We start from the raw sequence: 53582 nt of genomic DNA on the forward strand, positions 1-53582 counted from the left end.
ACGCGATGCGGCCCATCGCTCAACCCTTCAGGAGATTTCCCCATGGCCAATCCCAGCATCACACCTTCATCCATCGACGCAATGGGTAATCGCATGCCTGACGGCAACGAAGTCGTCTCACGCGTCGCACAAGGCGCCCATGAAACCGTGGATCGCCTGGCCGAGAAAGCCGCGCCTGCGGTTCAGAAGCTGGAATCGACCGTTGCCCATGCCAATGAGGTCCTGCACCAGCAGGCCGCCAAGGCTCGCCAGTTGGGCGACGAATGGACCGACAACCTGCGCGGCACCGTGCGCGAGCATCCGCTGACCTCGGTGGGTGTGGCGCTCGCCGTGGGCATGATCTTCGCGCGCCTGACGCGCTGAGTTGGGTTCGCATCGGCGTCTCGCCCCGGAGGTTCGACATGAACGACATGAGCTCCGCTGCCTTGCTGTGTGCAACGCCTGACCTTGGGCGGGCGGCGCAGGTGCCGCGAGCGCCGGGACCCAGGCCTGCGCCCCCCGAGGACGAGAGCGCCGACCCCGTGGGCGATGGTCACAGCGATGCGGATCTGGCCGAGCGCCAGAACCGCCCTGCGCAGCAGCCTCCGCCTGATCCCGACTGAGGCAGACGAAAAAAAGGCCCGCTTGCAGCGGGCCTTTTCACTGGCATCGCCAGTTGGATCAGTCTGCCGTGGCGCGGTGCTGGTTGCGCAGGCTGCGGATCTGGTCGTGGTTGCGCTTCACGCCGGCCAATTGGGCTTCGACCATGGTGCGCACTTCGACGGGCAGGTCTTCCTTCAGCGCTTCGCGGTAGCGATCCAGCGCAGCATCTTCGCCGCGCTCGGTCTCCTCGAGCATTGCCAGGTCGGTGTAGCCCGAGAGCGTGCCCTTCACAGCGACCCAGCCCCGGTGCACCGTGCCGCTGGCGGTTCCGCTGTCTTCCGGCTTGCCGCCCAGGCGCACGACGAGCGTCTGCAATTCAGCTGCTGCGGCGCGGCAGTCCTGCGAACGCGTGAGAAACAGGTCCTTGATCTGGGGATCGACAGCGTGTTCAGCGCTGGTCTTGAACCCGTACTCACCGTCCTTGCAGGTTTCGATGAGGTTGTTGAGCGTGTTGATGGTGTCTTTGTCTTTCATGGCGTTCCTTCTTGAAAGTGGATGGGACGCCGGTCCCGGCTGGAAATGCATTCGCCGCTCCCGACGTCTTTGCATGGCACATGGCGTACCCGGTGATGGCTTCCTCAGACGGGAAGGTCAGGGGTCAGCGGCATACGGGTGCGGCAATATTTGCCGCAAGCCCTTTGCGAGCGCGATCTGGCACCCCCTGGGTGTTCCCAGGGCCGGGCATCCCGATTGCCTACAGGCGGTGCTGCATTCCATTTCTGGCGCAGTTTTTCTCAACTTCAACCAGGACTTGCCCATGAACCGCTCAATTTCTTCCTTCAAGACGTGGCCGCTGGCCGCAGTCGCCATGGCTGTCGCGTGCTCCGTGTCTGCCCAGACCCAGGCGCCGGGCAACGACGGATCGACCACTGTGCTCGCCCAGGCAGCGGGCGGGTCCACCTCGGGCGCCGTGCGCACCACGGGACCGCGCATGCCCGGTGAAGGCGGCTACTCGATCATTCCGTATTCCACGCAGGGATATGTGGGTCTGAATGTCGGTCGGCCCGACTACGACCTGGGTTGCGGCGCCGGCGGCTTCAGCTGCTCGGACAGCTCCACCTCGTTCAACCTGTACACCGGCGGCATGTTCACCCAGTACCTGGGCGCTGAATTCGGCTACGTGAACCTGGGCAAGATGCGCCGCGGCGGTGGCAGCACCAAGGCGCACGGCCTCAACGTGAGCCTGGTCGGCCGCGTGCCGCTGGGCGCGTTCAACGTGTTCGGCAAGTTGGGCACCACCTACAGCCGCACCGAAGTCTCGGCCAGCGCGCTTTCGGGCATTGCCACCGGCAGGGAAAGCGGTTGGGCGCCGACCTACGGTGCTGGCGTCGGCTTCGACCTGACCCCGCGCTCGTCCATCGTGCTGGAGTGGAACCGCTACGACATGCGATTCGCCGGCGTGGGCAAGCAGGAAGTCACCACCACCAGCCTGGGCTACGTGCACCGCTTCTAAGGCCTTCCTGATGAAGGGAAAAAGGATGTTGAAACTTCAGCATCCTTTTTTTTGCCTCCCGTTGCTGGCGGGCGCTGCGGCATGGAGAATGGGGCGCCGTGTTGCCTGCAAGCCTGGAATCCCCATGAACGACGCTTCGCCTCCATCGACGGGCTCCGGCCTGCGCATGCTCATTGCCGATGACGACCGCGACAGCGCCGAATCGCTGGTGCTGCTCATGGAGCTTGCGGGCCATTCCGTGCACCTGGCGCTCGACGGCGAGGAGGCCCTGGCCGTGGCCTTGCGCGTGCAGCCCCAGGTGTCCATTCTCGATATCGGCATGCCGGCCCTGGACGGCCACTCGGTGGCTCGCCGCCTTCGGGACTCGCTGCCGCATACGCCCATGCTGATCGTGGCGCTGACCGGTCGCGAGCGAACCGAGGACCGACTGCGTTCGTCCGCGTCGGGCTTCGATCACCATTTCATCAAACCCGTCGTGCTGAGCGAACTTCACCGCTGCATTGCGCATTGGCGCAATCGGGAGGTGGATCCCGGACTCGCCACGAAAGCCTGAGCACCATGTCGGTACTGCAGACCATCCTCACCACGCTGCAAGCAGAGTTTTCGGACCTCACCGAGGTCGAGCGCATCACCCGGGCGACCTGGCGCATGGCCGAGGCGCTGCTGCTCGGTGCCCTCATCGGCTGGGACCGCGAGCGCCGAGATGCAGAAGCGGGGCTGCGCACCCACATGCTGGTCTCGCTGGGCGCGGCGTTGTTCGTGATGATCTGCCTGGAAACCGGTATGGACGACGACCAGCTCAGCCGCGTGGTGCAGGGGCTGGTCTCTGGCATCGGGTTCCTGGGTGCCGGTGCCGTGCTCAAGGACCAGGAGGAGGGCCGCATCCATGGGCTCACCACCGCCGCCGGCATCTGGGCCACTGCGGCCGTGGGCATGGCCGCCGGCATGGGCCACACCGGCATTGCCATCCTGGCATCGCTGTTCATTCTGCTGGTGCTGGGGTGGCTGCGCCGCATCGGCCGAAACATCCGCCGCGATCAGGACGCCGAGCAGGGTGTAAAGCGCGACCCGTGAGGTCGAAGGCGCCAAATCAGGTCAGAATTGGCGCCTTGTTCGCCAAAAAATAAGCCCCATGCCCGTTTCTGGTAATCCGTACGCTGAACTCGCCGACCAGCTGGCCAACCGGCGCGATGCCATCCTCCAGGCCTGGCGCGCCTCGGTGACCGCCGACGACGCGCTCACCACCGGTGATTCCCTGCCGTATGCCCAGCTCAACGACCACATCCCCGCCGTGCTCGAAGGGTTCGAGGAACACCTGCGTTCGGAATCGTCCGAAGCCGAACGCCTGGGCGACGCCGCCTCGCACGGCCTGCACCGCTGGCAGCAGGGGTTTGGCCTGGCCGAGGTGGTGCGGGAACTGGGGCGCCTCAACGAGTGTGTGGTGAGTGAACTCGAATCCCTGGCCGCCGGTCCTCCCATCCGGTCGCCCCAGGTGATGGCGCGTGCGCGCCTGCTCTGGGCGCAGATCTACAGCGTGGCGGTGGGCGCCAGCACCACGCAGTACTTCAAGCTGCAGCAAATCGAAGCCACGGCCTACACGCGCAGCCTGGAGCAGGGCCTGGCCACCTTGCGCAAGATGGAGCAGCAAAGGGCGCAGCTCTGGCAGGAAGCCGCTCACGATCTGCGGGGCAATCTGGGCGTGGTGAGCAATGCCACCGCCGGACTGGGCGCGCGCCACACAGACCCGGTGGTGCAGGAAACCTTCCTGCGATTGCTGGGCAAGAACGTCCAGGCGCTGCACCGGCTGCTCGACGATGTGACCATCCTCGCCCGGCTGCAAAGTGGGCAAGAGGAGCGCAATGTCGATCGGGTGGACGTCGCGCCGCTGTTTCGCGAGTTGTGGGAATCGCTGGAAGCTCACGCACAACAGAAGGGCCTGAGCTTCAAGCTGCAGGGACCCGAGCCGTTCGAGGTGCGCTCGGACGCGGTGAAGTTGCACCGCATCGCGCAGAACCTGGTGCTCAACGCGATCCGCTACACGCACCGCGGCGGCCTGGAACTCTCCTGGGGCGACGCCGGTCCCGAGGATCCCGACCGGTGGATGCTGTCGATTGCCGACACCGGTCCGGGGATCGGCAACGATGGTTCATCCGAACTGAAGAACGCGCTCGAAGTGGCCACGCAGCACGCGGACCAGGTCGCCTTCGACTCCAGGGAGGACAAGATCACCCATATCGAAGAAGAGGATGCGGGAGTGCCGGAACCCGGCTCGGCACCTCACGTCGACCGGCATGGTGAAGGCATCGGCCTGTCCATCGTCAAGCGCCTGTGTGAACTGCTCGACGCCACGGTGCAGGTGGACTCCGACAGCTCGGGCACGCGTTTCGAGATCCTTTTGCCGCGCCATTACGAATAAAGGGCGGACTGGGCACACCCCTTGCCAATGAAGGTTGGCGTCAGCCGCAAGCCGCATTTTCGGCAAGCGCAACGGGCGTTGAACATTCACTGACATCAGGAGCCAACATGTCCCATTCCTTCATTCGCACAGCCACCTCCACCGCCTGCGGCCTGGCACTCGTCCTTGCCAGCGGCCTGGCCTTTGCACAGGGCACGTCGCCCGGCGGCACCGGCACGGGCACCGGCACCGGCCCTTCAGGCACCACCGGCTCCGGCACCACCGGCCCGGGTACTGGCCCCGGCTCGACCGCGCAGCCGTCGACTTCGACCACCACGCCAGCGATGCCAGCGACCGGCACCGGCACCGGCTCCAGCACGACCACGCCGTCCACCGGTTCCACGATGACCACGCCTTCCACGGGATCGTCCACCATGCCGGCGGCAGGCAGCAACTCGACTGGCACGATGCGCGAGCCGCGCGCTGACCGCAATTAAGTTGTTGTGATCACGGGGCGGGGCTTCGGCCCCGCTTCGTCATTTCAGCAAGGTAGAGAGGTTGCGCGTTTCCGGCAGGATGTAGATGGAACCCTTGCCAGGCGCGAAATGCGCATCGATGACTTCGTTGTAGAAGCGCTCGGGCACATTGATGCAGCCATACGAGATCCGGTTGTCGCCAGGATCGCTGGTGGCCAGCCGTTCGAGCCGCCGCTCGCTCTTGTTGGCCGAGCGGACGCGGTGCAAAGACACCGCAGCGTCGTAGTCCACCCAGTAGATCGTTTCCCCACGCGCGTTCTTGCCCGGTTCCATGGCGAAGCGCCCGGCCGGCGTGGTGCGCTCGTTCGGCAGGATGGACGCGATCGGTTTCTCTCCAATCCCTGGCACGGAATCGTCGCCGCGGGCTGCGCCCAGCAGCACGGGCGTTGCGCCGGCCAGTCGCGCCTGGGCGTCAAACACCCACGCATGCGCCACGCGCTTGTCGAGCACGATGAAGGGCTGGCCGGCCATGTGTTGCTGGCTTTTCACCCACATCACGGTCTGCCTGGCCTCGTCCGAAAGCGGCACGGTGCCTTGCGCCGAGCCCAGGCCGCAGGTCGTGACCATGACGAGCCCGGCGGCCCATGCGATGCGTGCGTGCCTGGTCATGCGGTCTCTTCCATGGGTGCCGGTACCGCATTGCGCCGGCGGGCTCCGCGCGGCGCCTTGTGGGCAATGATGCGGTGCACCAGGTGCAGCTTTCGCACCGCGGGTTGGGACAGCACAAAGGGATAGATGTCCATCACCCCCATGCTGCGTGAAATCTCGTTGAGCGCCACCGTGAGTTTCATCCAGTGGTTGAGCCAGGCGAGGAAGCGTGAATTGGTGTGATCGTCGCCCGCGCCCGCTTCCAGCACGGAGAGGTCGAAAGGCTCGGCCGCCAGTTCGACCCGGTTGCCCCGGATGCCGAAGCCGCGCGCTGTTCCCAGGGTATCGCGCATGTGCAGGTAGTGCGCCCAGGTTTCGGCCCAGTCCTCCCAGGGATGGCAACTGGCGTAGGCGCTGACGTAGCGCGAACTCCAGTCGGCAGGTGCACCCTGGTTGTAGTGCGTCTGCAGCGCCAGCTGGTAGTCGGCGCGCTCGTCGCCGAACACGCGGCGGTAGTCGTCCAGCCAGGGGGAGTTCTCGACGAGCCGCTGCCAGAAGTAGTGCCCCGACTCGTGGCGCAGGTGCCCGAGCAGGGTGCGGTAGGGTTCGCGAAGCTGGGTTCGGCGCTGTTCGCGCGTGGCGTCGTCCGCTTCCTGCGCGTCCAGGGTGATGACGCCATCTTCGTGTCCCGTCATCACCGGAGGACCGCCGGGCAGGCTGACCAGGATGTCGAACGCCAGACCGCGTGCCGGGTCTTCTGCCTTCGGCACCAGCGGCAGCCGCAAGGCGAGCAGGGACGAGGCGAGGCGTCGCTTGGCCAGCTCGATGCGGCCCCACCATTCGGCGTGTTCAGGCGTGCCGAGATCGGGCAGCGTGCGCGTCAACCGGCAGCACAGGCACAGCTCGGGCGCCGGCTCATCGGCCGAGTCCACCGGAATCAACCAGTTGCATGAAGCGGCGGTGCCCAGGTTCACGCAGCGGCGGTACAGGCGTGCGCGCCCTTCGCCTTCCGCGCTGCGCCAGAGCTCTGGCTCTTCAACGGGCTCCAGCGCCAGGAGCTTGCCCCGAAGCGCGTCGTAGCCCAGGGGCTTCATGCAGGCGAGACAGACGCTGTTGCGGAAAAAGATGGGTTGTTGGCAGACGCAAGTGAAGGCGCGGTTCATGGGCGGGATTTTCCTCCGTTCGGGTGCTGGTTCGTGGATGCGGGGCTTCTGCTGGGCATGCGATGTGCCCGCCTGGCGACGGGATACCGCCTGCCAATGCGGTCGGGCATGTGGATTGCCAAGAGAGTCCGGGCCGCCAGGGGGCGACCGTTCAACCTACTCGGAGCAAAACCATGATCAATTTCCTCTTGTGGCTGGTGGCCGGTGGTGTGCTGGGATGGGTCGCCAGCGTGGTGATGCTCAACGACTCGCCACAGGGCACTTTCATGAACCTGATCGTGGGCGTCTGCGGCGCGGCGTTGGGAGGCTGGTTCCTTTCCCCCATGGTGGGCCTGGGCACGGTGAGTGAGACGGCATTCAGCATGGGTGGTCTGCTGGTCGCGATGGTCGGCGCGATCGTGCTGCTGTCGGTCTACAACGTGTTTCGCCCGGGCCCCGCGCGATGAGCCGGTTCAACCATGCACACGCGGCTGAGCCTCATGGGGCCGGTCGCCTGGCGTCCCTGGGCGCCCTGCTGGGCGGCTTGTTCAGCGAGTTGCCCGGGCTGGTCAGTGACCGGGTGGAGTTGTTGTCACTGGAATTGCAGCGGGCTGGCCTGGCCTTGCTGCACATCGCCTGCCTGGGCCTGGCGCTGACCGTGCTGGGCATGGCCGGGTGGCTCCTTGTGTGGGCCCTCGTTCTGGTCGGCCTGGTGGCTGCAGGCCTTTCATGGGCTGTTGCCCTGGCCGTCGCGCTGCTGGTGCACGTGTTGCTGGGTTGGTGGGCGGTGAACCGCATCCGTCGCCTGTTGCCCACCCTCGGCTTGCCGGCCACACGTCGACAGCTGACGTTCAGGGCGCCCACGCCACCCGATGAAGCCCTTGATGAAGACCGACATGTCCCCCAAACCGCACACTGATACTTCCCAAGCACAGCCACCGAGCGGCCTGCCGAGCGGCATGGACGCGCTGGCGCACGAGATTGCTCGCGTGGAGCGCCGCCTGATCGCCCGCGAACTCGGCCTGCAGCAGCGGGTGGAGGCCATCCGGCACACGGCCCGTTCCGCCATGCGGCCGAGGCGATCGATGGTGCCCTGGGCGGGCGCATTGATGGTCCTGTGGCCCTTGCTGCCGCGCTTCCTGCGTCCGCGCCTGAGCCCGGCTTCTGCCATCACGGTGTTCAGCATGGGCTTGCCCACGGTGAAGCGGCTGCTGACCAGCCACCCGGCCGGTCCGGCCACCGTGCCGGATCTGGACCTGGCTCGCTACATGGGTCAATGGAACGAGGTGGCTTGCCTGTCGCACCGCCACGCCGCCCCCGACCTGGTGCAGGCGACCACGCACTTTGCCATGGTCAATGCGGCCGGTGACGAGCCCAGCATCACCGTGCGCCACCATGTGCCAGTTCCCGGGGGCCGCGTGCGCGAGTCGCGCGGCGTGGCCCGGATCGTGCCGGGCAGCGGCGCTGCACGTTGGAAAGAGAGCTTTCTGCCCGCCTGGACGCGCTGGTGGCCCGGCGCCTGGGACGACCACTGGGTACTCCATGTGGATGCCGACTACACGGAAGCCGTGGTCGGCGACGCGGGCCGGCGACGGCTGCGGGTGTTGTCGCGGTATCCGGCGATGGAACCAGCGCGGTTGCAGGCCTTGCTGAATCTGGCCCATGCGCAGGGTTACGACGTTGCTCAAATGAGCCTCAGCGCCGCCCACGGACGCTGACTTTCGGCAGTATTTGCAGCAAGTTCTGCCCGTTGCGGCGTTTTGCCACGCTCCCGGTCGGTGAAAAGGTGCGCCGCACCTGTCCCTGCAAAGGCAGGCGACCCGCTTTTCCCTCTGAAGAGAGGGCAAGTGTGTGAATTTGTGTCCGCAGCTTCATGACGGCACGACCTGTGCATTGAAGAGCCGTTGAGGCGCCCGCGAGCCGCGGTCCGACCTCTTCAACGACACCGGAGGAGACCGTCATGATGCAGTTGGAAGCGCGCGCAGAACAGCGCCAGAACCAGACCCTTTCACCGCGTTTGCAGCACGCCGTGCGTTTGCTGCAGATGTCGTCGCTGGACTTCGGCACCGTGGTCCGCGATGTCCTGGGGCGCAACCCTTTCCTGGAAACCGAAGACGGCCTCGAGGACGGCATCGACGTAGCCCTGGACAGCGACGAAATGGACGAGCACAGGCACGACGGAGCCGAAGGCAACGACGGGGATGAGAGCGACGCCGACAGCATGGAACGCGATCACGAAGCCGATCGCGAGTTGTGGCTGGGTGATGGGTTCACGCCTTCGCGGTCATCGCACGATGGAGACGTCTCGGCCCTGGACTTCATGGTGGCTGAAACCTCGCTGAACGCTCACCTTCATGTGCAGCTCAGCACCATGCCCCTGTCACCGCGCGACCTGGCGCTGGCGCGGGCGGTGGTCGAATCGCTCGACGACGACGGCTATCTGCGCACGCCGCTGGATGAGCTGCTCGACTGGGCCGGCCTGGAGCCTGCGGCTTCACTGGATGAAATGCAGATTGCCCTGGCGCTCGTGCAGTCGCTCGAGCCCGCCGGCGTCGGCGCGCGCGATGTGGCCGAATGCCTGACCCTTCAACTGGCGAGCATTGCCTGCCCGCTGCAACGCGCGATGGCCGGCACGATCGTGTCCGACCACCTCGACAGCCTGGCCGCGCGCGACATTCCCGCGCTGTCGCGCTCGCTGGGCGCATCGGTGAGCGATGTGGAGGCCGTGTGCGACCGGATCCGCCGGCTCGACCCTCGACCCGGCTGGCGTCTTTCGCCTTCGCGGGTGAGCTACATCGTGCCGGACATCATCGTGAAGAAGGAGCGGGGCGCCTGGAGCGCCAGGCTCAATGCCACCGTGGTTCCCAAGGTGCGCATCAACGAGGACTACGCGCGGTTGTTCCAGCAGCATCGCTGCGCCGAACACGCCGAGATGGGTGCCCATCTTCAGGAAGCGCGCTGGACCATGCGCAATGTCGAGCAGCGTTTCTCCACCATCCTGGAGGTGGCCCAGGCCATCGTGCGGCGCCAGCGCCACTTTTTTGAGTACGGCGCCATGGCCATGAAGCCGCTGGGCCTCAAGGAGATTGCCGACGAGGTGGGCGTGCACGAGTCGACCGTCTCGCGCGTCACCAACAACAAGTACATGGCCACACCCAGCGGCGTGTACGAACTCAAGCACTTCTTTTCACGGGCCATGGTCAGTGCCAATGGCAAGGCCTGCTCCGGCACCGCCATCCGCGGGCTGATCCAGGACATCATCGAAGCCGAGTCGGCGGACAAGCCTTTGTCCGACGCACAGATCACACGGCAGCTCGCCCAGCAGGGCCTGACCGTGGCACGGCGCACGGTGACCAAGTACCGTCAGATGCTGCGCATCGAGGCAGTGGACCGCCGCCGTCGGCACGACTGAAGCGTCTCAGCGCAAGTCTCCAGGCCGCGAGGCCTGGAACTCGTCGTAGGAATCGCTGATGAGCCGCACCAGGTCCTGCGGCTCGACCGGTTTGAGCAGGTGGTGGTCAAAGCCAGCGGCATCGGCCGCTTCCCGGTCGGACGCCTGTCCCCAACCCGTGATGGCGATCAGGTGGATGCCTTGTGTGGTCAAGCCCGCGCGAAGCTGCCGGGCTACCTCATAGCCGTCGAGTTTGGGCATGCCGATGTCGAGCAGCGCGATGTCGGGGAGGTTCTCGCGGGCCCGCTCGACAGCGGCTGCGCCGTCGTGAACCACATCGACACTGTGGCCGCTCGACGTCAGGATTTCGGCAAAGCTTTCCGTCAGGTCGACGTTGTCGTCGGCGATCAGGATGTGCAATGGCCGCAGCGCCGGCGCACGTTCGCCAGGCGGCGCGCTGACCACCGATGGGGGGCGGCTGGCCTCTCGCTCCAGCAGGGGCAGGCTCACCGTGAAACACGAGCCCTGGTTGAGCCCCCCGCTGCTCATGGTGAGCACACCGTTGTGCAACTGGATGATCTGGCGGGCCAGCGTGAGGCCCACGCCCAGTCCCGCGTTGCCGCGTTGCAGGGTCTTGTCGGCCTGCTCGAACAGGTCGAAGATGCGCTCCTGCATTTCCGGCTCGACGCCGATCCCGGTGTCGGCAATGGACACCTCCACCCAGGAACCCTGTTCGGTGAGTGCAACGTCCACTCGCCCATCACGCAGCGTGTAGCGGCAGGCGTTGCTCAGCAGGTTGGAGAACACCTGCGTGAGGCGAATGGCATCGCCATGCACGTGCAGGGCTCTTGAGGGCACATTCAGGGTGAGCTTCAGACCCTGCTGCGTCGCCAGGGGCTGTGCACCTTCCACAATGGTCTTGAGCAGATCGCCCATGTCCACGGGTGCGTTGTCGAGCGACAGTTTGCCCGTGGTCACGCGAGAGGCATCCAGCAGGTCGTTGACGAGCCGCACGATGTGACGCAACTGGCGTTCGAGCACCACCAGCGCCTTGTCCCGCGTCTGCGCCGAAGCCTCCGGCATCTGCAGCAGTGCCACCGCACTCGTCATGGGCGAGAGCGGATTGCGCAATTCGTGCGCCAGCGTGGCCAGGAACTCGTCCTTCTGGCGGTCGGCGTGTCGCAGTTCCTGCTCGACGCCCTGTCGGGTGACCATCTCGCGTTCGAGCTCGTTGGTGCGGGTCTCGCATTCCGACAACATGCGGTTGAACGCTTCCACCAGCAGGCCCACGTCCTGGTAGTCCGTGGCCGGGGCACGCAACGACCAGTTGTGACTGTCGATCACGTCGCGGGCAACGTCGGTCATCTTCTCCAGCGGAGCGGTGATGCGGCGCTGCAGGTGCACGAACAGGTAGAACGCAGCCGTCAGGCTGATGGCACCGACCGCCAGAACAATTAGGGCAAACACCGCCAGGCGGTGCCACACGTCGTGCTCCGCCTTGAGGTAGAGCATGCCCAGGCGTTCGCCGTTGCGTTCGATGGCTTGCGTCATCTCCAGCGTCGAGCCGCTGTAACGCGGTCCCCAGGTCTCGGCGTTCAGTGGCACCCGCGCGAGCAGGGGGCCGCCCGCCGGGGTGTAGGACGCGATCAGGGTGCCGTCGAGCCCATAGACCGCCGCGGACTGGATGCGCGGCTGCTTCTGCAGCAACGAGAGGTTGTCGCGCGCCACCCTGGCATCCCGGAACTCCACCGCAGCGGCCGTTGAGCGCGCGATCAGGTCGGCCTGCGCCCGAAGATTGGCCACGCCGGCGCTGCGGTAGACCGATAGCTCGTAGGTGATGAGGGCGCCCGCGCTGAGCACGATGGCGAACAGCGTGGTGAACATGGCGGCCCGCGTGAGCTGCTGACGCAGCGACGTGGGTCTCATGGCTGGTGCCCGACGACGCGTTCAGCCACCTCGAGCAAGCGCGCGCTGAGCTTGACGCCGACTTGGGCGGCGGCCGGAACGGAGGCTTCGAACCGTGTGCGCTGGTCGACCTGGATCAAGCCCAGCGTGGCGCCCCGCGCCACGCCGTCGGGCGCATTGGTGGCCAGCACGACGTCATGTGTTCTGGACGCGGCGACCCACTCCGACAGGCGATCCCAGGCTTCCCGGCCGATGTAGGCCAGATGGGCGCCGTCGATCTGTTCGGGCCGCTGCAACGGGCGAACCTGCACGGGACGTCCCTGCACGACCTTGCCAGCGACGGCACGCGACAGCAGCTCCAGCGTCTGCTCTGCGCCGGCAATGCCCACCACGATGGCGGAAGCCGGCAAGGCAAAAGCGCCTGCAGGCCACTCGATGTAGCCGATGAACCGTTGCAAATGAAGTGCCTCCTGCTCCTCGACGAGGAGATCCCCCGCACGGGCCGGCTGCGTGGCCAATGCCATCGCGCTCAGGGCCAGGAGAAGGGATCCGACCCACCGCCGCGCGGGTCGGGCAAGAGAGGGCAAACGCCGTGCCAGCCACATGTTCAATGTCTCCCGGGTCGAGTGGTCGTTCAAGGATGTAGACCAAAAGCATGCCAGCGGACTGGTCCGGGCCGCTGCGGGCCCGAGGTGAAGAGGAGGAACGGGGACAAGCGGGCACTTTAGCAGCCATATCGGCCGCTTTCTGTAGGAACTGTCCGGCACAATTTGTGCGTTCGACATTCCTCCACTCCAACCACGAGCGCGCATGGCCGAAGCTGTTTCCGCCACCCCGCCGACCCCGGCAGGTGCCCAGATATCCATGCTGCCCGATGCCGCCCTGCCTTTCGAGGCCCTGTTCATGGCCTCGCCGATTGCGGCATCGGTTTCCCGCTTGAGCGACGGCCGCCTGCTGGCCGTCAACGATGCGTGGGAGGCGCTCACCGGGACGCCCCGTGAAGCTGCCCTGGGTCGCACGACCGTGGAAATCGGCCATTGGCCCAGCGTGGACGAGCGCGATCGCTACGTGAGTCAACTTCCTGAAGCCCGTCCGCTGCACTTTCTGCGCCTTCGCGATGGTGTGAAGCACCGGGTTCGACTGCACACCACGGTGCTGGCGGGCGAGCCGGAGCCGCTGGCGCTCGTCTACCTCACCGAGGCCACGCGCGAGTTCGAGGCGGAGGAAGCCCGTGCCCAGAGCGAAGCGGCACTGCGCCAGGCCAACGTGAAGTTGCAGCAGCAGGTCGAGTTGCATGCGGTGATCGAAAAGATGGCGGGGGTGGGGCACTGGACCAATGCCGAGAACGAGGACGAAGTGGTCTGGTCGCTGGGCCTGTACGGCATGGCCGGGCTGGAGCCGAAAGACCGTATCCGCCGCCAGGACGGCCGGGGCGGGATCCACCCGGACGACAAGCCCGCCTGGCTGGCCGCGCGCCAGGCGATGGACGGGCGCGAAGTGGAGTTCCGATGGACACGGCCCGATGGTCAATTGCGCTGGTTCCGTACCCGCATCGGCCAGACCACCGTGGCGGGCAACCCGCAAACCGACTTCGGCGTGGTGCAGGACATCACCGCCGAGCGCGAGGCCACCCTGCGCCTGGCCGAGCAGCTCAAGCTGCTGCAGAACATCGCGGCCCGGGTGCCCGGCATGATGTACCAGGCCCGTCTGCTGCGCGACGGCCGCAGTGTCATCACCTACGTGAACGACGCTGCGCGCGACATGCTGGAAGTGGAGCCCCAGGCCCTGCAGAGCGACGCGCGCATCCTCTTCGATCGGGTGCACCCGGACGACCGGCCTGCCGTCATTGAATCGCTGCAAGTGTCGGCGCGCCAGCTCAGCACCTGGCGGCAAACGTACCGCGTGCACCTGCCCAGTGGCATCACCCGCTGGTACAGCGTGGAATCCGTGCCGCAGGCCGAACCCGACGGAGCGGTCATCTGGCACGGCTTTACCACCGACGTGACCCAGGCGCGCCTGGGCGCTCAGAAGCTCGAACGCCAGCACCGCATGCTCGAGGCGGTGCGCCTGGCGCAGGCGGTCTACATCGAGGCCGATGACAAGCGGCGTGCCTTTGAAGGCCTGCTTGCGGCTTTCCTGAGCGTGACCGGCAGCACCTACGGCTTCGTGGGCGAGGTGCTTTACGACGGGCACGACAAGCCCTACCTGCGCACACACGCCATCACGAACATCGCATGGGACGAAGCGTCGCGTCGCATGTACGAATCCCAGATGGACGCCGGCATGGCGTTTCGCAACCTGCGGTCGCTGTTTGGCCACGCCCTGGTCACCGGCGAACCGGTGATTGCCAACGATCCCCGCCACGACGCGCGCGCTGCGGGGCTGCCTGAAGGCCACCCGGCCATGGACGCTTTCCTGGGCATTCCGCTTGCGGTGGGCGACCGACTGGTCGCCATGGTGGGTCTGGCCAACCAGCCCGACGGCTACACGCGAGAGGACATTGATTTCCTGCAACCCCTGCTGGGCGCTGTGCGCCAGCTTGTGCTGGCCTGGCGCGGGCACGCGGAGCGCCGTCGCACCCGCCAGGACCTGGAGGCCACCAGCCGGCTGCTGGCCGAAAAAAGCGCCGCGCTTCAAGCCACGCTCGACAGCATCAGCCAGGGCCTGACCAAGGTGGACGCCAGCGGCCGCATCCTGATCTACAACCAGCGCGTGCTCGAGTTGCTGGACCTGCCCGAGGAATTGCTGCGCGGGCGGCCGTCCAACGAAGACATCGTGAAGTTCCAGCGGGAGCGCGGTGACTTTGGTGACGGCATGCGGCTGGTCGAGCCAGAGGCGCACAGCTACCTGGCCCAGCCCGGCGGGGTGGAGTCGCCCGGGCAGTACTGGCGCAAGACGCACCAGGGTCGAACGCTCGACATCCGCTCGCGTCCTTTGCCCGACGGCGGGCTGGTGCGCACCTTCACCGACGTGAGTTCCTATTTCGAGGCGCAGGAAGCCCTGCGCGAGCAGCGTCAGCGGCTGGCCTGGGTGCTGGACGCCACGCGCCCCGGCATCTGGGAGACCAACCTGGCGGAGAACACCCTGACGGTCAACGAACGCTGGGCCGACATGCTGGGCTACACGCTGAGCGAGCTGCAGCCCATCCGGTACGAGACCTGGGAAGCGCTGGTCCACCCGGAGGATCTGCGTCGGGCGGACGCGATTCGTGACCGGCACCTGCGGGGAAGTCTGCCTTTCTATGAATGCGACATCCGCATGCGCCACAAGCTCGGCCACTGGGTGTGGATCAACACGCGAGGCCGCGTGCACCAGCGCGATGACCAGGACCGCGCGCTGTTCATGTCCGGCACGCACATCGACATTTCCGAACGCGTGGCCGCGCAGGAGCAGGTGCGCGCGCTCAACGCGAGCCTGGAGCAGCGGGTGAGCGAACGCACGGCCGAGCTGGAGCGATCGATGCGCGACATGGAGGCCATCTCGTATTCGATTGCGCACGACCTGCGCGCGCCGCTGCGCTCGGTCAATGGCTTTGCTGCCATCGTGCGAGAGGAAGAGGCGGAGCGGCTGAGCGCGAGCGGGCGCGAGATGTTCGAGCGCATCGTCCGTTCCGCGCGCAACATGGGACAGATGCTCACCGACATGCTCGAACTCCTGCGTGTGGTGCGCGTGGAGCTGGACGCTGTGCCGGTGGACATGCGGGAACTGGCGCATTCCGTGGCCGACGCCTTGTCGTCCCCAATGCCTCACGCCCGCATCGATGTGGGCGTGCTGCCGCACGCGCTGGGCGATGCGACATTGCTGCGCCAGGTGTTCTCCAACCTGATGGACAACGCACTGAAATATTCGCGCCACCAGCCGATCCCGCATGTGGTCGCGGGCTTCGATGCCAACCAGCGGGCATATGTCGTGCGGGACAACGGCATGGGCTTCGACATGGCGCATGCCGAGAAACTCTTCGGCCTGTTCCAGCGCCTGCACCCGGGCAGCGACGTGCCCGGCATGGGCGTGGGGCTGGCGATCGTGGCGCGCATCATTGAGCGGCACGGCGGCCGCATCTGGGCCGAGTCGGCACCCGGCAAGGGCGCCACCTTCTTCTTTCGTCTGCCTCAGGCCTGAGGCTCGACGTCGCCTTCGGCAGGGTCGCTGGCGGCAGCTTCGCGCGCGGCGTCCTTGCGGGCCTGGCGCACCGCGGCCTTGTCACCCGCACTCGCGAACTTGCTGTACTTGCCCGTCAGGCCAACCAGCTGGCCATAGATCTTGGGGTTGGCGGCCAGGCATTCCTTCTGCTCCAGGAAATCGGATTCACCGGTGAAGTTGCCCACCAGGCCGCCAGCCTCGGTCACCAGCAGGGCGCCCGCAGCCACGTCCCAGGGAGAGAGTCCCATTTCGAAGAAGCCGTCGGTGAAACCTGCCGCCACATAGGCCAGGTCGAGTGCGGCCGAACCGGGGCGGCGCAGGCCGGCCACGCGGGGCATCACGTCGCCGAACATCTGCAGGTAGGTCTGGAAGGAGTCGCCCGGGCGGAAGGGAAAGCCGGTGGAGAGCAGGCAGTCGCGCAGCGTGGTGCGCTTGGCCACGCGGACGCGGCGGTCGTTCATGTAGGCGCCGCGCCCGCGCGTGGCGCAGAAGAGGTCGTTGCGCGAAGGGTCGTAGACCACGGCCTGTTCGATCCGGTTGCCCACCATGAGCGCGATGCTCACGCAGTAGACCGGGAAGCCGTGAATGAAGTTGGTGGTGCCGTCCAGCGGGTCGATGATCCAGACATGGTCTGCGCCGCCGTGCTTGCCGGGGCGTTTGCCCGATTCCTCGGCCCAGATGGCGTGGTCGGGGTAGGCGGTGAGCAGCGTGTCGATGATGGCGGCTTCGGCGGCCTGGTCGACCTCGGTCACGAAATCGTTGGTCTGCTTGACGGAGACCCGGACCGACTCCACGTCCAGCGCGGCGCGGTTGATGAGGGTGCCAGCGGTGCGTGCGGCCTTGATGGCCACGTTGAGCATGGGATGGAGTGTGGACGACATGAATTGTGTACCTCGGCGCGCCGCCAGAGCGGGCGCAACAGGGGATGAGCAGGAGGGTGGGCCCGGCGATGCGGGCGGCGACAATAGCCGGGATTTTACCGTTACAGGCCCCTGACGCATGCGCACCCGATTTGTCCTCATCCAGACCAGCCATGCCGGCAACGTGGGCGGCGTGGCCCGCGCCATGAAGGTGATGGGCTTCGACGACCTCGTGCTGGTGCAGCCACGCTGGGCCAACGTGCTGCGCCGAGAGGAGACCATCCAGCGCGCGAGCGGCGCCAACGACGTGCTGGCCAGGGCGCGCATCGTCGACACGCTGGACGAGGCGCTGGATGGCATGAGCCACCTCTGCGCCACGGCCATGACCCCGCGCGACTTCGGTCCACCCACCCGGTCGCCGCGTGAGCACTTCACCGGTCTGCTCGGCGCAAACGAGCCTCCCGATGGCGTGGCGTTCCTGTTCGGCTCCGAGCGCTTCGGCATGCGCAACGAAGATGTCTACCGCTGTCACGCGGCGCTCTCCATTCCTACCGCCCCTGACTTTGGCTCGCTCAACCTGGCGGCGGCGGTGCAACTGATTGCCTACGACTGGCGTCAGGCACTGGGGGGATTCGATGCACCGGTGACCGTGCCCGAGCGCGCGCAGGCCGATGCCAAGGCACTCGCCGGCATGCTGGAACATCTGGAACAGGCCCTGGTGGCCGTGGATTTCCTCGACCCCGCCGCACCCAGGAAGCTCATGCCGCGGCTGAACCAGCTTTTCAACCGCGCCGCACCGAGCGACGAGGAAATCCACATTCTTCGAGGTGTTGCCAAGGCCATGCTGCAAGCCGCCGCGCGCGCCAAGGGCTAGACTCTGCGCCATGTTCGCCCGCCTCCGATCCGACATTCAGTGCATCCTCGACCGCGACCCCGCTGCACGCGGAACGTGGGAGGTGATCACCTGCTATCCCGGGTTGCACGCGGTCTGGCTGCACCGGCCGGCGCACTGGTGCTGGACGCATGGCTTCAAGTGGGCGGGGCGTTTCATCTCGCACCTTTCGCGCTGGTTCACCGGCATCGAGATCCATCCCGGCGCCAAGCTGGGTGAGCGCGTGTTCTTCGACCACGCCATGGGCGTGGTGGTGGGTGAAACGGCCGAGATCGGTGACGGATGCACCATCTACCAGGGCGTCACACTGGGCGGCACCTCACTCTACAAAGGCACCAAGCGCCACCCGACGCTGGGCCGGGACGTGGTGGTGAGTGCCGGCGCCAAGGTGCTCGGCGGCTTCCTGGTGGGCGACGGCGCCAAGATCGGCAGCAACGCGGTGGTGATCAAGCCGGTTCCCGCTGGTGCCACGGCGGTGGGCATTCCGGCGCGCATCATCCACAGCAAGACCGGCGAGAGCGCCGACGTGACCGAGCAGGGCCAGAAGTTCCAGGCCTATGGCATCACGCAGGAAGACGACCCGCTGTCGCAGGCCATGCGCGGCCTGATCGACAGCACCGCCAGCCAGGAACACCAGATTGCGCTGCTGTGGCAGGCGATCGAAAAACTGGCGGAGGCGAGAGACGGCGATTGCGTCCCAAGCGATGCGGCGCGCGAAGAGTGCTTTGAAGCCGAAAAACTGAATCAACTCGTCGGCAAGTAGTCCCAGCCTGTTTCACGCGCTGGGCTGAACACGTCCCCGTTCGGGCTGAGCTTGTCGAAGCCTTCACACGATGCAACGCACGAGCCCTTCGACAGGCTCAGGGCGAACAGGGGCGTTGGTCAGTGGTGATGGCCGTGGTCGCCGTGCGCGTGGCCATGCGCGATCTCCTCGGCTGAGGCCGCTTTCACATCGACCACCTTCAGCGAGAAGGTGAGCTCCTGGCCTGCCAGCGGGTGGTTGCCATCGAGGTACACCGTGTCGCCCTTGATCTTGGTCACGGTGAACACCTGGCGCTGGCCCTGGTCGTCGCTGCCTTCCAGCTGACCACCCACCTTCACGCCGGGGGGAAAGTTCTTCTTCGAGATGGTGGTCACGAGCGTCTCGTCGCGATCGCCGAAGGCGAGCGAGGGCAGCAGCTTCACCGTGGTTTCGAAACCCGGCTCCTGCCCTTCCAGCGCCAGCTCCACGCCTGGCAGCGTATTGCCGTAGCCACCGTGCAGGTAGGCGCGGGGGGTTTTCCCGTCTTCAAGCACCTTGCCTTTGGCATCGGTGGCGCGGAAGGTGAGGGTGACGATGGTGTCCTTGGCAATCTTCATGGCGTTCTCTTGATGGAGGGGTTCAGCGCCCGGGGCGCACGGCAGATTTGGGGCGGAAGGCTTGGCAGATGTCGTTGTTCGTCTCGAGGTAGGGGCCCCCGATGAGGTCGATGCAGTAGGGCACAGCGGCAAAGATGCCATTGATCTTCTGCGTGCCATCGGCGTTTTTCAGGCCTTCGAGGGTCTCGGCAATCGCCTTGGGCTGGCCTGGCAGATTGATGATCAGGCTCTGGCCCCGCACCACCGCGACCTGGCGCGAGAGGATGGCAGTGGGCACGAAGGCCAGGCTGATCTGGCGCATCTGCTCGCCGAAGCCAGGCATCTCCTTGTGCGCCACGGCCAGCGTGGCTTCGGGCGTCACGTCGCGCAGGGCCGGACCGGTTCCACCGGTGGTGAGCACCAGCGAGCAGCCGGCTTCCACCAGTTCCACCAGCGTGGCGCTGATGCGATCCACCTCGTCGGGAATCAGGCGTGGCTCGAACGTGATGGGGTTCTGGAGAGCGCGCGTGAGCCAATCCTGCAAGGCGGGCAGTCCCTTGTCTTCGTAGACGCCGCTGCTGGCGCGATCGCTGATGGAGACGATGCCGATGCGCACGGCATCGGCGGGGCTGCGGTGAAGTTCGCTCATGGCTGGTCGTCTTCGGTGGCGGCGTCACTCTCGTCGGCGTCGCCCTGGTTCAACGCGGCCTTCACGGTCTGGAAGATCTCGCGGTAGGCCTTGCCGTGTCGCACGGCTTCGCCGGGACGCTCCTGGGCTTGCGTGGCCTGGGCGTCCTTGCGGGCCTGGCGGATCAACGCTCGCAATTGCTGCACATCGGCGCCCGAGTCCAGTTCCAGCCAGTGCGTGAGCGCCTCGTCGTCGGCGATGAGGCGGTCGCGCCATTGCTCGGCCTGGTGCAGCGAGAGCGTGCCCTTGGCCGAGCCCTTGTTCTGTTCGTCCAGCGCGGCTTCCACGGCGGCAAGGGTGTCCTCGTCCACGCCACGCATGAGCTTGCCGATGTACTGCATCTGGCGGCGGCGGCCCTCGAAGTTGGTGATGCGCCGCGCCTCGTCCACCGCATCCACCAGTTTCTCGGACAGCTCCAGCTTGTTCATGAGGTCCGCGCGCAGCGTGAGCAGGCTCTCACCGAGCTGCTGCAGGCGGTCGCTGTATTTCTTGAGGTCGGTCTTGCTCATCTCCGCCGAACCCTTGAGCTCGCGCTTGAGCTCCTGGTCCAGTTCGCTGCCGAGGGCGACGAACTGGCCACGGACGAAATAGCCTTTGGTGGGTTTGCGGGACATGATCAGGGTGAAGTGGGCATCTGCGCCGAAGGCGCGGCCATGGAGGAGCGGCAAGTATCATAGCCGTCGACATGAAAAACCCCTCCCAAGCCCCCGGTTCCGGCCCCGTCGCCGACCCCCGCAGTCCCCTCACGGGTTTCCAGTACGCGCGCAGCCAGTTCGAGGAGCTCATCGATCTGGCCCTGACCCACGCGAAGCACCTGGGTGCGGTCGACGCCGCTGCCGAGATCTCGGAAGGCGCCGGGCTGAGTGTGTCGGTTCGCAAGGGTGAGCTGGAAAACGTCGAGCGCAACCGCGACAAGTCTCTGGGCGTCACGGTCTACTTGGGCCAGAAGCGCGGCAACGCCTCCACGTCGGATTTCTCTGCTGCCGCGATCCGCCAGACGGTGCAGGCCGCCTACGACATCGCGCGCTTCACGGCGGAAGACCCGATGGCTGGCCTGCCCGATGCGCAGGACGTGGCGGACACGTACAGCGACCTCGACCTCTTCCATCCCTGGTCCATCAATTCGGAAGAAGCCGCGCGCGTGGCGCTGGCCTGCGAGGCGGCGGCCTTCGCCACCAGCCGCAAGATCAACAACAGCGAAGGTGCAGGCGTGTCGGCGCAGCAGTCGCACTTCTTCGCGGCGCATCTGCGCGGCGGCGAGCGCGGCAAGCCCGGCATCTTCAGTGGTGGCTACGCCAGTTCGCGCCACAGCCTTTCGGTGGCGCCCATTGCAGGCAAGGGCGCCAACATGCAGCGCGACTACTGGTACAGCTCGCAGCGGGCCCCGCAAGACCTGGCCACGCCCGAAGCCGTGGGCCGTTATGCGGCCGAGCGCACGCTGGCGCGCCTGAACGGCCGCAAGATCGCCACCACCGAATGCCCGGTGCTGTTCGAATCGCCACTGGCCGCGGGCCTGCTGGGCAGCTACGTGCAGGCCACCAGCGGCGGCGCGCTCTACCGCAACACCACCTTCCTGCACGACAGCCTGGGCAAGCGCGTGCTGGCCAGGCACCTCGACATCGCCGAAGACCCGCACATTCGCAATGGCAAGGGCAGCTCGCCGTTCGACGACGAAGGCGTGCGCACCGCCCGTCGCAAAGTGGTGTCGGCAGGTCGAGTGCAGGGCTACTTCCTGTCCACCTACTCGGCGCGCAAGCTTGGCATGCGCACCACCGGCAACGCAGGCGGCTCGCACAACCTCACGCTCACCAGCCGCCTCACACAGCCCGGAGACGACCTGCGCGAGATGTTCAGGAAGCTCGGGCGCGGCCTGTTCGTCACCGAGCTCATGGGGCAGGGCGTCAACTACGTGACGGGTGACTACTCGCGCGGCGCCTCGGGCTTCTGGGTGGAAAACGGCGAGATCGCGTATCCCGTCCACGAGATCACCATTGCCGGCAACCTGAAGGACATGCTGCTGGGCATCGAGGCCGTGGGCGCGGATGCCTACAACTATGGTGCCAAGACCACAGGATCGATCCTCGTGAATCGCATGAAGATCGCAGGAAGTTGACGGCTCCCACGCTCCACCGCTGCGCCCCGTGGGGACTGGGCCGCCTGGGGTTTCGCCCGGCGTTGGCCCGATTCTCACCGGCGTAGATTTCGATGCGCCCCGAAGCCCTGGCACTGCTCGCCGCCGCCTGCTGGGCCGTGGCAGCGCTGTTCTCGGCTCCCGCTTCCCAGCGCCTGGGGGCGTTCACCTTCAGCCGCTGGCGCATGCTGTTTGCCAGCCTCATTCTCTGGACCATCGCGCTGGCCACCGGCGGCTGGCGCACCCTTGACGCTTCGGCTTTCGGGCTGCTCGCGGTCTCTGGCGTGATCGGGATCTTCATCGGCGACACCGCGCTGTTTGCCTGCATGAACCGGCTGGGCCCACGGCGCTCGGGGGTGTTGTTCGCCACGCATGCGCTCTTCTCGGCCGTGATGGCCTGGCTGTTTCTGGGTGAGACCCTCTGGGGCTGGGCGCTGGTGGGCAGTGGCCTGCTCGTGGGGGGCGTGATGCTCGCCATCGTGTGGGGACGACGGGGCGACGAGCACCACGGCTGGGAACAGACGCAGGGCCGGCTGGCGGTGGGCGTGATGCTGGGGCTGCTGGCCGCGCTGTGCCAGTCGGTGGCCACACTCATGCTCAAGCCACTCATGACGACCGGCATCGACGCCGTGGCCGGTTCGGCCATGCGCATGAGCATGGCCCTGCTGGCACATGGCCTGCTCTTCGCCACGGGCTGGGCCGGGGCCCGCTCGCTCGCACCCCTGCGCTGGAAAGATGCCGCCCTCATCTTCGGCAGCGCGGCGGTGGCCATGGCGCTGGGCATGACCCTCATCCTGCAGGCCATGAAGCACGGCCAGGCGGGCCTGGTGGCGGTGCTGTCGTCGGTGACGCCCATCCTGATCCTGCCGGTCCTGTGGCTGGTCTACCGGCGGCGCCCCGCGGTGGGCGCCTGGCTGGGTGCGCTGCTGGCCGTGGCGGGGACTGCCCTGATCCTGGGCGTGTGACTCAGCGCGAAGCAGACTGTACGCAGCGCAGCTGGTAGCGCTCTTCAAAGCGCTGCAGGTCTCGCGCCTCCCCCTCGCTGTTCGTGGGCCGCTGCTTGCGCAGGTGGATCGCACGGCGCATCTCGGCGCACTGATCCATCAGCTTCTTCTCTGCTTGCTGGGCGTCGGACTTCTGCCGACCCTCTTCCTTCTCGCGCTCATGGGCCTGGTTGCGCTTCTCGCGCTTGTCGGCATTGAGTTTCTGCAGGGCCTGCTGGTGTTCCTCGCGGCACTCGATGTCGAAGTTGCGCCGCAGCTCGCGCACCGTGACGGCATCGATGCTTCGGGCGGGCGCTGTGCGAATGGCTTCCTGCATGGACGCGCATTTCGGTCCCATGTACGTCAACTCATCCCCGGCGCGGGGCAGCGGCACGGGCGTCGACTTGCGGTTGCTCTGCGGAGCCACCTTCGGACCGTAGTAGGTGATGCCTGGCGTGTGACCAGCGCGGCAGGGCTTGGTCGACTGGTAGCGCGTGCCGCTGGGCGTGCTGCAGTTGTAAGTCTGCGCCCAGCTGGCCGAAGGCAGCGCGGCCTGGAGTCCGAGCAAGAGCGAGAGTCGCCATGCGTGGCGAACGGATTGAAAAGGCACGCTTCACCTCCCGTGAATCTTTTGGAGGTGATTATTCAGCAGGCCCGCCAGGGCCGGCTGTGAGGTATTCCTCACCCGCCGAGCGCTCGACGCCCCGATCTCGGGCGCCGTCAACCCGCCAGCGCTGCCTTCACGGCCGCCGACACCTGGCCCATGTCGGCCTTGCCCGCCAGGCGCGACTTCACCGCGCCCATCACCTTGCCCATGTCGCCCGGACCGGTGGCGCCGAGCTCGGCCACGATGGACCTGACTTCCGCGGCCACTTCCTCGGCCGACAGCCGCGCTGGCAGGTAACCCTGCAGCACCTTCATTTCGGCGGTTTCCTTGTCCACCAGGTCCTGGCGCGCCGCCTTGGTGAAGGCTTCAATGCTGTCCTTGCGTTGCTTGACCAGCTTGTCGACGATGGCAATCACCATGGCGTCGTCCAGCTCCACACGCTCGTCCACTTCCTTCTGCTTCATGGCAGCGGTGAGCAGGCGGATGGTGCCCAGGCGCTCGCTGTCCTTGGCGCGCATCGCGGCCTTCATGTCTTCGGTGATCTGTTCCTTGAGGCTCATGGCAGGCTCCTGATGAAAAAAGTGGCGTCAACGAAAAAGCCCGCTTGAGCATCCTCCAGCGGGCTTTCGGGCGGCCGGGCGATGTGCCCGGCGGCGCTGGTTCAGTACAGCTTCTTGGGCAACTGCATGGAGCGCACGCGCTTGTAGTGGCGCTTGACCGCCGCAGCCTTCTTGCGCTTGCGCTCCGCGGTGGGCTTTTCGTAGAACTCGCGGGCACGCAGGTCGGTCAGCAGGCCGAGCTTTTCGATGGTGCGCTTGAACCGGCGCAGGGCGACGTCGAAGGGCTCGTTGTCTTTAACACGGATGGTCGTCATGGGCGAAAGTTGTCCAGAATGCGCGGGAAGAGGATGGTCGGGAAGATCGGGCCCGAGCGTCGTTTCCGCAGAATGTCCCGTCAATAACTGGTATTGGCCGACGGGTAATTGCCAGCAAAGCCAAGCATTATAGCCATTTGGCTGCCTGGGGCAAGCCGGCAGTCGCCCGGACTCATGCGGGTTCGAAACCGTCCAGCCGGGCCATCTCCTCGCAGAGGATGTCAACAAACGCGTTGATCCGTGCCGGGCGAAAACGCCCGGCGACAGAAACCGCTTCGATGGCAATGGGTTCGAGTTCCCACCCCGGCAGGATCTGGCGAACCTCCCCGCTGGCGATATCACCCCCGCAGAGCCAGTGCGCGCACGCTGCCACCCCCAGTCCCTTGCGCATCGCCTGGTAGCTGGCCAGGAGGCCGTCGGTCGTGATCGTCGTTTGAATGGGCACCGTGCGGCGTTCGCCCAGGGCATTCGAATGCAGCACAAGCCGGTCCAGCACATGCGGGATGAGACCGATCATGGGGGTGGTCCTCAGGTCGTCGGGTGAATGCACCGGATGGGGCAATTCGAGGGCGTTCGATGCCACCAGGAAGCGCCGCATGCGGCCCAACGGACGCACATGCAGGGACTGGTCGCGCGAGCCGCCCACCCGGATCCAGCAATCGGCCGCCTGCCCCACGAGATCGACCTGCCGATCGGTCAGCCTCAGTTCCACCTCTACCTGCGGATGGCGCAAGCGAAACACCTTGACGGCGTCCATGAGGAAGGCGTGCCCGTAGCTGTGCGGTGCGATCAGGCTCAGCTTGCCTTGCGGGAGCGCCACGTTCGACTTCAGCCCGTCTTCCCACTCGCTCCAGACGTCCGCCCAGGCAGCCGCGCGGCGCTGCAGCTCCTCGCCTTCGGCCGTGAGATCGAAGCGGTGCGTGGACCGGGAGGCCAGCCGGGCACCCAGCAGTTGCTCCAGATCCCGCAGTCGGCGGCTCACGGTGGGCTGGCTGGTGCCCAGCATGCGGGCCGCAGCCGAAAGACTGCGCACCTCGGCCACGGCCAGAAAGGTCGTGATGAGTTGCAGGCGGTCGAGCTTGTTGGTCATTCGCGTGGCGTATAGCCGTAATCGGCATCAGCATACTACTCACGCGCGGCGGATTGCAGAACACTGCTGAAAAGCAATCTCCAACCAAGGAACACCTCCATGAAGCTGCCCCGTGCGTTCGTACTCTCCTTGTGCATGCTGGCCTGTCTGCCCCTGGTGGCACAGGCCCAGACGGGCAAACCTCCTGTGCGACTGGTGGTGGGTTACCCGGCCGGCGGATCCTCGGATGCCCTGGCTCGCATGATCGCCGAGAAACTGAAAGACGAACTGGGCGCGGCCATCATCGTGGACAACCGGGCTGGCGCCGGTGGGCAGATTGCGGCGGACCATGTGCGTGCTTCGGCGCCAGATGGCAACACCATCCTCGTGGCCAACAGCCACATGATGGTGATGCTGCCGCTCACGACGAAGTCGGTGAAATACAACCCGGGGAAGGATTTCGCACCCGTGGTCCGGTTGACGAGCTTCTACCAAGCGGTGACCGTGACCTCTGCCTTGCCCGCGACTTCCGTGGCCCAGTGGCTGGAACTGGCACGCAAGGACAACGAGGCCGCGAACTTCGGCGTGCCGGCGCCGGGCAGCGTGTCGCATTTCCTCGGGTATCGCCTGGGGCAAGACAACAAAGTGAACTTGCAGGCCATTCCGTACAAAGGCGCGGCACCAGCCGTGCAGGACTTGCTGGGCGGGCAACTCAAGGCCGGCATCCTGCCGATTCTGGATGTGGCGCCGCACCATCTCGCCGGCAAGGTGAAAGTGCTGGCGGTCAATGGCATCCGGCGAGCACAAGTGCTTCCCGGCGTGCCTACGTTGAAGGAGCTCGGCATCGCGGGTTTCGACACGCTGGAATGGACCGCGCTGCTGGCGCCTGCCGGCACACCGAAAGCGGTGGTCGATCAGCTCAACGCGGCAACGCGCAAGGTGCTTGCCTCGCCGGATATCCAGGAACGCTTGCTCAAGCTGGGGATGGAAAGCAATCCCAGCACGCCGGAAGAATTGAGCCAGTTGATGGCGGGTGATCTGACCAGCTGGGCGCCCGTGGTGAAGTCATCCGGTTTCACCGCAGACTGATGCCGGGGTCGACGCACCCGCTGCCTCCCCATCTCGCCATCGAGCTCCCCGGCCTGCATGCCTATGCCGGCGCGGTGAGTGTGGCCGCGGGAAGCGCCATCGGTTTTCACGTCAGCAGCAGCGTGCCGTACCGCTTCTCGCTTTCCCGCGTCGGTCCGGACCCTGACGATGCTTCGCTGGACACAGTGGTGCATGCCGACCCCGCGTGGCAGCCAGAGGGCGTGCAGGCCATTCATCCCGGCTCGTATGTCTGGATCGAGCGGGGGCTCCAGGGGCCGCTGCCATCGTTCACGCTCGAGTGCTGGATCTCGCCGTGGGATTTCGGCGATCGGCAGGCCATCGTCACGCAGCTCGATGACGCGTCGTCGCACCAAGGTTACGGGCTGCTGATTCGGGAAGACGGGTCGCTGGAATTCCGGTGCCACGGCCCGGATCGCGCTGGATGCCTGACCGGGCCCCGGCTCGCGGAGCGCACCTGGGCCCACATCGCCGCAGTGTTCGAGGCGGGTGCCATGAGCCTGTGGCTGAATGGCGAGCGCGTGGCGCTGGGTACCGGGCCCTCGCTTTGCGACCCGGGCCCCGCGCCCTTGCGCCTTGGCGCCCAGGGGATGCGAGGCGTGGCCTGTGGGTTCCTGGATGCGGACATGGCCATGCCCGCCGTTCACGCTGCAGCACTGGACGCCGCCGGGGTGGCCAGGCGCGCGAACCTCCGGGCGCAGCGCAGCGACGGCCCCGGGCTCCTGGCTTGCTGGCCGTTGAGCGAAGGTCGAGGCGCACGGGTGACCGATGTGAGCGGACAGGGGCGACATGGCGAAATCGTCAACCACGCCACCTGGAACATCGCAGGACCGGCATTCGATGCCGCCAGGGTGCCGCGTTTCTCCGCAGGCATGGGCGAGCACGACCCGCAGAGCGAAGCCACGCGCCACGGCCTGCGCTTCGCCAGCGACGACCTGGTCGACTGTCGCTGGACCGAAACGCACCGCGTGTCCATCCCGATCGACGTGCAGCCTGGCCTGCATGTGGGCCGCTTCGAGTTCGAGCTGGAAGGCCGCGAGGTTCGCTACGACGCCACCTTCGTGGTCCGACGTGCGCCCGCTGCCGAACCTGCGCCTGTGCTCGTGCTGTGCGCCACCAACTCCTGGCGCGCCTACGCGTCGTCGCCTTTCGCCCGCAACGTCGCCGGTGCGGCTCACTGGCCACGGCGTGCGGCGCCGCTGCCCAACAGCCATCCTGACGCGCCCGCCTACAACCACTACACACCGCACCGCAAAGGGCAGCCGACGTACTTCGCGGGCTTGCGCATGCCTTGGCCCAACGCCGCCACGGATGCCTTCTACGCCCCGGAGGGCACTGGCTTCTGCCAAGGACCGCGGCTGGAACGCCACCTGCATGCCTGGCTGGAACGGAACGGCTATGCCTACGATCTCGTGTCTGACCTCGACCTGCACCGCGACCCCTCGCTGCTCGGGCGGTACCGCTGCGTGGTGATCAACGGTCACAGCGAATACTGGTCGGCGCCGGCGTTCGAAGGCCTGGACCAGTACCTCTGCGAAGGTGGCTCTGCCGTCGTGCTGTCGGGCAACACCATGTACTGGCGCGTGAGCTTCGACGAAGAGGGCACCGTGATGGAGCAGCGCAAGACGCTTACGCCACCCGACGAGCAGGACGGTGCGTTGCCCAAGCACGCCGCGCCTGGCGGCCCGCACGGTGAGCAGTACCACAGCCAGGATGGTCAACGCGGCGGTCTCTGGCGCTTCAATGACCGATCGTGCAGCGATGTGATTGGCCTGGAAACGGCGGGTTGGGCATTTGCCGACGCGGACGATTTCGGCGTGTACCGCGTGCACGATGCGCAGCACTTCCTGTACCACCAGCCGCACGAAACCGGGCTGGGTGTGGGAGACACCTTCGGCCACGCGCCGGGCGGCGCACTGCCGCGCGCGATCGGGCACGAGTGGGACCTGAGCATCGCGACCTTGCGGCGCATGACACACCACGTACCCGAAGGCGCGGTGCTGCCTGCTCCTCACCACGGCATCCAGGTGCTTGCCCAGGGCATTCGACGCGTACCGGGTGCGATGGACGCGTACCTCGACTTCTTCGAGGGGGCGACCGAATCGCTGGGTGGACTCTCGGCCGAGATGATCTACTGGGAGCGCCCGCAAGGCGGCCGTGTCTTCCATGCCGGTGCTGTGGGGGCGAGCTGGGTGCTGGGGGTCGACGAGGTTTTCGGCCTTCTGTTGCGCAACGTGCTTCACCACTTTGGAGTCCAACCGACATGAACCATCCCGACCTTCTGGTCAGCCAGGCAGGCGCCATCTTGAGCGTCGCGCTCAACCGGCCGGACAAGCTCAACGCGATCCACAACGGCATGGCGCTCGGTCTGCTGCAGGTGATCGACGCCGCCGGCGCCGATGACAGCGTTCGCGTGCTGCTGTTGCGCGGCGCCGGTCGTGCCTTTTGCGCCGGTCGTGATTTGAGCGCCCCGCCGACCGAGGACGATCTGGTGCTGGTGCAGGGCGTTGCACAGGCCCTGGTCTCCTGCCCCAAGCCCGTGGTGGCTGCTGTTCACGGCTGGACACTGGGGGCCGGGCTGGAATGGATGCTCGACTGCGATGTGGTGATGGCCGCGGACACCGCGCGATTTCGCCTGCCTGAAGCCTCACTGGGCGTGTTTGTCACCGGCGGCCTGGCGGCCACGCTGGCGGCCAGCGCGGGTCTCATGCGCGCCAAGTCGTTGATGCTGCTGGGTGATGAATTCAGTGCGTCGCAAGCGCAGGCCTGGGGCCTGGTGGGCGAGGTGGTGAATGCGGATGCGCTGGAAGCCGCCGCCCAGCGCACCTGCGAACGCCTGGCGTCCCTCGCGCCCGAAGTCGCCGCGCAATTCAAGAAAGTGCTCAACGAGGTGGGCCTGAGCGCCTTCGCCCAGGCCATCACGCTGGAGAACGCGGCGCAGCGATCACTGGGGTCAGGCTGACAGCCTGGACTGCTGGTGGAACGTGCCGTCGACCAGTTCGGTAAAGGTGCGCTGCTCGCGCAGGATGAAGCGCTGTCGGCGCGCGAGTTCGAAGTTGGCCTTGCCTTCTTCGTCGGCGCGCAGCCTGGCGCGGTACGCCTCGTAGGCAGTGAGGCTGTCGAACGCGATCAGCCCCCAGGCTTCGTCGCTGGAACCCTCGCAGGGCAGGAAGTAGCCCACCAGGTGGCCGCCACAGCGCGGAATGATTCGCCCCCAGTTCTCGGCATAGGCGCGAAACGCCTCGACCTGGAAGGGATCGAGCTGGTAGCGGATGAAACAGGTGATGGTCATGAGGGCCTTTGCTGGGTGGGGGAGGGCGTGATCGTGCCGCTGCCGACAGCGCAATGGTTTCGCTCCGGAACGAACCTTGGTCGGCCTGGTTTGACGCACACTGACGCCCATGAACACCAACCGCATCGCACATGTGGCAGCGCTCGTCGGCGAGCCCGCTCGCACGGCCATGTTGATGGCGCTGATGGACGGGCGGGCGCTGACCGCGCGCGAGCTGGCCGATGCGGCGCGCATCACGCCTGCCACCGCCAGCCGCCACTTGGCCTTGCTGGTGGAGGCATCACTGCTGAGCGTGGCTCGCCAGGGACGGCATCGCTACCACCGGCTGGCATCGCCCGAGGTGGCGCGTGTGCTCGAAGGCCTGATGCAGTTGTCCACGCTGCCGCCGCCCGTGGTGGGGCCGCGCAACGCTTCGCTGCGCACCGCTCGCACCTGCTACGACCACCTGGCGGGTCGGCTGGGGGTGGCCGTCGCCGGCCATCTGCTGGAGGCGGGCGCGGTGGTGTTCGACGACGATGCCGTCACTGCGCACGTGACCGACCGCGCGCCTGCGGCCCTGCGGGGCCTGGCGCTGCAGACCAGCGTCGCACAGGCCGACAGCCAAGGCAATCGCCCGCCGTGCCGGCCCTGCCTTGACTGGAGCGAGCGGCGCATGCACCTGGCCGGTCGCCTGGGCGCGCTCATCTGCCACCACTGCCTGGAGCGGGGCTGGTTGCAGCGCGGGCAGGGCACACGCGCACTCACCATCACGCCGCCGGGTGCGCGGGTCCTGCGCGACTGGATGGGCACCGCGCGCTGGCGCAGCGTGGTCGAGGATTAGGTGGCGGGCAGGGCCTGCGCACAGGCGTGCGCGCTGGCCCAGGCCCACTGGAAGTTGTAGCCGCCAAGCCAGCCGGTCACATCGACCACCTCGCCAACGAAGTACAGCCCCGGCTGCTTCGACTCCAGCGTTTGCGATGAAAGGTCGCGCGTGTCCACCCCGCCCAGCGTCACTTCCGCCTTCTTGTAGCCCTCGGTGCCGGTGGGCGTGATCTCCCATCTCGAAAGTCGCTCGGCCAGGCGTGCCAGCGACTTGTCCGATGCTTCGGCCACGGGACGCTGCCAGTCGGCGTCCTGCTGCACCCAGGCTTCGGCCAGGCGGTTGGGCACGAGAGCAGCGAGTTCGTTGGCCAGCAGCTTGCGTGACGTGGCCTTGGCCCGCGCCAGGGCGGCGGGCAACTGCACTTCGGGCGCGAGGTTGAGGCGGATGGGGCTGCCGTCGCGCCAGTAGCTGGAGATCTGCAGCACACCGGGGCCGGAGAGGCCCCTGTGCGTGAACAGCAGGTCTTCCATGAAGCCCACTCGCGACTTCTTGTCCCCGGTCTCGATGTGCACGGGCAGCGACAGGCCGGACAAGCCCGCGTAGGGCAGCCAGGCCTCGCCGTCGAAGGTCAGGGGCACCAGGCCGGGGCGCGTGTCAACCAGCCGAAGGCCGAACTGCTTCGCGATGCGGTAGCCGAAATCCGTGGCACCGATCTTGGGAATGGACAGGCCGCCGGTGGCCACCACCACCGAGCGGCTGCGCACGGCGCCCTGTTCAGTGTCGATTTCGTAGGTCCCGTCGCCCAGGACACGCACCGCCTTCACGCCGCAGGGCTGCCAGCGTTGAACCGCGCCAGCGTCGCATTCGTGCAGCAGCATCTGGATCAGGTCTTCAGCGGAGCGGTCGCAAAAGAGCTGGCCCTTGTGCTTTTCGTGGAACGCGATGCCATGTCGCTGCACCAGCGCGATGAAATCGGCGGGCGTGTAGCGCGAGAGCGCCGAGCGGCAGAAGTGCGGGTTGGCGCTGATGAAGTGCCTGTGTGGCGCGTGCGCATCGAGCTCGCGGTTGGTGAAGTTGGCCCGTCCTCCGCCCGAGATGCGCACCTTCTCGGCCACCTTCTCGCTGTGGTCGAGAACCAGCACACGCAGGCCGCGCTGACCGGCGATGCCGGCGCAGAACAGGCCGGCGGCGCCCGCGCCGATGACGATGGCGTCCCAGGTGGCATCGCTCACGCCTCAACCCTTCCAGGTGAACGGAAAGGCGAGCTGCCTCAGGAAGCCCTTGGGCACGTAGTCGCCCAGCACGCCGTAGCGCTCGGGCCAGATCCGGGGGCTGTTGACCGCGGTACCGAAGAGATGGTCGAGGAAGGCGTAGTGCGCCGCGTAGTTCTTGTCCAGCGCTTCCTGGTCCTGGCTGTGGTGCCAGTGGTGGAAGTTGGGCGTGACGATGAGGTAGCGCAGCGGCCCCAGGCGCACGCTGACGTTGGCGTGGTTGAACACGGCCTGGAAGCCCACCACGATGATGTAAGCGTCGATCACTTCCTTGGAAAAGCCCAGCAGGTAGATCGGCCCGAGCACCAGCGTGCGCGTGATGATGGTTTCCAGAATGTGCTGGCGGGAGCCGGCCATCCAGTCCATGTGCTTGGTGCTGTGGTGCACCGCGTGCAGACGCCAGAGCAACGGCACCTCGTGGTACGCGCGGTGAGTCCAGTACTGGGCAAGGTCGGCCACCAGGATGATCAAGGGCAGGGCTGCCCAGAACGGCAACGCTGCGATCCAGCCGCGCACGCCGTCCACCGGTACCCAGCCAAAAAGCTTGTGCACCAGCAGGTTGGTGGCCAGCAGCATGAAGCCGATCACCATGTGATTGACGATGAAGTGGTGGAAGTCGGTCTGCCACTCGGGCCTGAAAACGGGTTGGTCCTTGCGCAGGGCGAACAGCTTCTCGATGAAGATGAAGATCAGCGCCGAGCCCAGCAGGTCGAGGATGAACCAGTCCATGCCGATGTAGGGCGTGTGGTCCGGGAAGTTCGGGTCCACCTCGACCTGGTGGCCGCCGAGGAGGGCGCCGAGCACGACGAGCGCGAAAGCGAAGGCCGAAAGCCAGCGCGCGCGGTTGAACAGCACATTCACCAGGCTGAGGCCGCCGGCCACCACCATCGCACCAAACAGCAACTGGCGCATCAGCGCCACGTCGTACTGCTTGCGCAGTTCGGGCGTGGTCAGGTACTGCGGAAAGTGGAAGGCCATCACGCCCAGGAAACACAGGATGGCCAGCGTGAGCGCGATGACGCCGGTGACCAGTCCACGGCCCGGTCGCAAGGCGCCGTGGCTCTCTGTGAAATCGTTCAGTTTCTTGAGCATGCCGCTCACTCCCCCCGAGGCGCCGAAGGGCGCGGGTGCCGCAGTGTAGCGGGAGGTGGACGCCGTTTTCAGGCCGTGCGGACGACCGGTTCCGTTGCTTCCAGCGCGGCGATGCCGCTGACCACATGGCCCACCACGATCACGGCGGGACTGCCGAGGCCTTCGCGATCGATGGTGGCGCGCAGTTGCCCCAGGCTGGTGACGGCATGCCGTTGCTGGGGCAGCGTCGCGTGCTGGATGACGGCCAGCGGCGTGTCTGCCGGCAGGCCCGTGAGCAGTTCCTGCTGGATGTGCTCGGCACTGGCCACGCCCATGTAGATCACCAGCGTGAGCTTCGCGTCGCGCGCGGTGGCGGCCAGGGCCTGCCAGTCGGTGCCCTTGTCACCGGGCTTGGCGTGGCCGGTGACGAAGACCACGCCGTGTGCATGCTCGCGGTGCGTGAGGGGCACCCCCAGCGAGGTGAGGCCGGCAAGACCTGCGGTGATGCCGTTGACCACCTGCACCTCGATGCCGGCTTCGCGCAGGTGTTCCACCTCTTCACCACCCCGCCCGAAGATGAACGGGTCGCCGCCCTTGAGGCGCACCACCACCTCGCCCTCGCGCGCGGCCATGACCATGAGTTTTTCGATGAAGGCCTGGGGCGTGCTCTTGCAGCCGCCGCGCTTGCCCACGTGCACGATGCGCGCACTGGGACGGGCATGTGCCAGCACCCCGTCGCTCACGAGGTCATCCACCAGCAGGACCGTGGCGGCGGCGATGGCTTTCACGGCCTTGAGCGTGAGCAACTCGGGGTCGCCCGGGCCGGCGCCGACAAGCGAGACGGTGCCCGGCAGGAATTCAGACGGCGATGGCATGGGCTGCGGATTCATGGTGGTGAAGCTCTTGCAAGATGTGTTCCACCTGCAGGGCAATGGGTGTGGGCACAGGCTGTGCGCCATCGAGCACGGCGCGAATGTAAGCAGCTGTGTGCGCGGCGTCGGTGGAGGGCAGCGCTGGCAGTTGCACCAGGGGCCCATCCTGCGCGGCCTGCACCTCCGTGCGCAGGCCATCGCGGAACACCTCCATGCGCGGCGTGCGGCGCGCATCGGCCACGGGTTCACCCTCGGTGCCGCGCAGCAGCAGCGCATGCGCGCCGGTGAGCGTCCAGGTATCGGCCATGGACGTGGCGTACTCGGGATGCGTGTAGCTGCCGACGATGAAGGCGCGGCCTGCACACGGATTCATGAGCTTGACCAGGCTGTGCGCCGGGTTGCGCAGGCCCACCGCGCGGCGCACGTCGAGCAGCCGCTTGAGGCTGGCCAGATGCACCTCGGTCGGCACAAAGGCGAGTTCGCCAGCGGGCAGCGCAGACAGGTGCAGTGAAGGCGCGATGCCGAGTTCGGCGAACACGGCTTCAGCGGGGACCCGCTTGTCTTCCGTGGCGGTGCCGTGCACCAGCACCGCCGCACCGCGGCGCGCCAGCAGCATGGCCAGCAACGGCGTGAGCACGGGCAGCTTGCGCGCGCCGTTGTAGCTCGGCAGCACAACCGTGGGGTGCCCAGCGTCAGGCAGGCGCAACAGTCGTGCGTGCACAGCGTCGAGGAAGCCGGCCATTTCCGCAGGCGTCTCACCCTTGATGCGCATGGCCAGGCAGAAGCCGCCCACCTCCAGATCGCTCACTGCACCATCCAGCACCTGGCCCAGCAGGTCGGCCGCCTGTTCGCGCGTGAGCGAACGGGCGCCTTCCTTGCCGCGACCGATGTCCTTGATGTAGTGGCTGATTCCCATGGGGTGGCGATGTTGCGCGAATTGTCCGGGAAGTTTGATGACTTCGCGTTATATGGCGGTTGCGGGGGCGACGGCGGTCTCGCGCACCAGTCGCTTGAGCTCGGGGACGCATGATCCGCAGTTGGTACCGCACTGCAGGCTGGCTTGCAAGGCGGCCAGCCGCTCGGCCGGGCTGCCTTCGCAGGTTTGAAGGCGGCTCTGGATCGCGTCTTCGGTGACATTGAAGCAGGTGCAGATCTGCCTTCCTCGAGCGGCAATGGCCACCGGTGCCCGCGCGCCCGGCATCAGCAGCAGGCGACCGTAGGCGGCGGCGGGCAGCTCGTCCTGCAGCAGTGGCTTGATCCAGACTTCCGCGCGCGTGTCGCCTGCCAGAACGAACCCCTCGAGCTGGGTCGAATGCCCGTCGCGCACCAGGCGCGCGGTGCGGCGCTGGCCGAGGCGGCGGTCCGCGTAGCGCAGCGCGTCGCTGGTGTGCAGGCCGAGCAGCGCTTCGATGCTTTCGATCAGGGCTGGTTCAGGCGCTTCGTGCGCCGCCGCGCGGAACAGCACACCGGTGCGTTCGCGGCCAAACGGCACACAGCTTGCGAACGGAAACCGTGCCATCAAGCCCCGCAGGCCTTCACGCGCGGTCAGCGCGTCTTCCTCGGGCAGCCAGGCCACGCCCAGCAACGCCCAGGGCAGTTCGGCCTTGAGCACCTTCACGGCCGCGTGCTTGAGTTCTGGCTGTTTCGACGACGGGCAGAACGCGGATGTGGTGATGGCGTTCACGCCTGCGAGCACCTCACCCGTGCTGCTGCGGCCACTGAGGTACTCGGCGCCCCAGTGCATGGCGATGAAGAGCTGCGAGAGGCCGATCTCGGCCGATGACTGCACGGGCACCACGATGGAGCCGCGCTTGCTGGTCACATGGACCAGATCGCCGCCTTTCAGGCCACGGCGCTCCATGTCCTGTGCATTCATCTGCACCGCAGGCTCGGCCACGTGGCCGAACAGGCGGCCCAGCGTGCCAGTGCGCGTCATGCCGTGCCACTGGTCGCGCAGGCGCCCGGTGGTGAGCGAGAACGGGTAACGCGATTCGCGCGGTTCGGCCAGCGGCACAAAGGGCAGAGCGGCAAAGCGCGCGCGGCCATCTGAGGTGGGAAAGATGCCGTCTTCGTACAGGCGCTGCTTTCCGTGTGCTTCGCCTGGCCGGATGGGCCACTGCTGCGGGCCCTGCTGCTCGAGCATCGCGTACGAGAGGCCGGTGATGTCAAGATCGCGACCGCGTGTGGATTCGCGGTGTTCGAGCCAGATGGATTCCGGTGTGTCGTAGGAAAAGAGTGAAACATCCCTTTGGGCTGACGCCGCTTCCGTTCGGGCTGAGCATGTCGAATCCTTCTCACGGTGCGTGCTGGCAAGGGGAAGCTTCTGCTCGAGGCGTCTTGCGAAGTCGACGACGATTCGCCAGTCGTGCCGCGCAGCGCCGGGCGCCGGAACGGCCGGGCGCACGCGGCTGATGCAGCGCTCACTGTTGGTCACGGTGCCGTCTTTCTCGCCCCAGGTGGTGGCGGGCAGCAGCAGGTCGGCGAAATCGCAGGTGGCGGCGGTGGCAAAGGCCTCCTGCACCACGACAAACTCGGCGCGCTGCAGGGCGCGGCGAACCGTGGCCTGGTCGGGCATGGACTGGGCGGGGTTGGTGCAGGCGATCCACAGCGCCTTGATCTCGCCGTCGGCCGCAGCCTGGAACATTTCCACGGCGGTCTTGCCGGGCTTTTCGGGCACGTCGGGCACGCCCCAGAGTGCTGCCACTTCGGCGCGGTGCTGCGGGTTGGCCAGGTCGCGGTGGGCGCTCAGCAGGTTGGCCAGGCCGCCGACCTCTCGCCCACCCATGGCGTTGGGCTGGCCGGTCAGGCTGAAGGGACCCGCGCCGGGCTTGCCGATCTGCCCGGTGGCCAGGTGCAGGTTGATCAACGTGGCGTTCTTGGCCGTGCCGCTGCTGCTCTGGTTGAGTCCCTGGCAGTACAGGCTGAGCGTGGCGGGCGATTGCGCAAACCAGCGGGCCGCGGTGAACAGGTCATCCTTGCGCAGGCCGCACACCTGCGCCACCTGTTCGGGCGTGCATTTGCGCACCAGCGCCTTGAGCGCGTCGAAGCCGGTGGTGTGCGCGCCGATGTAGGCACTTTGGGTCCAGCCCTCCCACAGCATGATGTGCAGCAGGCCATGGAACAGCATCACGTCGCTGCCAGGCTGCAGCGGAAGAAAGAGGTCGGCGAAGTCGGCGGTGTCGGTGCGGCGCGGGTCGGCCACGATCACCTTCATGGCCGGGTTCCTTGCTTTCGCTTGCTCGATGCGCCGGAACAGCACGGGGTGGGCGAAGGCCGCGTTGCTGCCGACGATGAACAAGCATTGCGCGTGATTGACATCGTCGTAACAGGCGGGCGGCGCATCGGCGCCCAGCGTGAGCTTGTAGCCGGCCACAGCGCTGCTCATGCACAGGCGCGAGTTGGTGTCGACGTTGTTGGTGCCGATCAGGCCCTTGGCCAGTTTGTTGAACGCGTAGTAGTCCTCGGTGAGCAACTGGCCGCTGATGTAGAAGCCGATCGCGTCGGGGCCGTGCTGCTCGATCACCGAGGCAAAGCGATCGGTGGCCAGGTCGAGTGCGGCGTCCCAGTGCATGGCCTGTGCGGGCGAACCCCGCTGCAGGCGCTGCATGGGCTGGAGCAGGCGCGTCTGCCGCGTGACCTCGGGTGTGGCGGTCAGGTGCAGCGTCTGGCCCTTGGTGCACAGCTTGCCGAAATTGGCCGGGTGATCGGGGTCACCGCGCACGCCGGTGATCTGGCTGCCCTGGCTTTCAATCAGCACCCCGCAACCCACGCCGCAATACGGGCAGGTCGAACGGGTGGTGGTCGGGTTCATGCGGGCACGTGGCGTCTGGCCGGGCCGGCGATGGGACGGGTGAGGTCGGTGGCGTGATGCTCCAGTTCTTCGGCATCGAGGTGCACCCTGCCGTCGGCGACCATCACGGCAAACCTGGGCGTGCAGCCTTCATCGGGCTCCCTGGCGCAGCCGCTGTCCAGACCGATGGTCCAGTTGTGCAGCGGGCAAGCCACCTGCGTGCCGAACACGATGCCCTGGCTCAGTGGGCCGCCCTTGTGCGGGCAGCGGTCGAGCAGGGCAAAGAATTGGTCCTGATCGTTGCGGAACACGGCCACGTCCAGCCCGTGATCGCGCTTCACGCAGCGCGAGCCCAGCACGGGAATGTCGTCCACCCGGGCAATGGGAATCCACGCTCTCATGCTGCGCTCCCTTCCAGGACCACCGGCTGGATGGGGATGAACTGCCGTGTGTCCACCGAAGCCTTCTGGTGCTCGAACCACGGATCGGGCTCGCCGTCGAGCGCGAACTGCAGCTGCTCCCACAGCGCCTTGCGGCCTTCGTGGTCTTCCAGAATCCTCTTCTTCACATGGTCAAGTCCCACGCGGTTGACATAGTGCACCGTTCGCTCGAGGTACCAGCCCTCCAGGCGGTAGAGCTGCATGAAGGCGCCCGTGTATTCCAGCACTTCTTCAGCCGTCTTGAGCTTGGCGAAGAACTGCGCCACCTCGGTCTTGATGCCACCGTTGCCGGCCACGACCATCTCCCAGCCACTGTCCACGCCGATGATGCCGACGTCCTTGATGCCCGCCTCGGCGCAGTTGCGTGGGCAGCCACTGACCGCGAACTTCACCTTGTGCGGTGCGTACATGCGCCACATGGCGCGTTCCAGGTCCTTGCCCATCTGCGTGCTGTCCTGCGTGCCCATGCGGCACCACTCGCTGCCCACGCAGGTCTTCACCGTGCGCAGGGCCTTGGCGTACGCGTGCCCGCTGGGCATGCCGATGTCCTTCCACACCGCCTGCAGGTCTTCCTTCTTCACGCCCAGCAGATCAATGCGCTGGCCACCGGTCACCTTCACGGTGGGAATCTGGTATTTGTCCACCGCGTCGGCGATGCGGCGCAGTTCATCGGCCGTGGTCTCACCACCCCACATGCGCGGGATCACGCTGTAGGTGCCGTCCTTCTGGATGTTGGCGTGCGCGCGCTCGTTGATGAAGCGGCTTTGCGGATCGTCCCTGGCTTCCTTGGGCCACGTGCTGATCAGGTAGTAGTTGACGGCCGGACGGCAGGTGGCGCAGCCGTTGGGCGTGCGCCAACCCATGCCCTCGAACACCGCTCCGATGCTCAGCAGCCTGCTGTCGCGGATGGCATCGCGCACGGCCTGGTGGCCGTGGTCCGTGCAGGCGCACATGGCCTTGAGCTTGGGCGTGGCGGAGTAGTCGCCGCCGGCCGTGAACATCAGGATCTGTTCGACCAGGCCTGTGCAGGAGCCGCAGGACGCGCTGGCCTTGGTGTGCTTGCGCACTTCTTCCAGTGTGAACAGGCCCTTGTCCTTGATGGACTTGCAGATGCTGCCCTTGGTCACGCCGTTGCAGCCGCAGACCTCGTCGCTGTCGGCCATGGCCGCGGCCTTGCTGTGCCCCTGATGACCCACGTCGCCGATGTTGGACTCGCCGAACATCAGGCGGTCGCGGATGTCGGCCACGCTGCGGCCATCGCGCAACAGCTTGAAGTACCAGGAGCCATCGACCGTGTCGCCGTACAGGCAGGCCCCCACCAGCTTGTCGTCCTGGATCACCAGCTTCTTGTACACGCCGCCGGATGGATCGCTCATCACGATCTCCTCGGTGCCTGCGCCGCCGGTGAAATTGCCGGCGCTGAAAAGATCGATGCCGGTGACCTTGAGCTTGGTCGAGGTGAGCGAACCGACGTAGCGGCCAATGCCGAACTCCGCCAGGTGCGTGGCCAGCACCTTGCCCTGTTCGAACAGCGGCGCCACCAGTCCATAGGCGATGCCCCGGTGCGCCGCGCATTCGCCCACCGCATAGATGCGTGGATCGGTCACGGTCTGCAGCGTGTCGCTGACCACGATGCCCTTGTTCACATGCAGGTTCATGGACTCGGCCAGCGCGGTGTTGGGGCGGATGCCCACGGCCATCACGACCAGGTCGGCCGGCAGCTCGGTGCCGTCCTTGAAGCGGATCGCTTTCACGCGCCCGGCGTCGTTGCCCACGAGCTCCTGGGTCTGGGCGCCGATCAGGAACTTCATGCCGCGCAGCTCCAGCGATTGCTGCAGCAGCTTGCCCGCCACGTCATCGAGCTGGCGTTCCATGAGCCACGGCGCCACGTGCACCACGCTGACCGTCATGCCCCGTTTCATCAGGCCGTTGGCGGCCTCCAGGCCCAGCAATCCCCCGCCAATCACCACCGCATGCCGGTACAGCGTGGCGGCCTCGATCATGGCCTGGGTGTCGGCGATGTCGCGGTAGGCCAGCACGCCCTGGAGGTCTTTGCCGGGAATGGGCAGCATGAAGGGATTCGAGCCAGTGGCCAGGATGAGGCGGTCGTAGGCAGCCTCGATCACGCCGCCCTGGCCGTCGCTGGCTCGCACGACGCGCCTGACCCGATCCACTTCGGTCACGGTCTTGCCGGCGTGCAGCGTGATGCCGTGTTCGCTGTACCAGGCCCAGTCATTGAGCACGATCTCGTCCAGCGTCTGCTCCCCCGCCAGAACCGGCGAGAGCAGGATGCGGTTGTAGTTCGGGTGCGGCTCGGTGCCGAAGACCGTGATGTCGTACAGGTCGGGTGCGATCTTCAGCAGCTCTTCGAGCGTGCGGACACCGGCCATGCCGTTGCCGACCATCACCAGTTGGGGCTTTTTCATCACAGCGACTCCAGGGCAGGAAATTGAATTTGAGGACCTGCAGACGCTGTGTGCTCTACCGCACAGATGCAACTTGTTGCAAAGCGCAATGTCCGAGTCACGCAGGTGCGAAAGGTCCGGCAGGGGGCGTTTGTTACAACAAAAAAGAGAGCACGCTTCCGATATTTCACCGCGTGTTTGGTATGGTCAGTGCCACGCGCAAGCGCCTCATCTCTTTCTTTTTTGCGATTTGCAGAGTTCTCATGTTCGACAACATTCGCGCGGATTACCGCGCCCATGGAAGCAAGCTGGGCGCGCAAGGCTTCTGGGTGATGACCATCTACCGGCTGGGTCGATGGCGCTACACCCTCAAGCCCGTGCTGCTGCGCAAGTTCTTTTCCCTGATCTACCGGGTGCTCTACAAGATCGTTCAGATGGTCACGGGCATCGAAGTGCCCTGCGAAGTGAAGATCGGTCGCAACTTCGTGATCGACCACTTCGGGGGCATCGTGGTGAGCGGCTACACCCAGTTTGGCGACAACTGCCGCATCCGCACGGGTGTCGTGGTAGGGCTGGCCCGGGTTGAAGACCCCTGCGCGCCCGTGATCGGCAACAACGTGGACATCGGCGCCGGTGCCAAGGTGCTGGGTCGCATCGTCATTGGTGACAACGTGAACATCGGCGCCAATTCGGTGGTGACCACCGACGTGCCTTCCAATTCGATTGCCGTGGGCGTGCCGGCCCGGGTCATGCCGCGCAAACCACGCGAGGCTGCCGTGGCACCCTCCGGGGTTCCTCTGAACGAGGACGGCTTCGAGCCCGAAGCCCGTCGGGCCTGAGCCGGCCGGGGCGCGCAGTCGAGGAGCCATGGAAGCGTCGGGTGCCAATGGGAGCCTCAGGCTTTCAGAGCCACGGCAACCGGTGCCGGGCGAGCGCTGGCGATCGGTTCCACCTTGCGCTGTTTCTCGTAGAGGAACGTGAGGATCTCCTGCCGGCAATGGTTGTAGGCCGGGTTCTCGGCGAGGGCAATGCGGTTGCGTGGCCGCTCCAGCGGTACCTCCAGAATCTGACCGATGGTGGCCGAGGGCCCGTTGGTCATCATCACCACGCGGTCGGACAGCAGCACCGCTTCGTCCACATCGTGCGTGATCATCATCACCGTGTTGCCCAGCTCGCCCTGGATGCGGATCACTTCGTCCTGCAGGTGCGCTCGCGTCAGCGCGTCCAGTGCGCCGAAGGGTTCGTCGAGCAGCAGCACCTTGGGCTCCATGGCCAGTGCCCGCGCGATGCCCACCCGTTGCTTCATGCCACCGGAAATCTCCGAGGGCAGACGGTGCAGCGCGTGCGACATGTTCACCATGTTCAGGTTGTGCAGGATCCAGTCCTTGCGCTCGGCGGCGGTCTTGCTGCTGCCGAAGATCTTGGCCACGGCGATCTCCACGTTCTGGTAGACCGTGAGCCAGGGCAGGAGCGAATGGTTCTGGAACACCACGGCGCGGTCCGGGCCCGGCGCGTTGACCTCGCGCCCGTCGACGATGACGCCGCCCGCGGTGGCTCGCAGCAGCCCGGCGACGATGTTCAGCACCGTGGATTTGCCGCAGCCCGAGTGGCCGATCAGCGAGATGAACTCGCCGCGCTGCACATCGAGGTCGATGCCGCGCAGCACCGGGTTGACCACGCCGTTGTTGCCGGTAAAGGTCATGTCCACGCGCGAGAGGGTGAGGTAGGCGTTGCTCATGGTGTTCTCCGTGGGACGTTTCAGCTGGCCGATGTGCCGCGAGTGACGGCGCGGCCGATCCACGCCACCACGCGATCGAGCAGGAAGCCGATCACGCCGACGTAGACGAGCGCGAGGATGATGTCGCTGATGCGCGAGGAGTTCCACGCGTCCCAGATGAAGAAACCGATGCCCACGCCGCCGATCAGCATCTCGGCCGCGATGATGGCCAGCCACGACAGGCCGACACCGATGCGCAGCCCTGAGAAGATGAACGGCGCCGCTGCCGGCAGCATGATCTTGATGAAGTACTCGATGCCGTTGAGGCGGATCACACGGGCGACGTTGCGGTAGTCCTCCGGGATATTTCGGATGCCGATGGACGTGTTGATGATGATCGGCCAGATCGAGGTGATGAAGATCACGAAGATGGCCGAGGGGTTGCCATCCTGGAAGCCCGCCAGCGAGATGGGCAGCCACGCCAGAGGCGGCACGGTGCGCAGCACCTGGAACAGCGGATCAAGCCCGCGCAGGGCCCAGGTGGACTGGCCCACCAGCACACCCAGACTCACGCCGGCCACCACCGCCAGCGAGTAACCGTAGGCCACGCGCTGAAGGCTGGCCAGCAGTTGCCAGGCCACGCCCACGTCGTTGCCACCGTTGTCGTAGAACGGGTGGATGATGAGCTCCCACGTGTCTTCCACCACCTTGCTCGGTGGGGGCAGCGCGGCACCCGGACGCGAGCCGAGCAGTTCCCAGATGATCAGCAGCACCCCGATGACGAGCAGCGGCGGCAGCACATGGGTCATGAAGCTGCGCGAGGCAGACTTCACCCAGGCGGGCGCCAGCGCGGGTGCCGCTGGCGTCGCAAGACGGATGGGCTCGATGGTGTCGGTGGAATTCATGACGGCAGCTCCGGTGGTCTTTGGCAGGCGGGTGGCGCGTCAGGCGCTCTTGATGTACTTGATGCTCAGGCTGTCGAGGTACTTCTTGGGGTTGGCGGGGTCGAACACCTTGCCGTCGAAGAACTTCTCCACGCCACGCGAGGTGGAGGTGGGGATGTCCTTGGCCGCCACGCCCAGTTCTTTCGCGGCCGCGCGCCAGAGGTCCTCTCGGTTCACCTTGGCCACCAGGGCGTTCATGTCGGTGTTCGCAGGCAGGTAGCCCCAGCGGACGTTCTCGGTCAGGAACCACAGGTCGTGGCTCTGGAACGGGTAGCTTGCGTGGTCTTTCCAGAAGCGCATCTGGAACTTGCTGTTCGCTTCCACGCGGCCGGTGCCGTAGTCGAAATCGCCTTTCACGCGGTCGATCACATCGGCCACGGGGGCGTTGATCCAGCGGCGGCGTGAGCAGATCTCGGCCACCTCCGCGCGGTTCGCCGGGTCCTCGCACCACATCTGCGCTTCCATCACCGCTTTGAGCAGCGCCTTGGTGGCGATCGGGTTGGCCTGCACGTAGTCCGCGCGCATCGCAAACGCCTTCTCGGGGTGGTTCATCCAGAGCTCGCTGGTGGTGAGCGCCGTGTAGCCGATCTTCTGGTTGATGAGCTGGCGGTTCCACGGCTCGCACACGCAGAACGTGTCCATGCTGCCCACCTTCATGTTGGCCACCATCTGCGCCGGAGGCACCACGATGGTGGTGATGTCCTTGTTGGGATCCACGCCGCCGGCGGCCATCCAGTAGCGGATCCACATGTCGTGCGTGCCACCCGGGAACGTCATGGCAGCGTTCACCGGCTTGCCGGTCTTCAGGCGCTTGGCCAGCAGGGCCTTGCCGAACTCCTTGGTGTCCAGCCCCACCTTCATGTCCTTGTATTCGTCTCCCACTGAAATGCATTGGCCGCCCAGGTTCAGGCGCGCGAGGATGTTCATGGGCACGGGCACGTTGTTGGCGGTGACTGCGCCCGTGCTGATGAGGTAGGGCATGGGCGTGAGGATGTGCGCGCCGTCAATGCCGCCCTTGCCCGAGCCGAGCACGAGGTTGTCGCGCGTGGTGCCCCATGACGATTGCTTGAGCACCTCGACCTCGGTCATGCCGTGCTTCTTGAAGAAGCCCTTCTCGTCCGCCACGAACAACGGCGCCGCGTCGGTGAGGGCGATGAAGCCCAGCTTGGCCGCGCGCGTTTCGGGTGCGCCGGTGGCCTGTGCCTGGGCGCGACTGGCCCAAAGGCTGCCGGCGACGGCGGCGGCCCCCAGTGCCGAAGCCTTCTGCAGGACGGCGCGGCGCGAGGGAGACAGGGCGTTCGATGGTGTCTTCATGAGCAACTCCTTCAAAGGACGAGACAGGCAACAGAAAAAGCGAGGCACAAAACAAAACGGCGCCCATTGCCGGACCAGCCGAAGCTGGAACTGCAATGGACGCCGTTGTCCGAGTCTGGGAAGACCTGAAGAAAGCCAACCGCCATTGGCCAGCCTTCCTCTTTGAACCGTGACAAGCAGGTCCCGTGCCAGGTGTGTCTGTTTCGGTGGCTTTGGTCGCATGAGGCACTCGCCTCGTTGATTCCATTCAGAAAAAATCAGCGGAGAGTGCGGACGCAACCCAGGTGCGCGCACGCAGGATGGCGCGCAGATGGCTTCAAACTGGTGCGGAACCGCGTGCAGGCACACAATTTGTGCACTGCAGCACGGGTGGCCTTCAGGTCTGCCGCTGGGGCAACACATCGGCCATGGCCAGCACGGCTTCGGCCACTTCGATCAGGCGGCGGTTCTGGTTCATGGCCATCTGGCGCATGGTCTTGTGCGCTTCTTCTTCGCTGAGCTGGCGGTGCGCCATCAGCAACCCCTTGGCGCGTTCGATCAGCTTGCGTTCGTTGAGGCTGGCGCGCACGGTGTCGAGCTCTTCACCCATGGTCTGCAGGCGGCGCGCCTGGTCCTGCACCAGCTCGAGAATGGAGCGGTCCAGCTGAAGACCGTAGCCAGGCGCCACGGGCCGGACTTCGGTGCTGGCGTCGCGGAAGAACGAAAGGGCGTCGGCATCCCGGGTGGGCTGAGGGTGCAGGGCGTGGAACGAGTCAAGCTCCCGCGTGGCAGCCACGATCTTGTCCTCGCACGCGCGCAGCAGATCGAGCGCCAGACGGTCCTCCACCGCCTTCATGCGGTCGATGCGGCGCGTGCAGCAGTCGAACCACGCCTGGCTCAGTTGTGCGTTCAGAGGCGTTCCATCCGGGGCGGTGCACAGCACCCGGCGCAAACGCTCCAGCTCGGCCAGCATCGCGCTGGCCTGGCTGTTGACCCAGAGGTCAACCACCTGCGGGTTGGCGAATTCGCTGAACACCTGCAGGCAGCGTTCCTGCGATTCGATGAAATGCAACAGGCGTTGCTGCTCTGCCACCTCCGCACGACCAGACGCAAACAGCGCCGAACCGGCAGCGCGCTCCTGCCCCGCGAACTCCTTGCCCTGCATGAAATTGAACAGGGCCACCAGAAGGCGCGAGATCTCCGGGTCGCTGGCGCTGTCCGCCGCTTCGAACACCACGCCCAGCAAGCCGGCGATGAGCCGTACGTAAGCCTCGGTGGACTGGCGCATCGACCAGTTCAGGGAGTCGACGCGTTCGCGCAGCCCGGCGAGGGCGTCCAGGCCGTGGAGCACGTAGGCGATTCGGCTGAAGAGCCGGGCGCCGTAGCCCAGCCGCGCAGTGTCGGTGTCCAGGCTGTCGAAGCAGGCGCGCAATTCCGCTTCGATCTGGCGGCATTCCTGGATCTGCTGGGCCCGCATGCTCGTGAACAGGGTGCCCTGGGATCCCAAATACAGGTTGGACAAACCCCGCTCGCGCTGGAGCCCGTGCACCAGTCGACCGGTCACGTTGACCAGCGCGCTGGTGAGTGCAAGCTGCCGCAGCTCGGCGATTTCGCAGCGCTTGGCCGCGACGAGGAAGTTCAGACCCGTTTTCATGCTTTCGTGGGGATTCCGAGTACCGAAGCATTACCGAGCAACAAACATGCCGCCCGTACACTTGGCGCCATGCTTGTCCTGGGAATCGAATCGTCTTGCGACGAAACCGGCGTGGCGCTGGTCGATGCCAGCGGCAGCGCCACGCCGCGCCTGCTCGGCCACGCGCTGCACAGCCAGATCGACATGCACCAGGCCTACGGCGGCGTGGTGCCTGAACTCGCCAGCCGCGACCACATCCGTCGAGTGCTCCCGCTCACCGACGCCGTTCTCGCCCAGGCCGGGCTGCCCCTGGCTTCTGTGGACGCGGTGGCCTACACGCGCGGGCCCGGGCTGGCCGGCGCGCTGCTGGTGGGCTCGGGCGTCGCGTGCGCGCTGGGCTTCGCGCTGAACAAGCCGGTCATCGGCGTGCACCACCTCGAAGGCCACCTGCTTTCGCCGTTCCTGAGCGCCGATCCGCCGGCGTTCCCGTTCGTCGCGCTGCTGGTCTCCGGGGGGCACAGCCAGCTCATGCGGGTGGATGGGGTGGGTCGCTACGAACTGCTCGGCGAAACCATCGACGACGCGGCCGGCGAGGCCTTTGACAAGTCGGCCAAACTGCTCGGCCTGGGCTACCCCGGTGGACCGGCACTGGCCCGGCTCGCCTTGCAGGGTGATCCGCTCGCCTACCGGCTACCCCGGCCGCTGCTGCACAGCGGTGATCTCGATTTCTCGTTTGCCGGCCTCAAGACCGCGGTGCTCACCCAAGTGAAGAAGCTGGCCCATGCCCGCGCAGAAGGGCCGGCCACCGCTCACCTGGCCGACCCGCTCACGGCGCAGCAGAAGGCCGACGTGGCCGCGAGCGTGCAGGCCGCCATCGTCGAAGTGCTGGTGAAAAAGTCCATGGCCGCGGTGCGCCAGTGTGGGTTGCGTCGCCTGGTGGTGGCCGGTGGCGTGGGTGCCAATGCACTGCTGCGTGAGCAACTGGACGCGGCCTGCCAGAAGGCCGGCGTGCGCGTGCACTACCCAGAGCTGCATCTGTGCACCGACAACGGCGCCATGATCGCGCTGGCTGCCGGCATGCGGGTGCAGACCGGACTGGCGTGGGGCTCTGGCCTTGCGCTGCCGGGGTACCACTTCGACGTGAAACCGCGCTGGCCACTGGCCGATCTCGCTGCGGACTCAACGTCGTAATTATGAATTAGACTCCATCCCTCTGTCGCCTTCGTGACTCGTTTTGCGGGTTTCGGTCATCCGGCCAAGGCGTTCAGAGGAGCTGTTTTCCCCATGAAATCCATGTACGCCTTTCGCCGCCGTTCTCTCGCTGCCCTGTTGATGGGCGCCCTGGTCGCGCCGTTCGCCACCGCCCAGGCGCCCGCGCCTGCCATCGGCGCACCGATTCGCATTGCCATGATCGAGGGCCTCTCGGGCCCGTTCGCCAACACCGGCGAGGCGGTCTTCCGCAACCTGGTCTGGGCCACCGAACGCGTCAATGCGCGGGGTGGCGTCAAGCTGCCCGGTGGCAACCGACCGCTGGTCATCGAGCGTTTCGACAGCAAGGGCCAGGCGGAGGAAGCGCTGTCGTCGTTGCGCGCTGCCGCTGACAAGGGCATCACCGTCGTCACGCAGGGCAATTCGTCGGCCGCCGCCAGTGCGCTCATCGAGGCGATCAACAAGCACAACGAACGCGAGCCAGCGCGCCAGATGCTGTTCCTGAACTATTCGGCGGTGGACCCGGTGCTCACCAACGAAAAATGCAGCTACTGGCATTTCCGCTTTGACGCCCATGCCGACATGCGCGTGAGTGCGCTCATGAGCGTGCTGCGCGAAGACAAGGCGCTGAAGAACATCTACCTGATCGGGCAGGACTACAGCTTCGGCCAGGCGGTGTTGCGGGAGGCGCGCACCCAGCTCGCCACCCAGCGGCCCGACGTGAAGATCGTCGGCGACGAGCTTCACCCCATGGCCCGCGTGAAGGACTTCCTCCCCTACGCCTCCAAGATCAAGGCCAGCGGCGCTCAAGCCGTGCTCACCGGAAACTGGGGCAACGACCTCACGCTGCTGGTGAAGGCCGCGCGCGAGGTGGGCTTCGAGGGCAGCTTCTACACCTTCTACGGCAACGCGCTGGGCGCACCCGCCGCGATGGGCGATGCCGGAATCGGCAAGGTGATTGCCGTGGCCGACTGGTTCCCCAATGTCCCCACGCCGGACTCGGAGGCCTTCTACCAGTCGTTCCGCCAGCGTTTCCCCAGCCCCGCCGACGACTACGTGCACATGCGCATGCAACTCATGATCGAATCGCTGGCCCAGGCCATCGAACGGGCGGGTGCGTCTGGTGGTGAGATCAACGCCGCGAACATCGCCACCCAGCTGGAAAAGGCGGAAGTCACGCTGGCAGGCCAGACGGCGCGCATGCGCGCAAGCGACCACCAGTTCCAGCAACGGCTGGCCGTGGCCATGATGGACCGCCAGGGCGCACCCGGCGTGAAATTCGACGTGGAAGGATCGGGCTACGGCTTTCGCGTGATCCGAAACCTCACCCCGCAACAGGCAGAGCAACCGCACCGATGCAACATGATCCGACCCGGGTGAGCGCACCCGTACACCACCCTCATCCTCGCCAGGTGGTCGCCGACCTGGAAGCGTCGCGAATCCGCGAGGTGGCCAACGAGGGCCTCGGCCGTGAAGGCGTGCTGAAGTTCTGGTTTGGCGAAAGCGATGACGTCACGCCAGGCTTCATCCGCGAGGCTGCCATCGCGTCGCTGCAGGCCGGCGAAACGTTCTATGCCCACAACCTGGGCCTGCCGGAATTGCGCGACGCGCTGGCGGCCTACACCGATGACCTGCATCCCGGGCGGGGCGTGGCCCACTGGCGCCAGCGCCTCGCGGTCACCTCCGGCGGTGTCAATGGGCTCATGCTGGCCTCGCAGGCCATCGTGGAAGCGGGCGACGAGGTGGTGGTGGTCACGCCGGCCTGGCCCAACCTGGTGGCGCAGCCGCTGATCATGGGCGCGCGCGTGAAGGCTGTGCCGCTCAAGGTGGTCGAGGGCGGTCCGCGCGCCGGCGCCTGGGCGCTGGACATGGACGCCTTGCTGGCGGCCGTCACCCCGTCCACGCGGATGCTGATCGTCAACGCCCCGAACAACCCGACGGGCTGGACGCTCACGGCCGCCGAGCAGCGCAGCATCCTCGCGCATTGCCGTCGCACCGGCACCTGGATCCTGGCCGACGAGGTGTACGAGCGGCTGTACTTCGGCGCCGACACGCCCAACGGCGCGGCCAGCAGCTTCCTCGACGTCGCCGAACCACAGGACCGGGTCATCGTTGCCCACAGTTTTTCCAAGAGCTTCCTGATGACCGGCTGGCGCCTGGGCTGGCTGGTGCTGCCGGCCGAGCTCACCGACGCAGTCGGCAAGCTCATCGAATACAACACCTCTTGTGCGCCGGTGTTCGTGCAACGGGCCGCCACGCAGGCGTTGCTGCGGGGGCACGAGGTGACGCCCGCCCTGGTGCAACACCTCAAGGCCTGCCGCGACACCCTGGTGCCTCTGCTGCGCGGCCTGCCGGGCGTCACGCTGGCCGAACCGCTGGGCGGCATGTACGCGTTCTTCAGACTGGAAGGGCAGGCCGATTGCCTGGACACTGCCAAGCGCCTGGTGCGCGAGGCCGGGTTGGGCCTGGCGCCGGGCAGTGCCTTTGGTCCTGAAGCCGCGGGCTGGCTGCGCTGGTGTTTTGCCAGCCGCGACCGGGAGCGCCTGGTCCAGGGCGTGGGCAGGCTGGCGGCGTGGCTCAAGGTGCAGCCCCGTTAAGGTCGTCTGGTCTATAATCGCCGGTTGCTGTCTTCACGGACGGCATTCACGCCCGCTGCGGCCCATGTTTCCGGGAAAGCATTGAAAGGTGCCGGAAAGCGTGCCAGCTGCGACGGGACGCAAGTCAAAACCAAGGATTTTCATGATCGCCCAATCCATCAAGGCCGAGGTCGTTTCGGCCAACGCGCGCGCTGCCAACGACACCGGCAGCCCCGAAGTGCAGGTTGCCCTGCTCACCGCTCGCATCAACGAGCTGACCCCCCATTTCAAGACCCACGCCAAGGACCACCACGGCCGCCGTGGCCTGCTGCGCATGGTGAGCCGCCGCCGCAAGCTGCTCGACTACCTCAAGTCCAAGGACGCTGACCGCTACCTGGCCCTGATCCAGAAACTGGGCCTGCGCAAGTAATTGGGCCGGCTGTGACACGCAAAACGCCTGAGTTGGTTCGCCGGCTTGGGCGTTTTTTGCTTGTCGCCCGCCCTTTTTGATTCCGGAAGCATCGATGACAGAGCGAAGCTGTGTCATTCCAGGCGGTCTGTGGGCCCAAGCCGCGCCCACAGCCCACCTGGAATGGCATCGTGTTCTGGGTTGTGTTTCCGGGTTTTTGTGCAGCCATCGGCTGCACGTTGAGCCTTCCGCCACCGGCGGTGGCATTTAACGGAGAGACAACATGAGCATGTTCAACAAAGTCACCAAGACCTTCCAGTGGGGCCCCCACACCGTCACGATGGAAACCGGCGAAATCGCCCGTCAGTCCACTGGCGCCGTGCTGGTCAACATCGACGACACCGTGGTGCTCGCCACCGTGGTCGCCAAGACCGAAGCCAAGGCCGGCCAGGACTTCTTCCCGCTGACCGTCGACTACACCGAGAAGTCGTACGCCGCCGGCAAGATCCCCGGCAGCTTCTTCAAGCGCGAAGGCCGTCCGAGCGAACTCGAAACGCTGACCTGCCGCCTCATCGACCGCCCGATCCGCCCGCTGTTCCCCGAAGGCTTCTACAACGAAGTGCAGGTCATCGTGCATGTCGTCAGCCTGAACCCCGAAGTGCAGGCCGACATTGCCGCCATGATCGCGACGTCCGCCGCGCTGTCCGTGAGCGGCATTCCGTTCAACGGTCCAATTGGCGCTGCGCGCGTGGGTTACATCAATGGGCAGTACGTGCTCAACCCCGGCCAGACCCAGTTGAAGGACAGTCAGCTCGACCTGGTCGTCGCCGGCACCGAAGCCGCTGTGCTGATGGTGGAGTCCGAAGCCGACCAGCTGTCTGAAGAGATCATGCTCGGCGCCGTGGTGTTCGGCCACGAGCAGGGCAACATCGCCATTGCCGCCATCAACGACCTGGTTCGCGAAGCGGGCAAGCCCGCCTGGGACTGGCAGCCGCCGGCCAAGGACGAGCCGCTGATCGCCAAGATCGACGGACTGGCCAAGGCCAAGCTCGAAGCCGCCTATCAGATCCGCAACAAGCAGGCCCGCACCCAGGCCTGCCGCACCGCGTATGCGGACGTGATGGCGGCACTGAAGGCCGAAGGCGTGGACTTCGACAGCGTGGCAGTGGAAGCCCTGCTGTTCGAGATTGAAGCGAAGATCGTGCGCGGCCAGATCCTGGCCGGCGAGCCCCGCATCGACGGCCGCGACACGCGCACCGTGCGTGCCATCGAGATCCGCAACGGCCTCCTGCCGCGCACCCACGGCTCGGCCCTGTTCACCCGTGGTGAAACCCAGGCGCTGGTGGTGGCCACGCTCGGCACCGACCGCGACGCGCAGCGCATCGATGCGCTGGCCGGCGAGTTTGAAGACCGCTTCATGCTCCACTACAACATGCCACCCTTCGCCACCGGTGAAGCCGGCCGCTTCGGCACCCCGAAGCGCCGCGAGATCGGTCATGGCCGCCTGGCCAAGCGCGCGCTGATCGCAGCGCTGCCCAGCAAGGAAGACTTCCCCTACACCATGCGCGTGGTGTCGGAAATCACCGAGTCCAACGGCTCCTCGTCGATGGCTTCGGTGTGCGGCGGCTGCCTGGCGTTGATGGACGCCGGCGTGCCGATGAAAGCCCACGTGGCCGGTATCGCCATGGGCCTGATCAAGGACGGCAACCGCTTCGCCGTGCTGACCGACATCCTGGGTGACGAAGATCATCTGGGCGACATGGACTTCAAGGTGGCGGGTACCACCAACGGCATCTCGGCGCTGCAGATGGACATCAAGATCCAGGGCATCACCAAGGAAATCATGCAGGTCGCGCTGGCCCAGGCCAAGGAGGCCCGCATGCACATCCTGGGCAAGATGCAGGAAGCCATGGGAGAAGCCAAGACCGAAGTGTCCAACTTCGCGCCCAAGCTCTTCACCATGAAGATCAACCCCGAGAAGATCCGTGATGTGATCGGCAAGGGCGGCGCCGTCATTCGCGCGCTGACCGAAGAAACCGGCACGCAGATCAACATCGACGAAGACGGCACCATCACCATCGCCTCGACCGACTCGGCCAAGGCCGACGAAGCCAAGCGCCGCATCGAGCAGATCACCGCCGAAGTGGAGGTGGGCAAGGTCTACGAAGGCCCGGTCACCAAGATCCTGGACTTCGGTGCCCTGATCAACCTGTTGCCCGGCAAGGACGGCCTGCTGCACATCAGCCAGATCGCGCACGAGCGCGTCGAGAAAGTCACCGACTACCTCACCGAAGGCCAGGTCGTGCGCGTGAAAGTGCTCGAGACGGATGAGAAGGGCCGCGTCAAGCTGTCCATGAAGGCCTTGGCCGAGCGCAACACCGGCGAGCAGGCACCGCAGCCCCAGTCCTGATGTCGCGCTTGGAGTCGGTGATGCAAGCCGTTGAAATCAGCGCCTATGGCGCACCCGAAGTCCTGCGCCTGGCCGAGCGGCCGGTGTCGGTCGCGGGTGCGGGCGAGTTGCTGATTCGCGTGAGCGCCTCGGGCGTGAACCGTCCCGACGTGCTGCAACGCACCGGCAACTACCCGGTGCCACCTGGCGCTTCCGACATTCCCGGCCTTGAGGTGGCGGGCGTGATCGAATCAGGCGACCCGGCGGCGATGGCCGAGGCCGGGTTGAAGGTCGGCGACCGCGTGTGCGCCCTGGTGGCGGGCGGTGGCTACGCGCAGTGGTGCGTAGCCCCCGTGGGCCAGTGCCTGCCCGTGCCGGCGGGGCTGGACGACATCGCTGCGGCCTCGTTGCCCGAAACTTTCTTCACCGTCTGGAGCAATGTGTTCGACCGTGGGCGCCTGCAAGCGGGCGAGACGCTGCTCATCCAGGGCGGGACCAGCGGCATCGGCGTGACGGCGATCCAGATGGCCAAGGCCTTGGGAGCGCGGGTGATCGCCACGGCGGGCAGCGACGACAAATGCGCCGCCTGCCTGCAACTCGGTGCCGACCATGCGATCAACTACCGGACGCAGGATTTTGTGGAAGAGGTGGCCCGGCTGACCGACAAGAAGGGCGTCGACGTCATTCTGGACATGGTGGCCGGTGCTTATGTGGCTCGCGAGATCGAA

At 66.3% G+C, this 53582-nt stretch carries 52 protein-coding genes (1 of these 52 running past the window's edge); 27 read left to right on the forward strand and 25 right to left on the reverse strand.

All coding sequences use genetic code 11. The annotated features are described in order from the left end of the window. The first annotated feature begins 42 nt into the window (after positions 1 to 42). Both ACTIEY_RS16425 and ACTIEY_RS16430 read left to right on the forward strand, forming a co-directional pair. Positions 43 to 363: a DUF883 family protein gene (locus ACTIEY_RS16425; protein ID WP_439520198.1), complete on the forward strand. Its 321-nt coding sequence runs from the start codon at positions 43 to 45 to the stop codon at positions 361 to 363. A gap of 38 nt (positions 364 to 401) precedes the next feature. Then, the gene (locus ACTIEY_RS16430) at positions 402 to 602 is read left to right on the forward strand and encodes a hypothetical protein (RefSeq protein WP_439520199.1); all 201 of its coding nucleotides are present in this window, start codon (positions 402 to 404) and stop codon (positions 600 to 602) included. 58 nt (positions 603 to 660) lie between these two features. On the opposite strand, the gene ACTIEY_RS16435 is transcribed toward ACTIEY_RS16430, so the two are convergent. After that, the gene (locus ACTIEY_RS16435; RefSeq protein ID WP_439520200.1) at positions 661 to 1116 is read right to left on the reverse strand and encodes a PA2169 family four-helix-bundle protein; all 456 of its coding nucleotides are present in this window, start codon (positions 1114 to 1116) and stop codon (positions 661 to 663) included. Between the two features lie 283 nt (positions 1117 to 1399). On the opposite strand from ACTIEY_RS16435, the gene ACTIEY_RS16440 reads away from it, so the two are divergent. From ACTIEY_RS16440 to ACTIEY_RS16460, 5 genes are all read left to right on the forward strand, one after another. Then, positions 1400 to 2095 (forward strand): outer membrane beta-barrel protein, encoded by a 696-nt coding sequence (locus ACTIEY_RS16440; RefSeq protein WP_439520201.1) that lies wholly within the window; start codon positions 1400 to 1402, stop codon positions 2093 to 2095. 124 nt (positions 2096 to 2219) lie between these two features. Next, the gene (locus ACTIEY_RS16445; protein WP_439520202.1) at positions 2220 to 2648 is read left to right on the forward strand and encodes a response regulator; all 429 of its coding nucleotides are present in this window, start codon (positions 2220 to 2222) and stop codon (positions 2646 to 2648) included. A gap of 5 nt (positions 2649 to 2653) precedes the next feature. Next, complete coding sequence (locus ACTIEY_RS16450) at positions 2654 to 3169, forward strand: MgtC/SapB family protein (protein ID WP_439520203.1); 516 nt, start codon at positions 2654 to 2656, stop codon at positions 3167 to 3169. 58 nt (positions 3170 to 3227) lie between these two features. Continuing rightward, entirely contained in the window at positions 3228 to 4511 is a 1284-nt protein-coding gene (locus ACTIEY_RS16455; protein ID WP_439520204.1) for a sensor histidine kinase, read from the forward strand. A 107-nt stretch (positions 4512 to 4618) separates the two neighbouring features. After that, positions 4619 to 4987 carry a hypothetical protein gene (locus ACTIEY_RS16460; protein WP_439520205.1) on the forward strand — a complete coding sequence of 123 codons (369 nt, stop codon included), beginning with the start codon at positions 4619 to 4621 and terminating at the stop codon, positions 4985 to 4987. A 39-nt stretch (positions 4988 to 5026) separates the two neighbouring features. Here ACTIEY_RS16460 and ACTIEY_RS16465 read toward each other — a convergent pair whose 3' ends face one another. Next, the gene (locus ACTIEY_RS16465) at positions 5027 to 5635 is read right to left on the reverse strand and encodes a L,D-transpeptidase (protein ID WP_439520206.1); all 609 of its coding nucleotides are present in this window, start codon (positions 5633 to 5635) and stop codon (positions 5027 to 5029) included. After that, entirely contained in the window at positions 5632 to 6777 is a 1146-nt protein-coding gene (locus ACTIEY_RS16470) for a zinc-binding metallopeptidase family protein (RefSeq protein WP_439520207.1), read from the reverse strand. The genes ACTIEY_RS16465 and ACTIEY_RS16470 overlap by 4 nt, the downstream gene beginning before the upstream one ends. Before the next feature lie 173 nt (positions 6778 to 6950). Here ACTIEY_RS16470 and ACTIEY_RS16475 point away from each other — a divergent pair, with 173 nt between their 5' ends. From ACTIEY_RS16475 to rpoN, 4 genes are all read left to right on the forward strand, one after another. Beyond that, a complete protein-coding gene (locus tag ACTIEY_RS16475; protein ID WP_439520208.1) occupies positions 6951 to 7223 on the forward strand; it encodes a GlsB/YeaQ/YmgE family stress response membrane protein in 273 nt (90 codons plus the stop codon). Next, a complete protein-coding gene (locus tag ACTIEY_RS16480) occupies positions 7220 to 7675 on the forward strand; it encodes a phage holin family protein (protein ID WP_439520209.1) in 456 nt (151 codons plus the stop codon). Before ACTIEY_RS16475 ends, ACTIEY_RS16480 begins: the two co-directional genes overlap by 4 nt. Further along, positions 7653 to 8474: a lipocalin family protein gene (locus ACTIEY_RS16485; protein WP_439520210.1), complete on the forward strand. Its 822-nt coding sequence runs from the start codon at positions 7653 to 7655 to the stop codon at positions 8472 to 8474. Before ACTIEY_RS16480 ends, ACTIEY_RS16485 begins: the two co-directional genes overlap by 23 nt. Positions 8475 to 8716: 242 nt before the next feature. Further along, the gene (gene rpoN / locus ACTIEY_RS16490; protein ID WP_439520211.1) at positions 8717 to 10168 is read left to right on the forward strand and encodes an RNA polymerase factor sigma-54; all 1452 of its coding nucleotides are present in this window, start codon (positions 8717 to 8719) and stop codon (positions 10166 to 10168) included. 6 nt (positions 10169 to 10174) lie between these two features. Here rpoN and ACTIEY_RS16495 read toward each other — a convergent pair whose 3' ends face one another. Further along, positions 10175 to 12073: an ATP-binding protein gene (locus ACTIEY_RS16495; RefSeq protein ID WP_439520212.1), complete on the reverse strand. Its 1899-nt coding sequence runs from the start codon at positions 12071 to 12073 to the stop codon at positions 10175 to 10177. Beyond that, on the reverse strand, positions 12070 to 12576 hold the full coding sequence (locus ACTIEY_RS16500; RefSeq protein ID WP_439520213.1) for a YfiR family protein: 507 nt from the start codon (positions 12574 to 12576) through the stop codon (positions 12070 to 12072). Before ACTIEY_RS16500 ends, ACTIEY_RS16495 begins: the two co-directional genes overlap by 4 nt. A gap of 286 nt (positions 12577 to 12862) precedes the next feature. On the opposite strand from ACTIEY_RS16500, the gene ACTIEY_RS16505 reads away from it, so the two are divergent. Then, entirely contained in the window at positions 12863 to 16171 is a 3309-nt protein-coding gene (locus ACTIEY_RS16505; RefSeq protein ID WP_439520214.1) for a PAS domain-containing protein, read from the forward strand. Here the strand turns inward: ACTIEY_RS16505 and ACTIEY_RS16510 are convergent. After that, positions 16162 to 17073: an inositol monophosphatase family protein gene (locus tag ACTIEY_RS16510; RefSeq protein WP_439520215.1), complete on the reverse strand. Its 912-nt coding sequence runs from the start codon at positions 17071 to 17073 to the stop codon at positions 16162 to 16164. The genes ACTIEY_RS16505 and ACTIEY_RS16510 overlap by 10 nt on opposite strands. Positions 17074 to 17191: 118 nt before the next feature. Here ACTIEY_RS16510 and ACTIEY_RS16515 point away from each other — a divergent pair, with 118 nt between their 5' ends. Further along, positions 17192 to 17926, forward strand: a complete 735-nt coding sequence (locus ACTIEY_RS16515) for an RNA methyltransferase (protein WP_439520216.1) — start codon at positions 17192 to 17194, stop codon at positions 17924 to 17926. Positions 17927 to 17936: 10 nt separating this feature from the next. Continuing rightward, a complete protein-coding gene (cysE, locus tag ACTIEY_RS16520) occupies positions 17937 to 18707 on the forward strand; it encodes a serine O-acetyltransferase (protein ID WP_439520217.1) in 771 nt (256 codons plus the stop codon). A gap of 119 nt (positions 18708 to 18826) precedes the next feature. Here the strand turns inward: cysE and ACTIEY_RS16525 are convergent, their stop codons facing one another. The 3 genes from ACTIEY_RS16525 to yjgA are packed head-to-tail and all read right to left on the reverse strand — an operon-like array spanning position 18827 to position 20584. Beyond that, positions 18827 to 19303, reverse strand: a complete 477-nt coding sequence (locus ACTIEY_RS16525) for an FKBP-type peptidyl-prolyl cis-trans isomerase (protein ID WP_439520218.1) — start codon at positions 19301 to 19303, stop codon at positions 18827 to 18829. Positions 19304 to 19325: 22 nt separating this feature from the next. After that, a complete protein-coding gene (mog, locus tag ACTIEY_RS16530) occupies positions 19326 to 19931 on the reverse strand; it encodes a molybdopterin adenylyltransferase (RefSeq protein ID WP_439520219.1) in 606 nt (201 codons plus the stop codon). Continuing rightward, positions 19928 to 20584, reverse strand: coding sequence for a ribosome biogenesis factor YjgA (yjgA, locus tag ACTIEY_RS16535; RefSeq protein WP_439520220.1), 657 nt, complete (start codon positions 20582 to 20584; stop codon positions 19928 to 19930). Before yjgA ends, mog begins: the two co-directional genes overlap by 4 nt. Positions 20585 to 20655: 71 nt before the next feature. Between yjgA and pmbA the strand changes: the two genes are divergently transcribed. Continuing rightward, positions 20656 to 22083 (forward strand): metalloprotease PmbA, encoded by a 1428-nt coding sequence (gene pmbA, locus ACTIEY_RS16540; RefSeq protein ID WP_439520221.1) that lies wholly within the window; start codon positions 20656 to 20658, stop codon positions 22081 to 22083. 92 nt (positions 22084 to 22175) lie between these two features. Then, positions 22176 to 23066, forward strand: coding sequence for a DMT family transporter (locus ACTIEY_RS16545; RefSeq protein ID WP_439520222.1), 891 nt, complete (start codon positions 22176 to 22178; stop codon positions 23064 to 23066). 1 nt (position 23067) lies between these two features. Here the strand turns inward: ACTIEY_RS16545 and ACTIEY_RS16550 are convergent, their stop codons facing one another. The 4 genes from ACTIEY_RS16550 to ACTIEY_RS16565 form a co-directional block, all read right to left on the reverse strand. Further along, positions 23068 to 23694 carry a hypothetical protein gene (locus ACTIEY_RS16550; RefSeq protein WP_439520223.1) on the reverse strand — a complete coding sequence of 209 codons (627 nt, stop codon included), beginning with the start codon at positions 23692 to 23694 and terminating at the stop codon, positions 23068 to 23070. A gap of 110 nt (positions 23695 to 23804) precedes the next feature. Next, positions 23805 to 24251, reverse strand: coding sequence for a GatB/YqeY domain-containing protein (locus ACTIEY_RS16555; protein ID WP_439520224.1), 447 nt, complete (start codon positions 24249 to 24251; stop codon positions 23805 to 23807). A gap of 101 nt (positions 24252 to 24352) precedes the next feature. Further along, the gene (gene rpsU, locus ACTIEY_RS16560) at positions 24353 to 24565 is read right to left on the reverse strand and encodes a 30S ribosomal protein S21 (protein WP_056273869.1); all 213 of its coding nucleotides are present in this window, start codon (positions 24563 to 24565) and stop codon (positions 24353 to 24355) included. Between the two features lie 172 nt (positions 24566 to 24737). After that, positions 24738 to 25655: a LysR family transcriptional regulator gene (locus tag ACTIEY_RS16565; protein WP_439520225.1), complete on the reverse strand. Its 918-nt coding sequence runs from the start codon at positions 25653 to 25655 to the stop codon at positions 24738 to 24740. Between the two features lie 99 nt (positions 25656 to 25754). Here ACTIEY_RS16565 and ACTIEY_RS16570 point away from each other — a divergent pair, with 99 nt between their 5' ends. The 3 genes from ACTIEY_RS16570 to ACTIEY_RS16580 are packed head-to-tail and all read left to right on the forward strand — an operon-like array spanning position 25755 to position 29703. Beyond that, the gene (locus ACTIEY_RS16570; protein WP_439520226.1) at positions 25755 to 26723 is read left to right on the forward strand and encodes a Bug family tripartite tricarboxylate transporter substrate binding protein; all 969 of its coding nucleotides are present in this window, start codon (positions 25755 to 25757) and stop codon (positions 26721 to 26723) included. Next, on the forward strand, positions 26723 to 29008 hold the full coding sequence (locus ACTIEY_RS16575; RefSeq protein ID WP_439520227.1) for a N,N-dimethylformamidase beta subunit family domain-containing protein: 2286 nt from the start codon (positions 26723 to 26725) through the stop codon (positions 29006 to 29008). Before ACTIEY_RS16570 ends, ACTIEY_RS16575 begins: the two co-directional genes overlap by 1 nt. Next, complete coding sequence (locus tag ACTIEY_RS16580; RefSeq protein ID WP_439520228.1) at positions 29005 to 29703, forward strand: enoyl-CoA hydratase/isomerase family protein; 699 nt, start codon at positions 29005 to 29007, stop codon at positions 29701 to 29703. The genes ACTIEY_RS16575 and ACTIEY_RS16580 overlap by 4 nt, the downstream gene beginning before the upstream one ends. Here ACTIEY_RS16580 and ACTIEY_RS16585 read toward each other — a convergent pair. After that, complete coding sequence (locus tag ACTIEY_RS16585) at positions 29695 to 30033, reverse strand: NIPSNAP family protein (RefSeq protein ID WP_439520229.1); 339 nt, start codon at positions 30031 to 30033, stop codon at positions 29695 to 29697. The two genes, ACTIEY_RS16580 and ACTIEY_RS16585, sit on opposite strands and share 9 nt — an antisense overlap. Positions 30034 to 30142: 109 nt before the next feature. On the opposite strand from ACTIEY_RS16585, the gene ACTIEY_RS16590 reads away from it, so the two are divergent. Next, complete coding sequence (locus tag ACTIEY_RS16590) at positions 30143 to 30853, forward strand: ArsR/SmtB family transcription factor (protein ID WP_439520230.1); 711 nt, start codon at positions 30143 to 30145, stop codon at positions 30851 to 30853. Here ACTIEY_RS16590 and ACTIEY_RS16595 read toward each other — a convergent pair. From ACTIEY_RS16595 to nirB, 7 genes are all read right to left on the reverse strand, one after another. Beyond that, positions 30850 to 32067, reverse strand: a complete 1218-nt coding sequence (locus tag ACTIEY_RS16595; RefSeq protein WP_439520231.1) for an NAD(P)/FAD-dependent oxidoreductase — start codon at positions 32065 to 32067, stop codon at positions 30850 to 30852. The two genes, ACTIEY_RS16590 and ACTIEY_RS16595, sit on opposite strands and share 4 nt — an antisense overlap. A 3-nt stretch (positions 32068 to 32070) precedes the next feature. Then, complete coding sequence (locus ACTIEY_RS16600; protein ID WP_439520232.1) at positions 32071 to 33198, reverse strand: sterol desaturase family protein; 1128 nt, start codon at positions 33196 to 33198, stop codon at positions 32071 to 32073. A gap of 68 nt (positions 33199 to 33266) precedes the next feature. Further along, positions 33267 to 34052 (reverse strand): uroporphyrinogen-III C-methyltransferase, encoded by a 786-nt coding sequence (cobA, locus tag ACTIEY_RS16605; RefSeq protein WP_439520233.1) that lies wholly within the window; start codon positions 34050 to 34052, stop codon positions 33267 to 33269. Next, entirely contained in the window at positions 34036 to 34965 is a 930-nt protein-coding gene (gene ybiB / locus ACTIEY_RS16610; protein ID WP_439520234.1) for a DNA-binding protein YbiB, read from the reverse strand. Before ybiB ends, cobA begins: the two co-directional genes overlap by 17 nt. Positions 34966 to 35013: 48 nt before the next feature. Continuing rightward, positions 35014 to 37860 (reverse strand): nitrate reductase, encoded by a 2847-nt coding sequence (locus ACTIEY_RS16615; RefSeq protein ID WP_439520235.1) that lies wholly within the window; start codon positions 37858 to 37860, stop codon positions 35014 to 35016. Then, positions 37857 to 38240, reverse strand: coding sequence for a nitrite reductase small subunit NirD (gene nirD / locus ACTIEY_RS16620; RefSeq protein WP_439520236.1), 384 nt, complete (start codon positions 38238 to 38240; stop codon positions 37857 to 37859). Before nirD ends, ACTIEY_RS16615 begins: the two co-directional genes overlap by 4 nt. After that, positions 38237 to 40705: a nitrite reductase large subunit NirB gene (gene nirB, locus ACTIEY_RS16625; protein ID WP_439520237.1), complete on the reverse strand. Its 2469-nt coding sequence runs from the start codon at positions 40703 to 40705 to the stop codon at positions 38237 to 38239. The genes nirD and nirB overlap by 4 nt, the downstream gene beginning before the upstream one ends. 242 nt (positions 40706 to 40947) lie before the next feature. On the opposite strand from nirB, the gene ACTIEY_RS16630 reads away from it, so the two are divergent. After that, entirely contained in the window at positions 40948 to 41523 is a 576-nt protein-coding gene (locus tag ACTIEY_RS16630; RefSeq protein ID WP_439520238.1) for a serine O-acetyltransferase, read from the forward strand. Between the two features lie 56 nt (positions 41524 to 41579). Here ACTIEY_RS16630 and ACTIEY_RS16635 read toward each other — a convergent pair whose 3' ends face one another. The 4 genes from ACTIEY_RS16635 to ACTIEY_RS16650 form a co-directional block, all read right to left on the reverse strand. Further along, the gene (locus ACTIEY_RS16635; protein WP_439520239.1) at positions 41580 to 42422 is read right to left on the reverse strand and encodes an ABC transporter ATP-binding protein; all 843 of its coding nucleotides are present in this window, start codon (positions 42420 to 42422) and stop codon (positions 41580 to 41582) included. 20 nt (positions 42423 to 42442) lie between these two features. Further along, the gene (gene ntrB / locus ACTIEY_RS16640; RefSeq protein ID WP_439520240.1) at positions 42443 to 43306 is read right to left on the reverse strand and encodes a nitrate ABC transporter permease; all 864 of its coding nucleotides are present in this window, start codon (positions 43304 to 43306) and stop codon (positions 42443 to 42445) included. A 39-nt stretch (positions 43307 to 43345) separates the two neighbouring features. Further along, on the reverse strand, positions 43346 to 44659 hold the full coding sequence (locus ACTIEY_RS16645; protein ID WP_439520241.1) for a CmpA/NrtA family ABC transporter substrate-binding protein: 1314 nt from the start codon (positions 44657 to 44659) through the stop codon (positions 43346 to 43348). Positions 44660 to 45035: 376 nt separating this feature from the next. Then, on the reverse strand, positions 45036 to 46292 hold the full coding sequence (locus tag ACTIEY_RS16650; protein ID WP_439520242.1) for a nitrate- and nitrite sensing domain-containing protein: 1257 nt from the start codon (positions 46290 to 46292) through the stop codon (positions 45036 to 45038). Positions 46293 to 46361: 69 nt separating this feature from the next. Here ACTIEY_RS16650 and tsaD point away from each other — a divergent pair, with 69 nt between their 5' ends. From tsaD to ACTIEY_RS16680, 6 genes are all read left to right on the forward strand, one after another. Beyond that, positions 46362 to 47462: a tRNA (adenosine(37)-N6)-threonylcarbamoyltransferase complex transferase subunit TsaD gene (gene tsaD / locus ACTIEY_RS16655; protein WP_439520243.1), complete on the forward strand. Its 1101-nt coding sequence runs from the start codon at positions 46362 to 46364 to the stop codon at positions 47460 to 47462. A gap of 102 nt (positions 47463 to 47564) precedes the next feature. After that, positions 47565 to 48860, forward strand: coding sequence for a branched-chain amino acid ABC transporter substrate-binding protein (locus tag ACTIEY_RS16660; RefSeq protein WP_439520311.1), 1296 nt, complete (start codon positions 47565 to 47567; stop codon positions 48858 to 48860). Further along, positions 48836 to 50077: a pyridoxal phosphate-dependent aminotransferase gene (locus ACTIEY_RS16665; protein ID WP_439520244.1), complete on the forward strand. Its 1242-nt coding sequence runs from the start codon at positions 48836 to 48838 to the stop codon at positions 50075 to 50077. Before ACTIEY_RS16660 ends, ACTIEY_RS16665 begins: the two co-directional genes overlap by 25 nt. A gap of 142 nt (positions 50078 to 50219) precedes the next feature. Beyond that, positions 50220 to 50486 (forward strand): 30S ribosomal protein S15, encoded by a 267-nt coding sequence (rpsO, locus tag ACTIEY_RS16670; protein WP_086124425.1) that lies wholly within the window; start codon positions 50220 to 50222, stop codon positions 50484 to 50486. A 262-nt stretch (positions 50487 to 50748) separates the two neighbouring features. After that, complete coding sequence (gene pnp / locus ACTIEY_RS16675; RefSeq protein ID WP_439520245.1) at positions 50749 to 52875, forward strand: polyribonucleotide nucleotidyltransferase; 2127 nt, start codon at positions 50749 to 50751, stop codon at positions 52873 to 52875. Between the two features lie 20 nt (positions 52876 to 52895). After that, positions 52896 to 53582: the 5' portion of an NAD(P)H-quinone oxidoreductase gene (locus tag ACTIEY_RS16680; protein WP_439520246.1), read on the forward strand. 303 nt of this gene lie beyond the right edge of the window; 687 of the gene's 990 nt are visible here — the first part of the coding sequence; it begins with the start codon at positions 52896 to 52898; the stop codon falls past the right edge of the window.

The organism is Hydrogenophaga sp. (assembly GCF_051858985.1).
GTDB lineage: Bacteria > Pseudomonadota > Gammaproteobacteria > Burkholderiales > Burkholderiaceae_C > Hydrogenophaga.

What these genes read in the sequence shown, in the direction of transcription:
- ACTIEY_RS16425 (WP_439520198.1), top strand. Translation starts at nt 43, where the DNA reads ATGGCCAATCCCAGCATCACACCTTCATCCATCGACGCAATGGGTAAT.
- ACTIEY_RS16430 (WP_439520199.1), top strand. Translation starts at nt 402, where the DNA reads ATGAACGACATGAGCTCCGCTGCCTTGCTGTGTGCAACGCCTGACCTT.
- ACTIEY_RS16435 (WP_439520200.1), bottom strand. Translation starts at nt 1,116, where the DNA reads ATGAAAGACAAAGACACCATCAACACGCTCAACAACCTCATCGAAACC.
- ACTIEY_RS16440 (WP_439520201.1), top strand. Translation starts at nt 1,400, where the DNA reads ATGAACCGCTCAATTTCTTCCTTCAAGACGTGGCCGCTGGCCGCAGTC.
- ACTIEY_RS16445 (WP_439520202.1), top strand. Translation starts at nt 2,220, where the DNA reads ATGAACGACGCTTCGCCTCCATCGACGGGCTCCGGCCTGCGCATGCTC.
- ACTIEY_RS16450 (WP_439520203.1), top strand. Translation starts at nt 2,654, where the DNA reads ATGTCGGTACTGCAGACCATCCTCACCACGCTGCAAGCAGAGTTTTCG.
- ACTIEY_RS16455 (WP_439520204.1), top strand. Translation starts at nt 3,228, where the DNA reads ATGCCCGTTTCTGGTAATCCGTACGCTGAACTCGCCGACCAGCTGGCC.
- ACTIEY_RS16460 (WP_439520205.1), top strand. Translation starts at nt 4,619, where the DNA reads ATGTCCCATTCCTTCATTCGCACAGCCACCTCCACCGCCTGCGGCCTG.
- ACTIEY_RS16465 (WP_439520206.1), bottom strand. Translation starts at nt 5,635, where the DNA reads ATGACCAGGCACGCACGCATCGCATGGGCCGCCGGGCTCGTCATGGTC.
- ACTIEY_RS16470 (WP_439520207.1), bottom strand. Translation starts at nt 6,777, where the DNA reads ATGAACCGCGCCTTCACTTGCGTCTGCCAACAACCCATCTTTTTCCGC.
- ACTIEY_RS16475 (WP_439520208.1), top strand. Translation starts at nt 6,951, where the DNA reads ATGATCAATTTCCTCTTGTGGCTGGTGGCCGGTGGTGTGCTGGGATGG.
- ACTIEY_RS16480 (WP_439520209.1), top strand. Translation starts at nt 7,220, where the DNA reads ATGAGCCGGTTCAACCATGCACACGCGGCTGAGCCTCATGGGGCCGGT.
- ACTIEY_RS16485 (WP_439520210.1), top strand. Translation starts at nt 7,653, where the DNA reads ATGTCCCCCAAACCGCACACTGATACTTCCCAAGCACAGCCACCGAGC.
- rpoN (WP_439520211.1), top strand. Translation starts at nt 8,717, where the DNA reads ATGATGCAGTTGGAAGCGCGCGCAGAACAGCGCCAGAACCAGACCCTT.
- ACTIEY_RS16495 (WP_439520212.1), bottom strand. Translation starts at nt 12,073, where the DNA reads ATGAGACCCACGTCGCTGCGTCAGCAGCTCACGCGGGCCGCCATGTTC.
- ACTIEY_RS16500 (WP_439520213.1), bottom strand. Translation starts at nt 12,576, where the DNA reads ATGGCATTGGCCACGCAGCCGGCCCGTGCGGGGGATCTCCTCGTCGAG.
- ACTIEY_RS16505 (WP_439520214.1), top strand. Translation starts at nt 12,863, where the DNA reads ATGGCCGAAGCTGTTTCCGCCACCCCGCCGACCCCGGCAGGTGCCCAG.
- ACTIEY_RS16510 (WP_439520215.1), bottom strand. Translation starts at nt 17,073, where the DNA reads ATGTCGTCCACACTCCATCCCATGCTCAACGTGGCCATCAAGGCCGCA.
- ACTIEY_RS16515 (WP_439520216.1), top strand. Translation starts at nt 17,192, where the DNA reads ATGCGCACCCGATTTGTCCTCATCCAGACCAGCCATGCCGGCAACGTG.
- cysE (WP_439520217.1), top strand. Translation starts at nt 17,937, where the DNA reads ATGTTCGCCCGCCTCCGATCCGACATTCAGTGCATCCTCGACCGCGAC.
- ACTIEY_RS16525 (WP_439520218.1), bottom strand. Translation starts at nt 19,303, where the DNA reads ATGAAGATTGCCAAGGACACCATCGTCACCCTCACCTTCCGCGCCACC.
- mog (WP_439520219.1), bottom strand. Translation starts at nt 19,931, where the DNA reads ATGAGCGAACTTCACCGCAGCCCCGCCGATGCCGTGCGCATCGGCATC.
- yjgA (WP_439520220.1), bottom strand. Translation starts at nt 20,584, where the DNA reads ATGTCCCGCAAACCCACCAAAGGCTATTTCGTCCGTGGCCAGTTCGTC.
- pmbA (WP_439520221.1), top strand. Translation starts at nt 20,656, where the DNA reads ATGAAAAACCCCTCCCAAGCCCCCGGTTCCGGCCCCGTCGCCGACCCC.
- ACTIEY_RS16545 (WP_439520222.1), top strand. Translation starts at nt 22,176, where the DNA reads ATGCGCCCCGAAGCCCTGGCACTGCTCGCCGCCGCCTGCTGGGCCGTG.
- ACTIEY_RS16555 (WP_439520224.1), bottom strand. Translation starts at nt 24,251, where the DNA reads ATGAGCCTCAAGGAACAGATCACCGAAGACATGAAGGCCGCGATGCGC.
- rpsU (WP_056273869.1), bottom strand. Translation starts at nt 24,565, where the DNA reads ATGACGACCATCCGTGTTAAAGACAACGAGCCCTTCGACGTCGCCCTG.
- ACTIEY_RS16565 (WP_439520225.1), bottom strand. Translation starts at nt 25,655, where the DNA reads ATGACCAACAAGCTCGACCGCCTGCAACTCATCACGACCTTTCTGGCC.
- ACTIEY_RS16570 (WP_439520226.1), top strand. Translation starts at nt 25,755, where the DNA reads ATGAAGCTGCCCCGTGCGTTCGTACTCTCCTTGTGCATGCTGGCCTGT.
- ACTIEY_RS16575 (WP_439520227.1), top strand. Translation starts at nt 26,723, where the DNA reads ATGCCGGGGTCGACGCACCCGCTGCCTCCCCATCTCGCCATCGAGCTC.
- ACTIEY_RS16580 (WP_439520228.1), top strand. Translation starts at nt 29,005, where the DNA reads ATGAACCATCCCGACCTTCTGGTCAGCCAGGCAGGCGCCATCTTGAGC.
- ACTIEY_RS16585 (WP_439520229.1), bottom strand. Translation starts at nt 30,033, where the DNA reads ATGACCATCACCTGTTTCATCCGCTACCAGCTCGATCCCTTCCAGGTC.
- ACTIEY_RS16590 (WP_439520230.1), top strand. Translation starts at nt 30,143, where the DNA reads ATGAACACCAACCGCATCGCACATGTGGCAGCGCTCGTCGGCGAGCCC.
- ACTIEY_RS16600 (WP_439520232.1), bottom strand. Translation starts at nt 33,198, where the DNA reads ATGCTCAAGAAACTGAACGATTTCACAGAGAGCCACGGCGCCTTGCGA.
- cobA (WP_439520233.1), bottom strand. Translation starts at nt 34,052, where the DNA reads ATGCCATCGCCGTCTGAATTCCTGCCGGGCACCGTCTCGCTTGTCGGC.
- ybiB (WP_439520234.1), bottom strand. Translation starts at nt 34,965, where the DNA reads ATGGGAATCAGCCACTACATCAAGGACATCGGTCGCGGCAAGGAAGGC.
- ACTIEY_RS16615 (WP_439520235.1), bottom strand. Translation starts at nt 37,860, where the DNA reads ATGAACCCGACCACCACCCGTTCGACCTGCCCGTATTGCGGCGTGGGT.
- nirD (WP_439520236.1), bottom strand. Translation starts at nt 38,240, where the DNA reads ATGAGAGCGTGGATTCCCATTGCCCGGGTGGACGACATTCCCGTGCTG.
- nirB (WP_439520237.1), bottom strand. Translation starts at nt 40,705, where the DNA reads ATGAAAAAGCCCCAACTGGTGATGGTCGGCAACGGCATGGCCGGTGTC.
- ACTIEY_RS16630 (WP_439520238.1), top strand. Translation starts at nt 40,948, where the DNA reads ATGTTCGACAACATTCGCGCGGATTACCGCGCCCATGGAAGCAAGCTG.
- ACTIEY_RS16635 (WP_439520239.1), bottom strand. Translation starts at nt 42,422, where the DNA reads ATGAGCAACGCCTACCTCACCCTCTCGCGCGTGGACATGACCTTTACC.
- ntrB (WP_439520240.1), bottom strand. Translation starts at nt 43,306, where the DNA reads ATGAATTCCACCGACACCATCGAGCCCATCCGTCTTGCGACGCCAGCG.
- ACTIEY_RS16645 (WP_439520241.1), bottom strand. Translation starts at nt 44,659, where the DNA reads ATGAAGACACCATCGAACGCCCTGTCTCCCTCGCGCCGCGCCGTCCTG.
- ACTIEY_RS16650 (WP_439520242.1), bottom strand. Translation starts at nt 46,292, where the DNA reads ATGAAAACGGGTCTGAACTTCCTCGTCGCGGCCAAGCGCTGCGAAATC.
- tsaD (WP_439520243.1), top strand. Translation starts at nt 46,362, where the DNA reads ATGCTTGTCCTGGGAATCGAATCGTCTTGCGACGAAACCGGCGTGGCG.
- ACTIEY_RS16660 (WP_439520311.1), top strand. Translation starts at nt 47,565, where the DNA reads ATGTACGCCTTTCGCCGCCGTTCTCTCGCTGCCCTGTTGATGGGCGCC.
- ACTIEY_RS16665 (WP_439520244.1), top strand. Translation starts at nt 48,836, where the DNA reads ATGCAACATGATCCGACCCGGGTGAGCGCACCCGTACACCACCCTCAT.
- rpsO (WP_086124425.1), top strand. Translation starts at nt 50,220, where the DNA reads ATGATCGCCCAATCCATCAAGGCCGAGGTCGTTTCGGCCAACGCGCGC.
- pnp (WP_439520245.1), top strand. Translation starts at nt 50,749, where the DNA reads ATGAGCATGTTCAACAAAGTCACCAAGACCTTCCAGTGGGGCCCCCAC.